This window comes from Pararhizobium polonicum (assembly GCF_001687365.1).
Taxonomy (GTDB): domain Bacteria; phylum Pseudomonadota; class Alphaproteobacteria; order Rhizobiales; family Rhizobiaceae; genus Pararhizobium; species Pararhizobium polonicum.
This window is the reverse complement of sequence record NZ_LGLV01000017.1, coordinates 1-55,441: the sequence shown is the minus strand read 5'-3', so window position 1 is coordinate 55,441 and position 55,441 is coordinate 1. Positions and strand designations below refer to the sequence as shown.

55 protein-coding genes (1 of these 55 cut by a window edge) are annotated in these 55,441 nt (G+C 61.1%); 20 read left to right on the top strand and 35 right to left on the bottom strand.

What is annotated here, in order from left to right:
- From ADU59_RS24250 to ADU59_RS24220, 7 genes are all read right to left on the bottom strand, one after another.
- Positions 1–5: the start of a type II toxin-antitoxin system RelE/ParE family toxin gene (locus tag ADU59_RS24250; protein WP_244506498.1), read on the bottom strand. The gene continues 229 nt to the left of window position 1, outside the view; 5 of the gene's 234 nt are visible here — the first part of the coding sequence; its start codon is at positions 3–5; the stop codon falls past the left edge of the window.
- A 129-nt stretch (positions 6–134) separates the two neighbouring features.
- Positions 135–2,378, bottom strand: coding sequence for a glycine--tRNA ligase subunit beta (glyS, locus tag ADU59_RS24245; protein ID WP_068957428.1), 2,244 nt, complete (start codon positions 2,376–2,378; stop codon positions 135–137).
- Positions 2,378–2,836 carry an endonuclease domain-containing protein gene (locus ADU59_RS29780; RefSeq protein ID WP_083198408.1) on the bottom strand — a complete coding sequence of 153 codons (459 nt, stop codon included), beginning with the start codon at positions 2,834–2,836 and terminating at the stop codon, positions 2,378–2,380. Before ADU59_RS29780 ends, glyS begins: the two co-directional genes overlap by 1 nt.
- A gap of 172 nt (positions 2,837–3,008) precedes the next feature.
- Positions 3,009–4,940 carry a DUF2207 domain-containing protein gene (locus tag ADU59_RS24235; protein ID WP_068957424.1) on the bottom strand — a complete coding sequence of 644 codons (1,932 nt, stop codon included), beginning with the start codon at positions 4,938–4,940 and terminating at the stop codon, positions 3,009–3,011.
- A 42-nt stretch (positions 4,941–4,982) separates the two neighbouring features.
- Positions 4,983–6,257: a 3-phosphoshikimate 1-carboxyvinyltransferase gene (locus ADU59_RS24230; protein ID WP_083198407.1), complete on the bottom strand. Its 1,275-nt coding sequence runs from the start codon at positions 6,255–6,257 to the stop codon at positions 4,983–4,985.
- Positions 6,258–6,372: 115 nt separating this feature from the next.
- Positions 6,373–7,110 (bottom strand): hypothetical protein, encoded by a 738-nt coding sequence (locus ADU59_RS24225; RefSeq protein WP_139093215.1) that lies wholly within the window; start codon positions 7,108–7,110, stop codon positions 6,373–6,375.
- A 94-nt stretch (positions 7,111–7,204) separates the two neighbouring features.
- The gene (locus ADU59_RS24220; RefSeq protein ID WP_068957420.1) at positions 7,205–7,753 is read right to left on the bottom strand and encodes a LemA family protein; all 549 of its coding nucleotides are present in this window, start codon (positions 7,751–7,753) and stop codon (positions 7,205–7,207) included.
- A gap of 310 nt (positions 7,754–8,063) precedes the next feature.
- Here ADU59_RS24220 and ADU59_RS24215 point away from each other — a divergent pair, with 310 nt between their 5' ends.
- Positions 8,064–8,261: a hypothetical protein gene (locus tag ADU59_RS24215; RefSeq protein WP_068957419.1), complete on the top strand. Its 198-nt coding sequence runs from the start codon at positions 8,064–8,066 to the stop codon at positions 8,259–8,261.
- Between the two features lie 59 nt (positions 8,262–8,320).
- Here ADU59_RS24215 and ADU59_RS24210 read toward each other — a convergent pair whose 3' ends face one another.
- The 6 genes from ADU59_RS24210 to ADU59_RS24185 form a co-directional block, all read right to left on the bottom strand.
- Positions 8,321–9,319, bottom strand: a complete 999-nt coding sequence (locus ADU59_RS24210) for a GGDEF domain-containing protein (RefSeq protein WP_244506497.1) — start codon at positions 9,317–9,319, stop codon at positions 8,321–8,323.
- Positions 9,320–9,523: 204 nt separating this feature from the next.
- The gene (locus ADU59_RS24205) at positions 9,524–10,486 is read right to left on the bottom strand and encodes a glycine--tRNA ligase subunit alpha (protein WP_068957417.1); all 963 of its coding nucleotides are present in this window, start codon (positions 10,484–10,486) and stop codon (positions 9,524–9,526) included.
- A gap of 101 nt (positions 10,487–10,587) precedes the next feature.
- Positions 10,588–10,998: a PIN domain-containing protein gene (locus tag ADU59_RS24200; RefSeq protein WP_068957415.1), complete on the bottom strand. Its 411-nt coding sequence runs from the start codon at positions 10,996–10,998 to the stop codon at positions 10,588–10,590.
- Positions 10,995–11,225 carry an AbrB/MazE/SpoVT family DNA-binding domain-containing protein gene (locus ADU59_RS24195; protein WP_068957413.1) on the bottom strand — a complete coding sequence of 77 codons (231 nt, stop codon included), beginning with the start codon at positions 11,223–11,225 and terminating at the stop codon, positions 10,995–10,997. The genes ADU59_RS24200 and ADU59_RS24195 overlap by 4 nt, the downstream gene beginning before the upstream one ends.
- A 77-nt stretch (positions 11,226–11,302) precedes the next feature.
- Entirely contained in the window at positions 11,303–11,491 is a 189-nt protein-coding gene (locus ADU59_RS24190) for a hypothetical protein (protein ID WP_068957411.1), read from the bottom strand.
- Between the two features lie 25 nt (positions 11,492–11,516).
- Complete coding sequence (locus tag ADU59_RS24185) at positions 11,517–12,383, bottom strand: S49 family peptidase (protein WP_068957409.1); 867 nt, start codon at positions 12,381–12,383, stop codon at positions 11,517–11,519.
- 242 nt (positions 12,384–12,625) lie between these two features.
- On the opposite strand from ADU59_RS24185, the gene ADU59_RS30940 reads away from it, so the two are divergent.
- Complete coding sequence (locus ADU59_RS30940; protein ID WP_162843359.1) at positions 12,626–12,802, top strand: hypothetical protein; 177 nt, start codon at positions 12,626–12,628, stop codon at positions 12,800–12,802.
- Entirely contained in the window at positions 12,792–13,415 is a 624-nt protein-coding gene (locus tag ADU59_RS24175) for a helix-turn-helix domain-containing protein (protein ID WP_068957405.1), read from the top strand. Before ADU59_RS30940 ends, ADU59_RS24175 begins: the two co-directional genes overlap by 11 nt.
- A 99-nt stretch (positions 13,416–13,514) precedes the next feature.
- On the opposite strand, the gene ADU59_RS30740 is transcribed toward ADU59_RS24175, so the two are convergent.
- From ADU59_RS30740 to ADU59_RS24160, 3 genes are all read right to left on the bottom strand, one after another.
- Entirely contained in the window at positions 13,515–13,898 is a 384-nt protein-coding gene (locus ADU59_RS30740; protein WP_158515761.1) for a hypothetical protein, read from the bottom strand.
- Positions 13,899–14,071: 173 nt separating this feature from the next.
- Positions 14,072–14,878, bottom strand: a complete 807-nt coding sequence (locus ADU59_RS24165; RefSeq protein WP_068957403.1) for a tRNA1(Val) (adenine(37)-N6)-methyltransferase — start codon at positions 14,876–14,878, stop codon at positions 14,072–14,074.
- Positions 14,875–15,099, bottom strand: a complete 225-nt coding sequence (locus ADU59_RS24160; protein ID WP_068957401.1) for a putative signal transducing protein — start codon at positions 15,097–15,099, stop codon at positions 14,875–14,877. Before ADU59_RS24160 ends, ADU59_RS24165 begins: the two co-directional genes overlap by 4 nt.
- Before the next feature lie 109 nt (positions 15,100–15,208).
- Here ADU59_RS24160 and ADU59_RS24155 point away from each other — a divergent pair, with 109 nt between their 5' ends.
- The 4 genes from ADU59_RS24155 (at position 15,209) to moaB (ending at position 19,786) form a co-directional block, all read left to right on the top strand.
- Positions 15,209–16,225, top strand: coding sequence for a polyprenyl synthetase family protein (locus tag ADU59_RS24155; protein WP_068957655.1), 1,017 nt, complete (start codon positions 15,209–15,211; stop codon positions 16,223–16,225).
- Positions 16,226–16,491: 266 nt separating this feature from the next.
- Positions 16,492–18,327 (top strand): tetratricopeptide repeat protein, encoded by a 1,836-nt coding sequence (locus ADU59_RS24150; protein WP_068957399.1) that lies wholly within the window; start codon positions 16,492–16,494, stop codon positions 18,325–18,327.
- A 12-nt stretch (positions 18,328–18,339) separates the two neighbouring features.
- Positions 18,340–19,257 (top strand): 4-(cytidine 5'-diphospho)-2-C-methyl-D-erythritol kinase, encoded by a 918-nt coding sequence (locus ADU59_RS24145; protein WP_068957397.1) that lies wholly within the window; start codon positions 18,340–18,342, stop codon positions 19,255–19,257.
- Entirely contained in the window at positions 19,244–19,786 is a 543-nt protein-coding gene (gene moaB, locus ADU59_RS24140) for a molybdenum cofactor biosynthesis protein B (RefSeq protein WP_068957395.1), read from the top strand. The genes ADU59_RS24145 and moaB overlap by 14 nt, the downstream gene beginning before the upstream one ends.
- A gap of 297 nt (positions 19,787–20,083) precedes the next feature.
- Here moaB and ADU59_RS24135 read toward each other — a convergent pair whose 3' ends face one another.
- Complete coding sequence (locus tag ADU59_RS24135) at positions 20,084–20,623, bottom strand: glycosyltransferase family protein (protein ID WP_068957653.1); 540 nt, start codon at positions 20,621–20,623, stop codon at positions 20,084–20,086.
- Positions 20,624–20,864: 241 nt separating this feature from the next.
- Between ADU59_RS24135 and ADU59_RS24130 the strand changes: the two genes are divergently transcribed.
- The 3 genes from ADU59_RS24130 (at position 20,865) to ADU59_RS24120 (ending at position 23,337) form a co-directional block, all read left to right on the top strand.
- Complete coding sequence (locus ADU59_RS24130) at positions 20,865–22,022, top strand: PA0069 family radical SAM protein (protein ID WP_068957393.1); 1,158 nt, start codon at positions 20,865–20,867, stop codon at positions 22,020–22,022.
- Between the two features lie 153 nt (positions 22,023–22,175).
- Entirely contained in the window at positions 22,176–22,838 is a 663-nt protein-coding gene (locus ADU59_RS24125) for a ribonuclease HII (RefSeq protein ID WP_068957391.1), read from the top strand.
- Between the two features lie 202 nt (positions 22,839–23,040).
- On the top strand, positions 23,041–23,337 hold the full coding sequence (locus ADU59_RS24120) for a hypothetical protein (protein WP_099050929.1): 297 nt from the start codon (positions 23,041–23,043) through the stop codon (positions 23,335–23,337).
- Positions 23,338–23,435: 98 nt separating this feature from the next.
- On the opposite strand, the gene ADU59_RS24115 is transcribed toward ADU59_RS24120, so the two are convergent.
- The 14 genes from ADU59_RS24115 to ADU59_RS24050 form a co-directional block, all read right to left on the bottom strand.
- Positions 23,436–23,927, bottom strand: a complete 492-nt coding sequence (locus ADU59_RS24115) for a F0F1 ATP synthase subunit B (RefSeq protein WP_068957389.1) — start codon at positions 23,925–23,927, stop codon at positions 23,436–23,438.
- A 10-nt stretch (positions 23,928–23,937) separates the two neighbouring features.
- The gene (locus ADU59_RS24110; protein ID WP_068957387.1) at positions 23,938–24,546 is read right to left on the bottom strand and encodes a F0F1 ATP synthase subunit B; all 609 of its coding nucleotides are present in this window, start codon (positions 24,544–24,546) and stop codon (positions 23,938–23,940) included.
- Between the two features lie 86 nt (positions 24,547–24,632).
- Entirely contained in the window at positions 24,633–24,860 is a 228-nt protein-coding gene (locus tag ADU59_RS24105; RefSeq protein ID WP_037106138.1) for a F0F1 ATP synthase subunit C, read from the bottom strand.
- Between the two features lie 99 nt (positions 24,861–24,959).
- Positions 24,960–25,721: a F0F1 ATP synthase subunit A gene (locus tag ADU59_RS24100; protein WP_068957385.1), complete on the bottom strand. Its 762-nt coding sequence runs from the start codon at positions 25,719–25,721 to the stop codon at positions 24,960–24,962.
- 64 nt (positions 25,722–25,785) lie between these two features.
- Positions 25,786–26,151, bottom strand: a complete 366-nt coding sequence (locus ADU59_RS24095; protein ID WP_068957383.1) for an AtpZ/AtpI family protein — start codon at positions 26,149–26,151, stop codon at positions 25,786–25,788.
- A 293-nt stretch (positions 26,152–26,444) separates the two neighbouring features.
- Positions 26,445–27,623, bottom strand: coding sequence for a cell wall hydrolase (locus tag ADU59_RS24090; RefSeq protein WP_425332051.1), 1,179 nt, complete (start codon positions 27,621–27,623; stop codon positions 26,445–26,447).
- Between the two features lie 343 nt (positions 27,624–27,966).
- Positions 27,967–28,614 (bottom strand): hypothetical protein, encoded by a 648-nt coding sequence (locus tag ADU59_RS24085; protein WP_068957381.1) that lies wholly within the window; start codon positions 28,612–28,614, stop codon positions 27,967–27,969.
- Positions 28,615–28,922: 308 nt separating this feature from the next.
- Positions 28,923–30,824: a potassium transporter Kup gene (locus tag ADU59_RS24080; RefSeq protein ID WP_068957647.1), complete on the bottom strand. Its 1,902-nt coding sequence runs from the start codon at positions 30,822–30,824 to the stop codon at positions 28,923–28,925.
- 17 nt (positions 30,825–30,841) lie between these two features.
- On the bottom strand, positions 30,842–31,819 hold the full coding sequence (locus ADU59_RS24075; protein WP_068957379.1) for a magnesium transporter CorA family protein: 978 nt from the start codon (positions 31,817–31,819) through the stop codon (positions 30,842–30,844).
- A 418-nt stretch (positions 31,820–32,237) separates the two neighbouring features.
- Positions 32,238–33,440 carry an iron-sulfur cluster carrier protein ApbC gene (apbC, locus tag ADU59_RS24070; RefSeq protein ID WP_068957377.1) on the bottom strand — a complete coding sequence of 401 codons (1,203 nt, stop codon included), beginning with the start codon at positions 33,438–33,440 and terminating at the stop codon, positions 32,238–32,240.
- A 466-nt stretch (positions 33,441–33,906) separates the two neighbouring features.
- A complete protein-coding gene (locus ADU59_RS24065; RefSeq protein WP_068957375.1) occupies positions 33,907–36,303 on the bottom strand; it encodes a methyl-accepting chemotaxis protein in 2,397 nt (798 codons plus the stop codon).
- 326 nt (positions 36,304–36,629) lie between these two features.
- Complete coding sequence (locus tag ADU59_RS24060; RefSeq protein ID WP_068957373.1) at positions 36,630–37,385, bottom strand: LuxR family transcriptional regulator; 756 nt, start codon at positions 37,383–37,385, stop codon at positions 36,630–36,632.
- A 112-nt stretch (positions 37,386–37,497) separates the two neighbouring features.
- Positions 37,498–38,256, bottom strand: a complete 759-nt coding sequence (locus tag ADU59_RS24055) for a helix-turn-helix transcriptional regulator (protein WP_068957371.1) — start codon at positions 38,254–38,256, stop codon at positions 37,498–37,500.
- A 224-nt stretch (positions 38,257–38,480) separates the two neighbouring features.
- Positions 38,481–39,317 carry an IclR family transcriptional regulator gene (locus ADU59_RS24050; protein WP_068957645.1) on the bottom strand — a complete coding sequence of 279 codons (837 nt, stop codon included), beginning with the start codon at positions 39,315–39,317 and terminating at the stop codon, positions 38,481–38,483.
- Positions 39,318–39,457: 140 nt separating this feature from the next.
- On the opposite strand from ADU59_RS24050, the gene ADU59_RS24045 reads away from it, so the two are divergent.
- The 7 genes from ADU59_RS24045 (at position 39,458) to ADU59_RS24015 (ending at position 45,509) form a co-directional block, all read left to right on the top strand.
- Positions 39,458–40,228, top strand: coding sequence for an SDR family NAD(P)-dependent oxidoreductase (locus tag ADU59_RS24045; protein ID WP_068957369.1), 771 nt, complete (start codon positions 39,458–39,460; stop codon positions 40,226–40,228).
- Positions 40,228–41,145 carry a 2-dehydro-3-deoxygalactonokinase gene (locus tag ADU59_RS24040; protein WP_068957367.1) on the top strand — a complete coding sequence of 306 codons (918 nt, stop codon included), beginning with the start codon at positions 40,228–40,230 and terminating at the stop codon, positions 41,143–41,145. The genes ADU59_RS24045 and ADU59_RS24040 overlap by 1 nt, the downstream gene beginning before the upstream one ends.
- A gap of 13 nt (positions 41,146–41,158) precedes the next feature.
- Positions 41,159–41,794, top strand: coding sequence for a 2-dehydro-3-deoxy-6-phosphogalactonate aldolase (locus ADU59_RS24035; protein WP_068957365.1), 636 nt, complete (start codon positions 41,159–41,161; stop codon positions 41,792–41,794).
- Positions 41,795–41,796: 2 nt separating this feature from the next.
- Positions 41,797–42,678: an SMP-30/gluconolactonase/LRE family protein gene (locus ADU59_RS24030; protein WP_425332053.1), complete on the top strand. Its 882-nt coding sequence runs from the start codon at positions 41,797–41,799 to the stop codon at positions 42,676–42,678.
- A gap of 236 nt (positions 42,679–42,914) precedes the next feature.
- Complete coding sequence (locus tag ADU59_RS24025) at positions 42,915–43,727, top strand: helix-turn-helix transcriptional regulator (RefSeq protein WP_068957361.1); 813 nt, start codon at positions 42,915–42,917, stop codon at positions 43,725–43,727.
- 100 nt (positions 43,728–43,827) lie between these two features.
- Entirely contained in the window at positions 43,828–44,376 is a 549-nt protein-coding gene (locus ADU59_RS24020) for a YbhB/YbcL family Raf kinase inhibitor-like protein (RefSeq protein WP_068957357.1), read from the top strand.
- Between the two features lie 518 nt (positions 44,377–44,894).
- A complete protein-coding gene (locus ADU59_RS24015) occupies positions 44,895–45,509 on the top strand; it encodes a PRC-barrel domain-containing protein (RefSeq protein ID WP_068957355.1) in 615 nt (204 codons plus the stop codon).
- Positions 45,510–45,654: 145 nt separating this feature from the next.
- On the opposite strand, the gene ADU59_RS24010 is transcribed toward ADU59_RS24015, so the two are convergent.
- Positions 45,655–46,233 (bottom strand): TetR/AcrR family transcriptional regulator, encoded by a 579-nt coding sequence (locus ADU59_RS24010; RefSeq protein WP_068957353.1) that lies wholly within the window; start codon positions 46,231–46,233, stop codon positions 45,655–45,657.
- A gap of 52 nt (positions 46,234–46,285) precedes the next feature.
- Between ADU59_RS24010 and ADU59_RS24005 the strand changes: the two genes are divergently transcribed.
- Positions 46,286–46,822 carry a dihydrofolate reductase family protein gene (locus ADU59_RS24005; RefSeq protein WP_068957351.1) on the top strand — a complete coding sequence of 179 codons (537 nt, stop codon included), beginning with the start codon at positions 46,286–46,288 and terminating at the stop codon, positions 46,820–46,822.
- A 148-nt stretch (positions 46,823–46,970) separates the two neighbouring features.
- Here the strand turns inward: ADU59_RS24005 and ADU59_RS24000 are convergent, their stop codons facing one another.
- The gene (locus ADU59_RS24000; protein ID WP_068957349.1) at positions 46,971–48,524 is read right to left on the bottom strand and encodes a trimethylamine methyltransferase family protein; all 1,554 of its coding nucleotides are present in this window, start codon (positions 48,522–48,524) and stop codon (positions 46,971–46,973) included.
- A 90-nt stretch (positions 48,525–48,614) separates the two neighbouring features.
- Here ADU59_RS24000 and ADU59_RS23995 point away from each other — a divergent pair, with 90 nt between their 5' ends.
- Entirely contained in the window at positions 48,615–49,538 is a 924-nt protein-coding gene (locus ADU59_RS23995) for a LysR substrate-binding domain-containing protein (RefSeq protein WP_068957347.1), read from the top strand.
- Between the two features lie 7 nt (positions 49,539–49,545).
- Here ADU59_RS23995 and ADU59_RS23990 read toward each other — a convergent pair whose 3' ends face one another.
- Positions 49,546–50,907 (bottom strand): putative bifunctional diguanylate cyclase/phosphodiesterase, encoded by a 1,362-nt coding sequence (locus ADU59_RS23990; RefSeq protein ID WP_068957346.1) that lies wholly within the window; start codon positions 50,905–50,907, stop codon positions 49,546–49,548.
- 198 nt (positions 50,908–51,105) lie between these two features.
- On the bottom strand, positions 51,106–52,842 hold the full coding sequence (locus ADU59_RS23985; protein ID WP_068957344.1) for a response regulator: 1,737 nt from the start codon (positions 52,840–52,842) through the stop codon (positions 51,106–51,108).
- A 281-nt stretch (positions 52,843–53,123) separates the two neighbouring features.
- Between ADU59_RS23985 and mutL the strand changes: the two genes are divergently transcribed.
- Positions 53,124–54,923, top strand: coding sequence for a DNA mismatch repair endonuclease MutL (gene mutL / locus ADU59_RS23980; protein ID WP_068957342.1), 1,800 nt, complete (start codon positions 53,124–53,126; stop codon positions 54,921–54,923).
- Positions 54,924–55,441 lie beyond the last annotated feature (518 nt).

Genomic DNA, 55,441 nt, shown 5'->3' with positions numbered 1-55,441 from the left:
GTCACTTTCGACGCGGCTCTCGCTTCGATCGATGTGAACCAATCCGCAAAAGGACTTTTGCCCGCCGGATCCAGATACCCAAGGATCTTCATCCGCCAATGGTAACATATGCGTCACCATTGGCAAGCGTCACGTTATCCCGAAATCTTCGAGAAATCCGCGACCGTACCCGTAGCCGACCGGATCAGGCCGAGCAAAGCGAGGCGATTGGCGCGGATGGCGGGGTCTTCGTCGTTGACCAGCACATCGGCGAAGAACTGGTCGACCGGACCGCGCAGATTCGACAGCGCTTCCATGGCGGAGCGGAAATCTTCGCCGGCGATGGCGGCGCGCGCCTCGGTGGAGGCTTGCGTGACGGCGGCATAGAGCGCCTTTTCGGCGTCGAGCTTCAGCAGTGCCGGATCGACGCTGGCTGCGACCGCGGTGCCCTTCTTTTCTTCAGCCGCCAAGAGCTGCGTGGCGCGCTTGGTGCCGGCGAGCAGGTTGAGGCCCTCTTCCGAGGTGATGAACGCGGTCAGCGCCTCGACGCGGCGGGCGACCATCAGCAGGTCGTCATTGGCTATACCCTCCCCTTGAGGGGGAGGGTCGGCGCGCAGCGACGGGGTGGGGTGATCCTTTGTGCGCCCCTGACCGTCACCCCCACCCGCAGCTTCGCTGCGACCTCCCCCCTCAAGGGGGAGGTGGGAGCCAGAAGCCAGAACAGCATCGATCAGGTCATGACGGGCGCCGAGATCGCGGAGGTAGACTTTGAGGCGGTCGTGGAAGAAGGAGAGGAGGTCGTTATCCTTCACAACCGTGGACAACCGGAGCCTTACCTTCCGCTCCAGCAACACCCGCACAACACCCAGTGCCGCACGCCGCAGCGCATACGGATCCTTCGAACCGGTCGGCTTCTCGTCGATCGCCCAGAAGCCCACCAGCGTATCCAGCTTGTCGGCCAGCGCGACCGTCAGGCCAACGGCGTCGGCAGGCAGGCGATCGGATGGGCCCTGCGGCTTCCAGTGATCCTCGATCGCGGCGGCGACGGAGGCATCTTCCCCCTGCAGCAGCGCGTATTTGCGGCCCATGAGGCCCTGCAGCTCGGGGAACTCGCCGACGGCTTCGGTGCGCAGGTCGGCCTTGGCCAGCACGACGGCACGGTCGACCAGGACCGGGTCCGCACCGGTTGCCTTGGCGAGTTCTGCCGCCAAGGCGCGGATGCGCTGGACGCGCTCGCCCTGGGTGCCGAGCTTGGCATGGAACGTCACGTTCAGCGCGTCGAGCTTGGCCATGCGCTGGTCGAGCGGCTTCTTCAGGTCGAGGTCGAACTTTTTCGCCGAGGCCTCGAGCGTTTCGAGGTCCGGCAGGTTGCCCTGGTCACGGGTCCAGAAATGCTTGGCGTCGGAGAGACGCGCGCGAACGACCTTGCCGTTGCCATGGACGATTTCCTTGCCGCCGTCCTTGGCCTCGATATTGGCGACGAGGATGAACTTGTTCGACAGGGTTTCCTCGCCCGGCCGGCGGGTGACGAAACACTTCTGGTTGGTCTTGATGGTCAGCCGGATGATTTCCGACGGGATCGCCAGATAATCCTCCTCGAAGGAGCCCATCAGCACCTGCGGCCATTCGACGAGCCCGGAGACCTCCTCCAGCAGCGCTTCGTCCTCGACCAGCTCAAGGCCATTGGCAAAGGCGATATTGGCGGCGTCGGCGGCGATGATCTCCTTGCGGCGCTCGGCATCGAGCACGACCTTGGCCTTTTCCAGCTTCTCGATGTAATCGGCAAAGCGGCGCACGGTGATGGCTTGCGGCGCATGGAAACGGTGGCCGTAGGTCATGTTCGACGCCACGATGCCATCGACCGCGAACGGGATGACCTGCGTTTCCTCATGCTCCGGGCCGAACAGGCAGACGATCGACTGCAGCGGCCGCACCCAGCGCAGCGAACCCGGCTTGGCCGAGGCAGCACCCCAGCGCATCGGATTGCCCCAGGGGAAATTGCGGATGATGCCGGGCATTACCTCGGCGATGATCTCTTCGGCCGGGCGGCCGGGCTTGACGATATGGGCGACGTAGAAATCGCCCTTCTTCGGATCGCTGTGGACATGCGCCTGATCGATCGAGGTCAGACCGGCACCGCGCAAAAAGCCTTCGATCGCCTTTTCGTTGGCGTCGGTGCGCGGGCCCTTGCGGTCTTCGCGCACATCGGCAGAGCGGGTGTTGAGGCCGCGGATATCGAGCGTCAGCCGGCGCGGCGTCCAGTATTCCCGTGCGCCCTCATAGGTCAGCCCCGCTTCGACCAGCGCATCGGTCAGAAGCTTCTTCAGGTCACCGGCAGCCTTGCGCTGCATACGGGCCGGGATTTCCTCGGAGCGGAGTTCAAGCAGAAGATCGGGCATCAGATTTCTTCCTCACCCTCCCCGCGATGGAGAGGGGCGGCACGCGGTGCCGGAGTGGGGTGAAAATGGCTGGCTTCTGCTAGCAAAATTTGACGTTGCTGCACAATGGCAAAAATCGTGTCGAGGACGGCATCGAGCTCTTCGAAGACATCAGAATTCCAGAAACGGAGGACATGATAGCCTTGGCTTTGCAAGAAGGCTGTTCTTTTCTCGTCATGCTGGAGCCCCATGGGAGATGCGTGCTGGCTGCCGTCGAGTTCGATGACCAAGCCGATCTGATGGCAGACAAAATCAGCAAAGTATGGGCCGATGGGAACCTGGCGGCGGAAATGGGTGCCGTCAATCGGAATACGCTCCAAATGCCGCCAGAGTTTGGATTCAGCATCCGTGGTACCCTTGCGCAGGCGACGGCTATTGGCGATTTTGAAGCGGTCGAGTTTTGACGGTTGCTTTGCCATATCCTTCTCCTCACGCTTAAATTGGAGAGAAGCATGCCGGATGGCAACACCCTCCCCTTGAGGGGGAGGGTCGGAGCGTAGCGACGGGGTGGGGTGATCTTCCGCGTCACCCAATGGATCACCCCCACCCGCGCATTCGCGCGACCTCCCCCCTCAAGGGGGAGGTAAAATACTACCACCCGCCTCCACCGCCGCCACCTCCCCCACCACCGGAGAAGCCGCCGCCGGACGAGAAGCCGGAGGATGAACTGCTGGGCGGCGGCGGGAGCGACGAGGACATGGTGCTGGCCATCGAACCGGCAAAGCCGCCCATGCGGTCACCGAAGGAGCCGGCGGCGAAGGAATTGCCGTGGTACCAGGCGGGCTGATAGGCGGCGGCACCGGCAGCGGCCAGAAGCAGCCAGCGATCGAAGGTCTGCGACCAGGGCTTTTCGACACCGAGCGCAACCGCGTAGGGCAGCAGCTTTTCGAAATGCTGCGGCGACATTTCCGGGGCGCCGGCCATGTTCATCCGCTCTTTTTCGGCCAGCGTCAGATATTGGCGCAGGCCGTCGATGCCATCCATCATCTTCGAACCCAGCGGGGTCGGCGCCCCCATCAGATGGAAGAACAGCATGTTGACGAGCACGATGCCGCCGACGCCGATCAGAAGCGGCACCTGATGCGTCGACAGGGCGGTCGTGACGACAAGCGTCAGGATGCTGAACGCCGCCGCGGCAATGAAGAAACCGAAGAAGGCGACGACGATGATGGCGCCGATCCGGGCGAACAGGCTGCCCTTGCGCATGAACAGCCGGCCAAGGACGACGGCGAAAATCGTGATGATGACCGAGGCGAACACCGGCAGGAGCACGATCAGGACCGTCGTTTCGTTGAGAAGACCGAAAACGAAAATCGCCAACAGGAAAACGAGCGAAAGCGCGATGCCGCCGACCACGTAGGCGGTGTTGGCGTGGTAATATTTGTTGCGGTGTTCCCGCTCCATGGCGCTGCGGAAATCGGCTCCGGCCTTCTGCACCGCCGGGCCGTTGTCCTTGTCGATCGCCAGCTTGCCGCCGTTGCGCTGGACGGCGGCCAGAAGCGAGGCTTCGCCTGTCGGCAGCGACGCCGGCTTTGTCTTCGGCGTGCGGGTGATGATCAGCGAATGCTTCAGGTCTGCCAGCACCACATAACCGTCGACGGCGAGATTGAGGGCAGCGGCCGACAGCGCCGTCCAGCCCTGTCCGGAAAAGCCCTTGTTGTCGATGTAATTGACCAGCGCCGGCGAGATGCCGTCGGGCGCGTCCCAGCGCGGCACGATGACGCCACGGGCCGGATCGCGGCCGACCTTCAGCCACATGCGGGAATAATAGAGCGCTGCGATCACGAAGCCCGCGATGGCCAGGATCGGCGGCAAATGGTCGTAAAACCACCAGAGCCGCTCCTGCGACGCGGAGGGCGGATCGATGCTGCCCTTCGGCATACTGACGGCGATGGTCAGCCCCTCGTTCGGCTGGAGGCGGCGCGTCGTGGTGAAGACCAGACTGTCGCCATCCTCGACGGCGCGGGCGTTCTTGTCGGTGGCGCCCTGGCCGCCGGTGAAGACATCCAGCGCCTGTGCCTTCACGCCTTCCGGCAGGGTGACCGTCGCCGACGCTTCCTCGATCGGGAAGGCCCATTGCGTGCCGGTAACGTTCCAATAGAGTTCATCGTGATCGGGAAAGAAGCGGATCTGGCGGGCTGTCTCGTAGGTGAACTGGAAGACGTGCTCGCCGCGGGACAGAAACACGTCCTGGTCGCCGGTATAGATACGGATACCACCGGCAATGCCTTCGGTGCGGTACGGCTCGTCATTGCCGTCCCGCTCGACCGAAATGAGCTTGAAATCGACCTTGGCAGCACGGCCGAGACTATCGGTGAAGGTCAGCGGAAAGTCGCGGTAGATCCCGCGCCTGATCTGGTTGCCCTCGACATTGGCCGTGATCGTTTCGGTCACCGTCAGCACGCCGCTTTTGGCGACCTCGATGGCGGAATGGTAGGAAGTGAAGACTTCGTCCGCCCGCGCACCGCCGGCCATTGTCAGGAACAGGCAGATCAAGCCCAGGGCCGCGAAGAAACGTTTCATGCGATGATACCTTCCCGGTTCCCTGTGCCTTATGCCGTTCCGTTACGGCCGGTCACCCTCAAGCCCGACGCCCAGCGAGGCAAGCTCGTCCCAGTAGCGCGGATAGGTTTTTGCCACGCAGCCGGGATCGAGAATGGTGATGCCGTTGATCTTCAGTCCCGCCAGCGCAAAGCTCATGGCGATGCGGTGATCGGCAAACGTATCGATATCGGCAGGCAGCGTCTGGCCGGCCAGCTTCGGATCGGACGCAACGAGCAGATCGTCGCCCTCCTCGATGGCAAGACCCGGGCGGATGTTCGACAGGCCGGTGGAGAGGGCGCGAATGCGATCGCATTCCTTGACGCGCAGGTTCTCGATCCCGACGAAGCGCACCGGCGTTTCGTTGAAGGCGGCCAGCACGGCAAGCGTCGGCACGGCATCCTGCATCTGCGAACCGTCGATGACGGCGGGCATGTGCGGGAAGCTGGCGATGACCTCATAGGATTTTGCATCCGGCTGCGAAAACGCCTCGGCAGCGACGCCGAGGTCGATCCGGCCAGCGGTCAGCACTTCCGCCGCCCAGAGATAGGTCGCCGCCGAAGCGTCCGGCTCGATCACGTAGTCGGTGGCATGGTAACCGGTGGGCGCCACCTGCCAGACCGACGGGCTTGCCTGCGTGACTTTCGCACCGAAGGCACGCATGGCGGCAACGGTGAGGTCGATATAACCGCGGGCGCCGATCTCTTCGCCGGCCAGCTCGATATTGACCGGACGCGAACCGCCGGCCGCTGCCATCAGCAGGGCGGAGACATACTGGCTGGAGAGACCGGCATCGATGGTGACGTGGTCCCCGGTAAAGTCACCCGTGCCGTTCACCGTCACCGGCGGGCATCCGGTTTTGGCTTCGATCGTGACGCCGAGCGCGCGCAGGGCGGTGACCAGCGGCGCGATCGGCCGCTTGCGCATATGCTGGTCGCCATCGACAACCACAGTGCCATCGACGAGGGCGGCGGCGGCCGTGAGGAAGCGTGTCGCCGTGCCGGCATTGCCGAGGAAGAGCGGCTTTTCAGGGGCTGAAAGCTTGCCCGTGCCGGTGACGATGAAGGTCGTCTCGTCCGGTTCGGAAATCGTCACGCCCATGGCACGCAGCGCATCTGCCATGTAGCGCGTGTCGTCGCTCTTCAGCGCGCCCGTCAGGCGGCTCGTGCCCTTGGCAAGGCCGGCAAGCAGCAGCGCCCGGTTGGTGATCGACTTCGAACCGGGCGGACTGACGCGGCCTTCCAGCGGATGGCCCGGCGGCAGGATGGTCAGCTTCTGGTCTGCGTTGCTCATGCTCATGTCTCTTGATGCCTTCAGCGCGGCCTGTTCACGGCTGCGCGCACTCTATCGATGATGGATAGCCGTCTACGACGAATAACTGCTTTGCGCAATTCTCCAGGAGCCGGACGCCATGTCAGCTCGTTGTTTGTATCGCTGAAATTTCGTCAAATGCCGCTTCGACAATCCATTGATCCGTTGTCGCGACGGAATCAAGAATGGACACCAGCCGTTCTGAAACCCGAGGGCTCAACATCCATGTCCTGACAACCTGAACTGTCCCTTCATCGACGTCTTTCCAGACAGATTGTCGCTCTCTGGAAGAGTGAAGGGCTTTGATCGAGCCGTTTATAAATTCTGCAATTCGTAGCCCGGAGTTTTCGTGGCGATCCGCGAGCCAATTTTCAAGAATATCTGACAGTGGAATACCAAGTTGAGCCATGGCGAAAAGCCACGGTTCGGCTTCTGCCTCTCCGATATGCTGTTGTCTCGTCAGCGAAAACGCTTCGCGATAAACCGCTTCAACCGCCCGCTGCTCGATCTCGGGCCATTCTCGCCATTTGCCGTAGTTCAGCCGAAATGCGATTGCGTCCGCGTCCAGCCCTGGCTGTCCTGTCAGTTGGGGTGCCAATTCAAGAATGCGGGGCAGGAAATGCTTGTAATCCGCGACACCGCCGACCGTTGTCATGGCGTAGCTGGAATAAGGCCCAAGCTTCTCACTCGATAGTTCACGGAGCGGTGCCGACGTCACCGCGGTCAGGATTTCTGCGGGATTGCGAAGCGGCGAGGCGTGAAATACCAAAGGGCGTGGATACACGGAAAACGCCCTGTAGCAGGCATCGAACGCGCGTTGCAAACTGTCGTGGGGATGCATCAATAGAATCCCGGCCTGTTTAACAACACGAAAGCGTCCGTCTCGCATCTCACCGGAAGTGCCGCTCGAATACCTAAAGGCGCGGCCGATCTCATCAAAACTTCACCACCGGCACCGCGCGGTCGGCTTCGTTGGTGATCTCGAAGAAGGCGGCCTTGGTAAAGCCGAAGGGGCCGGCGATGAAATTGGATGGAAAGCTCTCGACCTTGACGTTGAGGTCGCGGGCAGCGCCATTGTAGTAGCGGCGGGCCATCTGCACTTCGCTTTCGATGCCCTCCAGAGACTGCTGCAACTCGGAGAAATTCTGGTTGGCCTTGAGGTCCGGATAGGCCTCCGCCAATGCGAACAGCTTGCCAAGCGCCTGGCTCAGCATGCCCTCGGTTGCGGCCCGTCCCGCGACATCGCCGGCCGGCAGGGCCTGCGCCTTGTTTCGAAGGGCGACGACCTCTTCCAGCGTGCCCTTTTCATGAGCGGCATAGCCCTTGACGGTCTCGATCAGGTTGGGGATCAGGTCGGCGCGGCGCTTCAGCTGCACATCGATGCCGGACCATGCTTCCTCCTTCACCTGCCGCGCCTTGACCAGGCCGTTATAGATGAAAATCAGGTACAGGATCACGGCTGCGGCAATGGCAAAACCAATCATCAGGGTTTCCTTCCCGGAACATATGTTTTTTACAGATTACTGCATAATTCCTTAAACCGGAATCGGTTTCAGGATAAAATTATACAGCAAATATAAAGCGTTACAGCGAACCTTGGCGCGTCCTGCATGACGCGCGGCGCTGTAAGGTGCACCAGTCGCGGTTGAAAGACAAATTTCGGCCGCGCGCGCCGTCTTGCGGCTTTTCCCGTTTCAACCCCACCGGCCTGTTCCACCGGGAACCGCGCGGCGGCGGCGTTTGATCGATAGTCGGTCCATCAGATCAACGCCGAACCCGCAAAGCACCGGACCCATGAAAACGCTCGCCCCTCTCATCAACGTCATCGCCTTTACGGCCTTGTTCTTTGCCTATGCGAGTGTCGGCAACGTTGAAAAGCCGGCCGGCGTGCGCCGCGCCCTCCAGACCTATGCCGGCCAGCTGCCGACCGGCGCCTATCCGACCCTGAAGCCGGTCTGGCAGATTGGGATCGACGCCAGCGATCTGGTCTGAATCCATGAGGGAGAAAGATCACGGCGGAAGCAAACGGAGAGGCGCCGGGTTCGGATCGTCTACGCCGTTTCGTTCCGCCGCGTCCGGCGCGACGGCAACGCGCCTGTTTCCATGATCTGGCCGAAGCAGACGACCGCGACGCGCTGCTCGGTGGTTTTTGCGATGTACATATATTCGTCGGCTCTGCGCACGAAAGTGGCCGGGGTATCGTCCGGGCGCAGAAAGGTGACGCCGACAGCCGCACCGGTATAGGTGAGCCTTCCGTCGAGGGCGATGGGCTTGAAAACCCGCTCCATGGCATCCTGAAGGTTCTGCTGCAGATCGCCGGCAAGCTTCAGATCGATATCGAGCAGGACGACGAATTCGTCACCGCCGATCCGTGCGATGAAATCCGTGGCGCGAAAACTCTCGCGCAGGCGGCTGGCGATGGTTCTGAGAACCTCGTCGCCGGCGGCATGTCCCAGCGTGTCGTTCACCGCCTTGAAACCGTTGAGATCGATGAAGGCCAGCGCCAGCTTGCGGTCGTTCAGCATGCTGCGCGCGACGGAATCGGCAACCACCTCATCGAAGCAGGCCCGGTTTGGAAGGCCCGACAGGGCGTCGGTCCGTGCCGAGGTCTTCAGGGCATTTTCGATCTCGCGCTGCTGCCTGACGCGTGCCGAGACGTCGACGATCACTTCGACATCGAAAGACACGCCATCGACGACGGTTCTCTGCGCCGAGATCAACGTCGGGATGATCGTGCCGTCGGCATAGGCGATATCGACTTCCTCCAGCTCATAGGCCCCCTCTTCCGCCAGCAGGCGATGACGGCGGTCGCGGGCGGGATTGTCGATGGCGGCCCCCTCGGAGGTCAGCTTCTTGCCGCGGATGTTTTCCCATTTCAGGCCGGTCAGCTTCAGGTAGGCGTCGTTGACCTTGGCGTAGCTCGACGTTTTCGTGTCGCTCGTGGTGATCGCCATGGCGATCGGCGCAAACTCGAACATCCGCATCAGCATCGAGGCTAAAACCGCCGGGGGGAGAATGTCCTCGTCTTCCATGGTGCGTCCTGAGTTCATCACGTGAACACACCTTAGACACATTCTCTAAACGGTTGCTGAACGGCACCGGGAAGTTCAACAAATTGAATAGGTTCTCAAATCGAAAGAATTGGAGCGCGTTCCCACTCCCCGCCCGTGGATTGCATCCCGTGACAACCGGACTCTTTACTCCCGGTTGCGGCTGCGATGCGGCGCGGATAGGCCCGGCGGGGAAGACTACAGTCAGGCAGCGTCCCTGGCGAGATTGACGCCGCCCGCATCCGTCAGCAGAAACGCTTCGCCGCAGGCCATTGCCAGCGTGCGCACGCGCAGAATGTAGCTCTGGCGCTCCGTCACCGAGATCACGCCGCGGGCATCGAGCAGATTGAAGACGTGGCTCGCCTTGATGCACTGGTCGTAGGCCGGGAAGACGCATTTGTGGAGCGCCGCATTGGCGCTGGTATCCGGAGCTCCGGCCGCCAGCAGCGCCAGGCATTCCTTCTCCGCATCGATGAAATGCTGATGCAGCATCGCCGTGTTGGCATATTCGAAATTGTGGCGCGAATATTCCTGTTCGGCCTGCAGGAAGACATCGCCATAGCTGATCTTCTCGTCGCCTTCGCGGCCGTTGAAGTTCAGGTCGTAGACATTGTCGACGCCCTGCACATACATGGCGAGACGCTCGAGGCCGTAGGTCAATTCGCCGGAAACCGGCGAACATTCGATGCCGCAGACCTGCTGGAAATAGGTGAACTGCGACACTTCCATGCCGTCGCACCAGCATTCCCAGCCCAGTCCCCAGGCGCCGAGCGTCGGGCTTGCCCAGTCATCCTCGACAAAACGGATATCGTGCAGTAGCGGATCGAGGCCGATGGCCACGAGCGAGCCGAGATAGAGTTCCTGCAAATTCGACGGATTGGGCTTCAGGATGACCTGATACTGATAATAATGCTGCAACCGGTTGGGGTTTTCGCCGTAACGCCCGTCGGTCGGACGGCGCGACGGCTGGACATAGGCTGCCCGCCACGGCTTGGGCCCGAGCGCACGCAGCGTCGTTGCCGGATGGAAGGTACCGGCACCGACCTCCATATCGTAGGGCTGCAGAACCGCACAGCCCTTGTCGGCCCAATAGGCATGCAGCGTCAGGATCAGCGCCTGAAAGGAGCGCTTCGGGTTCATATGGTCCGGGAGAGCGGCGGTGGTCATGGCGTCAGTCCAGATTGAATTTGGCTGGCTGTCTGGTGCCATGATGGGCGGAAGGGGTCAAGGGGCGTAGCAAGCCGACTAAACAGAGGGATGGTGATGGCTCACCTCTCCAAATCCAGGAACGGATTGAGAATAACGAGGCGATCATCAACCATAAGCCCGTTTTGCATATCTTCTGAAAAACACTGCGCGGAACCCGCTTGCAGGGCTGAAGCAATCATCAACGCGTCAAAAACCGAGAAATTGTAGCGTGCCGCAAGATCGAGCGCGAGCGAATTGCATTCCTTATCGATCGGCACGATTGCCGCTGCAAGTGCGCTTAAATCACTGACCGCAAGCTGGATTTCCATCCAGCTCATGCCAAGTTTGCGTCGAGCAACGTTGGAAAACTCGTTCAATGCCTGAACACTCAAAATGAAGGGCTCCGACAGGAGCGCTTGCGCCACAGCTGAGCGCGGGTCATCGGTGAAGGCATAGACCAGAATATTTGTGTCAAGCAGCGGCGCAGTCACCGTGCATTCGCCTCGTCACGATCGAATTGCCAATCGGGAGGCAAGCGCTTGGCAAAAGCCTTTATACGCGCAAGCGCCTTTTCTCGAGTCCGGTCATGTTCGATTTCGAAGTCGCGCTCGCCCACAATCCGGACGGCCACCTCATCGCCTTCTTTCAACTGCAAGGTCTCGACCACCGAAGAAGGAATGCGGATAGCGAGACTGTTTCCCCACTTAGAAACCTGCATCGAAGAACCCCATGATATACGATGGGAAAGTGTATATCATACTCGATGCGAAAACTCAAAGATCACCAAGAATAACATCACTCCGGCTTCTTCAGCCGGTACTCCCCCGTCACCGGGTCCTTGACCAGCGTTCCCTGCGTGCCGGTTTCCTGCTGGCGGCGTGCTTCCTTCTGGCGGCGGGCAAGCTTTTCGGCGTCGGCCACGAATTTGCGGTAGCCCATCCAGGCAACGGCTGCAAACAGCAGCAGAAGTATCAATTGCGGCATGCGTCCCCCGTTTTTCTTCTATCGCTCAAAGGCCGAAGCGGCCCCATAATGCTCTTTCTTCCGCCACCTCGGCAAGGCCGGAAACGGCGGAGACGGCAAAACGCTCGGCCATTCCGCCGGCAAGCGAAGCCCCCGGCTGGCGGCGGCCGAACAGGCCGCGCGAGGCGGAAACCAGCTGCAGCCGGGTTTTCTCGCCAAAACGCTTCTTCATCTCGCCGCGCATGTCGCCGAGACTGTCGACCAGCCCGAGCTCCTGGCCGCGCCGCCCGCTCCAGAACAGGCCGGAGAAGATATCCGGCGTATCGGCCAGCAGATGGCCGCGCCGCGCCTTGACCATGCCGATGAAGACATCGTGGATTTCAAGCTGCAGGCCTTTGAGGAACTCGATGTCCTTTTCCTTTTCCGGCTGGAAGGGATCGAGCATCACCTTGTTGGAGCCGGCCGTATAGACACGCCGTTCGACGCCGATCTTCTTCAATAGCTCGGGAAAGCCGAAGCCGCCGGACACGACGCCGATCGAACCGACGATCGAAGTCGGATCGGCAATGATCTCATCGCCGGCCAGCGCGATCATGTAACCGCCGGAGGCTGCGACATCCTCGACGAAGATGATGACGCGTTTCTTCTTTTCCTCTGCCAGATCCCGGATGCGCTGGTAGATCAGCCGCGACTGAACGGGCGAGCCGCCGGGGGAATTGACCGAGATGGCAACGGCCGGCGCATCCTTCATCGAGAAGGCTTTTTCAAGCACCGGCGCAATCGTCGCAAGGTTCAGCGCCGGGCGAAACTGGCTGCCGCCCGCCATGATCGCGCCGTGCAGCCTGACGACCGGGATCGTCACGCCTTCCTTGCGAAAACGCTTCGGCAACAGCTTTCTGAACAATCCGGCCATCTGAACTCCCTGCATTCATTCAATCATTGTGCGAGTTGGCATGTATGCATTGGCGCGGCAAACGCAATGGCCGGGGCGATCATTTCTGCTTCGCGCCCCAGTGTCGCCGGAAAGTGCTTTGCGGCAATCGATCCGGGATTGGCAAAAGATTTCGCTTCCAGCCGCAAGATTGAACGGCGTGGCCTGTGCCGAAATCGATAAAAATTATAGATTTCAGGCAGCAGTTCCAGCAGGAGACTTTCATGGCAGCCCATACGGCGACGGTCATCGACTTGCAAACCTATCGGCAATCGCGCGCCAAGGCGGATGCCGCCCCCGTTGCCACGCTCGCACGCCCTGCCGTTGCGATGCAGCCGATGTTCGTATGGGTGCCCTTCTGGGGTTTCATGCCGGTCATGATGATGGGTCATGGCGCCTAGCCCGCTGCTGCAGCTGGCGGATGAGCTCAAGATCGATCCCGCCGACGAAATAGCGGCGCTGACCGGGCGCAACCTGCGGCGGCTGCGCACCCGCCGCGGATATTCGCTCGATCGGCTCGCCAAGATTTCCGGTGTCAGCCGCGCCATGCTCGGCCAGATCGAAACCGGCAAGAGCAGCCCGACGATCAGCATTCTCTCAAAGATCGCTCTGGCGCTCGACGTTCCCTGCGGATCCCTGATCACCGAACGTGACGAAACAACCTTCTTCTCGCTGACCCGGGCAAAATCGAAGATCCTGTCCTCTTCGGAAGGCAAGTTCCAGACCCGCGCTCTCTTCCCCTTCGAGAGCGAGCGCAAGGTGGAATTCTACGAACTGAGGATCGCACCGCATCACGCGGAAATCGCCGAAGCGCACCAGCACGGCACGGTGGAAAACCTGATCGTTTCCCAGGGAACCGTGGAAATCATCGCAGGCAAGCACCCGCCGCAAATTCTCGGCGAAGGCGACGCCGTGCTGTTCGATGCCGACGTCGTTCACACCTACCGCAACATGACCGGCACCGAAGCCATCCTTTACCTCGTCACCAGCTATGCCGAGCACGTGGGGACGTAGCGCCTCACTCTTGCGATGACGACAGAGACGTAATCGGGCAGAAACGAAAAAGGGCCCCCGAAACCGGAGGCCCTGATAATGCTTGAGCTGACGGGCGCCTCAGGCGGCCATCGTGCAGCACATCATCATGCCACCGCACATCATCATCATCGGCATGCCGCCCGACATCATGGACATCATGCGCTTGCAGCATTCCATGAACATGTCCTTGTCCATGCCGTCCATCGGCTTCATTTCGCATGTCATGCCGTCTGCCGTCATCGTGCAGGTCATCATGCCCATCATCATCGGCATCATCATGCCGTTCATCATGGGCATGCCGCCCATCATTGGCATCATGCCGTTCATCATCGGCATGCCACCCATCATCGGCATCATCGGGTTCATCATTCCACCCATCATTGGGTTCATCATGCCGCCCATCATCGGGTTCATCGGCATCATGTTGTTCATCATCGGCATCATGTTCATGGCGGGGTTCATGGGGCTCTCTCCGGGGTGCGTTGGCGGCATTTCGTGCCTGAGTGATTTTTGAGATAGATCAACCAATTCAACGTCACAATATAAAAAATAGTTCTACTCTTTTTTCCTCCAATAGAATAGACGCCCCGTCTAACAGGATTTCAATATAGCTTAATATTACGGATTTTCATCTGTTATCGCGGAAGAACCCGCTGCCGGGTTGCCGTTTGCCGCCCATAGGAAACACGGCCGTTGTTCAGGTCGTCGACCAGAGCGGCGAATCTGTGCGTCTCTTCTTCATGCATGACCAGCGGCGCCCGCAGCGTCAGCCGTGCGCGGCTCTGCTTGATCGCCGTGACGAGGATGCGCACCGCGTTTTCGCCGGCGCGCGGATGCAGTGGCGTGATCTCGATACCGCCGAAACGACGGCCGCAGGCGGAAATGATCTCGGCGATCGATTCCGGCCGTGCGATCAGCGACAATTGCCCGCCCGGCTTGACGATGGCGCCCGCCGTGCGGATCCAGGTATCGAACAGGCCGTCCGTCATCGCATGCGCCTCGGCCTTCAGCGCATCCGGCGTCGTGCGGTCGGAGGCGTCGTTGAAGGGCGGGTTCATGATGACGTGATCGAAACTGTCGTCGGCGAGCCCGGCTGCAACCCGCGCCCGGCCGGTGAGCGAAACATCGGCCTCGAGCACCGAGACGCGGGCACTGAAACGGGCATTTTCCGCCAGCGCCAGGCCCCTGCGGGCGAACTGCGCCATCAGCGGCGAACGCTCGACCAGCAGGACCTCCGCATTTTCCAGCCGCGACGCGACGGCCATGCCGGCAGCACCGGCTCCGGCGCCGAGATCGGCGATACGGCAAGGCTTGGCCGAGGCAACCAGCGCGGCAAGCAGCATCGCGTCCATTCCGGAACGATGCCCCTGCCCCAGCGGCTGGATCACGTGGAATTGACCACGGTGAAAGCTGTCGATGGTTTCGGTGGCGGCTGTCGTCATGCGTCGCGCAATTCCGCCTCGAGCCCGGCGTCGATCAGGACCTGCCTTGCCTCGTCGGCATCGTCCTCGTCGACGAGAAACCGGCGGGGCAGCAGGCCAAGCGACCCTTCGAGAATGCTCATGCCCTGATCGGCGATAAAGCAGCCGATACCTGCATCCTTCATCAGACTTTCGGCAAAAGAGAGCACGACGGCGTCATTGGTACGGATCAATTCCTTCATTTCGGGTCGTTTTCCTGCCTTATTTGAACAAGCGGGACAATTCGCCTCTTGCCGCCACAAGCCCCCCTTTCTATTGTCCGAACTGGAATTTGAACAGGAGTCCCTTGTGTTGGGCGTAGTGATACCGCTGGAAGACAGCAAAAACAAACAGGCATCGGTGAAGCCGCTCGTCGACCTGACCAAGGCAGACATGGAGCGCGTCAACCAGCTGATCCTGTCCAAAGCCGGTTCCGACGTCCAGATGATTCCGGAAGTGGCCAACCATCTGATTTCATCCGGCGGCAAGCGCCTGCGCCCGATGCTGACGCTCGCTTCGGCGGCGATGTTCGGCTTTACCGGCGATGCCCATATCAAGCTCGCGACCTCGGTCGAGTTCATGCACACCGCCACGCTGCTGCACGACGATGTCGTCGATGAAAGCGACCTGCGCCGCGGCAAATCGACGGCACGGATGATCTGGGGCAACCAGGCAAGCGTTCTCGTCGGCGACTTCCTGCTCGGCCAGGCCTTCCGCATGATGGTCGATGTCGGCTCGCTGGAGGCGCTCGACGTGCTGTCGACGGCCGCGTCCGTCATCGCCGAAGGCGAGGTTCTGCAACTGTCCGTCGCCAAGAACATGGAGACGACCGAGGACGACTATCTCTCCGTCATCCGCGCCAAGACGGCTGCGCTGTTTGCCGCCGCCGCCGAAGTCGGCCCGATCGTCGCCAAGACCGACAAGGCCAGCCGCAATGCGCTGAAATCCTACGGCATGAATCTCGGCCTCGCCTTCCAGCTGGTCGACGACGTGCTGGATTACGGCGGCAAGGCCGCCGATCTCGGCAAGAACACCGGCGACGATTTTCGCGAAGGCAAGATCACCCTGCCGGTCATTCTCTCCTATCGCCGCGGTACGGCGGACGAGCGCAGCTTCTGGCGCGAGGCGATCGAAGGCGGCGAGAGCAACGACCAGAACCTCGAAAAGGCACTGGGCCTGATCACCCGCTACGGCGGCCTGAGCGACACCATCGCCCGCGCACAGCATTACGGCACCATTGCCCGCGATGCACTGGCGCCACTGCCGGAATCTCCGTGGAAGGCCGCCTTGCTTGAGGTGATCGATTTCTGCATCGAGCGGGTGAGCTAACGGCGAAGTTGCCGCGCTGGAACCCCAAGAGGAATTTCTTGCCGCACTGCGCCAAAAAAGCCATTCTATCCATCCATGCTACCGGTGTTGCCGTACCACCTGCCCGCCCCCATATGACGGAAGTCATCGGCAACATGTCGAATTGCGTTTTGCCTTGCGCTCAAACCGATTCCGGTTTGCCGGGTTATGCGTTAATGATTTGGGACTGATTCCGCGCGAATCCGGCGCCGGCGCCAAGGGGCGCCGCCCGTAACGAAAGGCTTGTCATGCGGCAAAAACACCTTCTTCGCCTGCTCAGCGGCGCAGCGTTCCTGGCCTTGGCGTCTTTCTCTGGCGCAGCCCCGAGCTTTGCCGACGAAGCCAAGCCCGCGGTGGAAGAAAGCAAGCCATTCGATCTGAATTCGGTCAACAGTTTCTCCGGCGCGTTTCTCGCCGCGCGGACCGCCGATGTCGATCATGATCTCGACACGGCCACCAGGCTCTACCGGACGGCGCTGGATTTCGAACCGGACAATGTCGACGTCAAGCAGCGCCTGATGATCACCTCCCTGATGAATGGCGATTTCAATAGCGGCGCGAAGATCGCCGAAGAATTGAAGTCGGACAGCTCCGTCGAGCGCATCACCACGATTACCCGCGCCGTCGAGGCCATCCGCAAGCGGGAATACCGCCATGCGCAGAAAATCCTGAACTATGAAGGCCCCAACGATCTCGACCGGCTGATGAACGGCCTGCTGCTCGGCTGGGCGAAAGCCGGCGAAGGCAAGCCGAAGGACGCGATCGCCGCAATCGACGCGATGCAAGGGCCGGAATGGTTCAAGATCTTCAAGTCCTATCATGAGGGCGCCATTGCGCTTGCCGCCGGCGACAAGGCCACGGCCCGCTCGAAGCTGAACGATGCCGTTCTCGACCGCGAAGGCGGCAGCGCCGCGCCCGATACGTTCATGCGTGCGGTCGTCGCACTGGCCAAGCTCGAAGCGCGCGACGGCAACAAGCAGAAGGCGCTGGACGCAGTTTCCGTCGGCGAAGGCTTCATCACCAACTATGCCCCGCTGAAGGCGCTGCGCACCAGCATCGAAGAGGGCAAGCCGCAGGATCAGCAGGTCCGCAGCGCCACGCAGGGCGCCGCCGCCGTGCTCTTCTCGATCGGCGCCGCGCTGAACCGGGACGGCGCGGAAGACATCGTGTCGCTCTACCTGCAGACGGCCCGGGCACTCGATCCGGAAAGCGCCGATATCCTGGTCATGCTGGGCGGCATTGCCGAAAACCTGAAGAAGCCGGAGCGGGCGATCGCGCTCTATCAGAGCGTGCCGGAAAATTCGCCGATGCGGCGGCTGTCGGAAATGCAGCTGGGCCTGAGCCTCGCCTCGGTCGGCAAGGTGGACGAAGCCAAGCAGCACCTGAAGGCGCTGATCGATCTCGATCCCAAGGATGTGCGCAGCTATATCGCCTATGGCAGCGTGCTTTCGGATGCCAAGGACTACAAGGAAATGGGACTGGTCTACGACCGCGCGGTCGAGGCCATCGGTCCCGTGCCGCAGCGCAGCGACTGGACGATCTTCTTCCAGCGCGGCATCGCCTACGAGCGCCAGAAGATCTGGGACAAGGCCGAGCCGAACTTCAAGAAGGCGCTGGACCTCAACCCCGACCAGCCGCAGGTGCTGAACTATCTCGGCTATTCCTGGGTCGACATGAACATCAATCTCGAGGAAGGCCTTGGGATGATCCGCAAGGCGGTCGATCTGAAGCCGGATGACGGCTACATCGTCGATTCGCTTGGCTGGGCCTACTTCCGGATGAACCGGTTCGACGATGCCGTCGTCGAACTGGAGCGCGCCGCCGAGCTGATGGCCGGCGATGCGACCATCAACGATCATCTGGGCGATGCCTACTGGCGCGTCGGGCGCAAGCTCGAAGCGGTGTTCCAGTGGAACCAGACGCTGGCGCTGAAGCCCGAGGAAGCGGAAATCCCGAAGATCAAGGCAAAGATCGAGAGCGGCCTGCCGCCGCTCGAAGCCAAGGTTCCGGCTGCCGCGGAAGCGGGCGATGCCCTGCCGAAGAAGGTGACGCCGGACGCGACAGTGCCGGAAAAGAAATCCTGATCCCGGCATAAGATGACAATAGATGCAGGGATTGCGGGCTTCGCGCTCACCCGCGTGGCCCCCGCGAAGATCAATCTGGCCCTGCATGTCGTCGGGCAACGGGCGGATGGCTACCATCTGCTCGAAAGTCTCGTAACCTTCGCCGATGCGGGAGACCGCATCGGCTTTTCCGTTTCTGCGGAAGACTGTTTTACCCTTTCCGGCCGCTTTTCCACCGATCTGCAGGAGGCGGACGCCGCCGGCAATCTGGTTCTCAAGGCGCGCGACCTGTTACGGGCCTATCTCGCCGAGCGTGGCATTCAGGCCGGGCCGGTTCATCTCCATCTGGAAAAGAACCTGCCGGTCGCTTCCGGCATTGGTGGCGGCTCCGCGGATGCGGCAGCGACGCTTCTGGGGTTGCTGGAGCTGTGGGGCGTGCCGGTCGATCATAGTGGCCTGGAAGAGATTGCGTTGAAACTGGGCGCGGATGTGCCGATGTGCCTTGAAGGCCGGCCGCTGATCGCGCGCGGTATCGGCGAGGATATCGAACCGCTGAGCGAATTTCCCTCCTTTCCGATGCTGATCGTCAACCCGCGCAAGGCGGTTTCGACACCGGTGATTTTCCGGATGCTGACCAGCAAGACGAACCCGCCGCTGGTAATGCCGCCGGGCCGGCGTGACTGGATCGAAACCCTGAAAGGCCTGCGCAACGATCTGGAACCGCCTGCCCTAGGACTGGAGCCCGAAATCGCAGCCGTGTCGCGCGCGCTGGCGGAAACCGGTGCTTCCTTCGTGCGGATGTCGGGCTCCGGCGCCTCCTGCTTTGCGCTGTTTGCCAATACCGATGCAAGAGACGCTGCGGCAGACATTCTTTCAACGCGGAACCCGAGCTGGTACGTTCTGTCCTGCAGCAGCATCGGTGGAAAGGCAGACGATCATGACCGAAACTAAGGCAGCACGCCCCTTCGTTCCCGTCGGCATTGCCGTCCTCACCGTTTCCGACACGCGCACGCTGGCCGACGACCGCTCCGGCGATACGCTGGCCGCCCGGATCACCGACGCCGGACACCGGCTGGAAGCCCGTGCCATTGTTCCCGACGACAAGGCTGAAATTGCCGCGCAGGTGAAGGCCTGGACGCTGGACAGCGCGATCGACGTGGTGATCACCACCGGCGGCACGGGCTTTACCGGCCGCGACGTGACGCCCGAGGCGCTGGAGCCGCTGTTCGAGAAGCGTATGGACGGCTTCTCCGAGGTCTTCCACCGGATCTCCTATGATAAGATCGGCACCTCGACGATCCAGTCGCGCGCAACCGGCGGTGTTGCCAATGCCACCTTCATCTTCGTGCTGCCGGGCTCGCCCGGCGCCTGCCGCGATGCCTGGGACGGCATCCTGAAACAGCAGCTCGACTACCGGCACATGCCCTGCAACTTCGTCGAGATCATGCCCCGGCTCGATGAGCACCTGAAGCGCGGCTAATCGCTTCTTTCAGGCGACCGCTTGCCTTCCACCACTCGTCTTGCCTGTTCCATCCGGAACAGCGCGCCACGCCGCTCCAGTGTAGAACTGTCCTCATCGGCAACGCGGGATGAGGAAACGGCACGTCCGATTTCCACATCCAGATCAACGTAACCAGCATGAATGCAGCGGATTTCATTCTCTAGGAATCCGCCCGCCAAGCGATACGACGACGCAGCCGCGGCTGCGCGGAAAGCCCTTTTTGACCATCGATTTTTCAATGAAGTGCAGGCAGGTCCGAAAGGGCCTGCCTTTTTGCTAGCGGATATCGTCCGCACCGGGACGGTTGCCGATCGCGACCCAGGCCGGCACCAGTTCGCTGCCGAGCCGGCGCACTGCCCTGCCCGTTGCGAAATCGTTGAGCTGCATGCCCGATTTCGCAATCGCCGTCGCCTGCTGCCGCGACACAAGGAAGCCGAGCTCCAGCGGCGCGGCGCGTGTCACGACACGTTTAAAGAACGGCCGGCGATGCAGCCGCGAGGGGGAAAAGCGCGCCGGCACCTTGCTGAGCGACATGTATTCGGCGATGTCATCGATCCAGCGGCCAGCCGGCCTTGCGCCCGGCTCGAGCAGCAGCAGCCAGTCTCCACGCGCCGAGCGGACGATGTCTTTCATGTCCCAGCTCGTGCAGAAGCGGGCGCCGGCGGCATCGGCAACACGGCTGGAGCCATCGCGCGACGCGTGATCCAGAATGATCACATCGCTCACCAGACCTTCCACAGCACCGGCCACCAGCGCGGAAAGCGTCTGCGCCAGTTCAGCCTCGTTGTTGCGGGTTTCCATGATGATCGTCAGCATCGCCGTCCATACCGCATCGCACACAGAATTGCCACAATGCCTTCGTTTCCGGACCATTAACTTTTCATTCATGATGAATGCGCGCACGAGCGAACCCGAAATCTGCCGGCTGCCAGCCCCGGAAACATCGCAGACGGGTTCGTACCTTCATTTTGTTCTTGCATTGTTCTCTTTTTCACGATAGGAAAATAATCAGAGGATATCGGAGCATCTGTGCCGACAATCCCCCCCGGAGAACCCCATGAACGAGCTGTCCCAGATCAGGCAGGGTGCCTTTGCGCCTGCCAATACGGCAGATATGGCCGAAGCGATGATCGCCGGTACCGGGCTGCGGATCGAGATCGACCGGAGGCGCGGACGCGGCGCGGCCATCAATACGTCGGGCCGTTTCGAGCCCATATCGCGCGAACTGGAAGATGACGGCTGGAACTCGCTGGAGGAACTGCCGGTTTTCAAGACCGAGGTGCAGGTCGAAAAGCCCCGCTCGATCATCAGCCGCAACGATTCACCAGACATTCCTTTCGATCGTTCCGTCAATCCCTACCGGGGATGCGATCATGGCTGCATCTACTGCTTTGCCCGGCCGACCCATGCCTATATGGGCCTGTCGCCGGGGCTGGATTTCGAAGCCAAGCTGTTTGCCAAGCCGGACGCTGCCAAGCTGCTGGAGCGCGAACTGGCAAAGCCCGGCTACAAGGTGCGTCCGATCGCGATCGGCACCAACACGGACCCCTACCAGCCGATCGAGAAGGAATGGCGGATCATGCGCCAGATCCTCGAGGTGCTGAAGGCCGCCGATCATCCGGTGATGATCGTCACCAAATCGGCGATGGTCATGCGCGACATCGATATTCTGGCGCCGATGGCCGAAAAGGGGCTGGCGAAAGTCGGCCTGTCGGTGACGACGCTCGATCGCAAGCTCGCCCGGCTGATGGAGCCGCGCGCCTCGACGCCCTCCAAGCGGCTTGAGGCCATCAAGGCGCTGTCTGAGGCCGGCATTCCGGCAACGGTGATGATGTCGCCGGTCATTCCGGCTCTCAACGATCACGAGATCGAGCGGGTGCTGGATTCCGGCAGGACGGCCGGCGCCACGCAGGCCAGCTATGTGCTTTTGCGCCTGCCGCTGGAGGTGAGCCCGCTGTTTCGCGACTGGCTGCTCAGGAACTATCCGGACCGCTATCGCCACGTCATGTCGCTGGTGCGCTCGATGCGCGGCGGCAAGGATTACGATGCCGAGTTCGGCAAGCGCATGAAGGGCGCTGGCCCCTATGCCTGGCAGATCGGCCGGCGTTTCGAGCTGGCAGCCAAGCGGCTCGGGCTGAATGTGGGAAAACGCCCGCTGAACTGCGACCTGTTCGTTCCGCCGCTTGGCACCGGCGTCCAGCTGTCACTGCTGTAACCGCAGCTGGCACTCTCTTTTTGTCCGGGTTCGCCCGGAATATGGGAATACCGATGCTGTTTCTTGCCCCGAGGCAGAATCGGTCATCCTCCGGCAGCCGCCTCACTGCCGGAGGGCTTGCAGGGAATCGGGCTTGTGTGCGAGTTTCGCCGCATGTCACGACGCACACCGCCCGATTCCCCCTTTCTTTTCGACGCCATCGAAGGCCCCGATTTCAGCTTCGAGCTGGCGGGAAAACGTGACGGGCTCTGGCCGGTCGCCGGAACCGATGAAGCCGGCCGCGGGCCGCTGGCCGGACCGGTGGTCGCCGCCGCCGTCATCCTCGATCCCGACAATATTCCGGAAGGGCTGAACGACAGCAAACAGCTGTCGATCACCCGGCGCGAGGCCTTGTTCGACATCATCCTCTCGTCATCCATCGTCTCCATCGCTTCGTCTTCCGCAGCAACGATCGATAAGACGGATATCCGCAAGGCGAGCCTTGACGCCATGCGCCGCGCGGTTTTCGGGCTGTCGTCACCGCCGGCCCTGGTGCTCGCCGACGGCCGCGACATACCACCCGGACTTGCCTGCCAGGGCAAGGCGGTCGTCAAGGGCGATGCGCGCTCGCTGTCGATCGCGGCGGCCTCGATCATCGCCAAGGTGACGCGCGACCGGATGATGGCCCGCGCCGGTCTGGTTTTTCCCGCCTATGGCTTTGCCGTGCATGCCGGCTACGCCACCAAGCGCCATCGCGATGCCATCGGCAGCCACGGTCCCTGCCCGCTGCACCGCATGAGCTTTCGCCCGCTGCGGCAGGACAAAACGGAAACGTAAGGCCTTGCGCGGGAACAAGAGCACGTCCCATGCATTAGAGATTTCAGATAAGGGCGTTCGGCCCGGGAAATCCGATGGATTTTTCTTTGGGCAAACGTATCCCCGGTAACAAACCGCAGAGTTGACGGGCTATATGATCAGACACGATCTGTGCCCGCGATTCTCTTGAAAGGATCAAAACGTGATCTTTGGTCTGATTCTGATGGCTGCCACGGCGACGGCCGATCCGTCTGCCGCTTCGGCGAGTGCTCCGACAGTGGACGCGCTGCAATCCGATCTGCAATCGGCCTATGCCTGCAAGGACATCGACGGCCGCAAGGTCTGGAAGGGCGGGCTCGCCTATTACATCCAGTCCTATGTCTATGACAACCAGGCCACCGATGACGCAACGGATGTGGCCACGGACGCAGTGCTACCTTCCGACAACACGCCGGAAACGATGCAGGAATTCGAGGAAGCCTGCCACACATTCGCACCGACAGCGAGCAAAAGCGACTAAGGCCGCTCTCGCATTTTGCGCACTTCGACGCCAGTTACTCCGGACACAAAAAAGGCCGGCGCGAGCCAGCCTTTTTTAAATCGTCATGCGATCGGCAATCAGTTGAGACGGGTCTTCACGTCGCTGATGGCCTTGGCAAACAGGGTTGCCTGCGTGGCAGCATCCGACTTCGCCGTGATGACGCTTTCGGCGGCGGCAATGGCGATATCGACGGCAATGGCACGAACCGAATTGATCGCGTCGGCTTCAGCCTGCTTGATCTTCTGTTCCGACAGGGCCGTGCGGCGGGCGACGAATTCGTCGGTCTTCTGCTTGGCTTCCACAGTCAGCATTTCGGCTTCGCGCTCGGCAGCGGCAACAATGTTGGCAGCCTCGGCTTCAGCTTCCTTGCGCTTCTTCTGGTATTCGGCGAGCAGGCTCTGCGCTTCGGCGCGCAGGCGCTTGGCTTCGGCCAGTTCGTTGGTGATGCGGTCGGCGCGCTCGTCGAGCGACTTCGCCAGCATGCCCGGAACCTTGAGATAAACGGTAAGCGCGAGGAAAAGCACCAAGCCGACTGTGGCCCAGAATGTGGCCAGTGAGGTCATGTCCATGATGCTCTCCTTACTTCGCCGATGCCTTGACCGCGGATGCGATCTCGGCCTTCGATACCTTGCCGCCGATCAACTGCTCGACGACGACGGTTGCCGTTTCCTCGGCGATCGCGCCAACGTCGGCCAAAGCCTTCGTCTTGATATCGGCGATCCGGGCCTCGGCAGCGGAAATCTTGTTGTTCAGGCTGACTTCGACCGCGGTGCGATCGGCAGTTGCCTTTGCCTTTGCGGCTTCGCGTGCGGTGGATGCAATCGCGTTGCCCTTGGCCTTGGCGGCGGCCAGTTCCTGTTCATAGGCAGCAATCGCTGCATCCGCCTCTGCCTTCGAACGGGCGGCATCGTCGAGATCGCGTGCGATGGTGTCGCCGCGTGTTTCGAGAATACCGGCGATGCGGGGCATGACGACCTTCGACATCAGAAGGTAGAAAAGACCAAAAGTAATCGCCAGCCAGAGAAGCTGCGATGCGAATGTCGATGTGTCGAAGGGCGGGAACACTCCCGAGCCATGTCCGCCTTCATGGGCTACACCGGTTTCGGTGTGGACCTCGCCGGCAGCGGCGTCGTGGGTCTCTGCGCCTTCGGTGGTGGTTGACTGGGCATAGGCCGAAGTCACGAACATGCTCACCTCCAGGTGCATTCAAAGGTATTCTGGCAGAAAAGATGCGGGCCGCGGCTTGAAACCGCGACCCTGCCTTCAAGCCGGTATTAGACGGCGAAAAGGAGCAGCAGCGCTACGAGCAGCGAGAAGATGCCCAGAGCTTCTGTAACGGCGAAGCCGAATACGAGACGGCCGAACTGGCTGTCAGCTGCCGACGGGTTGCGCAGGGCGCCCGACAGGTAGCTACCGAAAATGTTGCCGAGGCCAAGAGCCGTGCCGGCCATACCGAGGCAAGCGAGACCTGCGCCGATGTACTTTGCTGCTTCCGCGTCCATGATTTTCTCCTTCGAAATGGTTGTTGCGGCTAACTTTGGCACTTTCCGCGATCAAGACCGTTGCCGATCACGCCCGGGAAAGCCCCACGACTTTATTCCTTAGTGGCCACCCGGATGGACTGCGTCGTTGAGGTACATGCAAGTCAGCACCGCAAAGACATAGGCCTGGAGGAAGGATACGAGGAATTCGAGACCCGTGAGGGCCACGGTCATGATGAGCGGAAGGATCGCACCACCGATACCCAGCGCGCCGAGGGTTCCGAGCGAGGCGACGAAGCCTGCGAACACTTTCAGCGTGATGTGACCGGCCAGCATGTTCGCGAAGAGACGAACGGAAAGGCTGATCGGACGGGACAGGAAGGAGATCACTTCGATTGCAATAACCAAAGGCAGAAGGATACCGGGTACGCCAGAGGGCACGAACACATTGAGGAAGCCAAGGCCGTGCTTGTAGAAACCGTAAACCAGAACCGTGGCGATCACGAACAGCGCAAGCGCGAACGTGACGACAATCTGGCTGGTTACGGTGAAAAAGTAAGGAACCATGCCGAGCATGTTTGCTGTCAGGATGAACATGAACAGCGAGAACACCATCGGGAAGAATTTCATGCCGTGGGAGCCGGCGCCTTCGCGCAGCATCGAGGCGATGAATTCATAGGAAATCTCGGAGACGGACTGCATGCGGCCTGGAACCAGGCTGCGCGTCGACGTCGTGAAGTAGAGGAACGCGGTGGCCACGGCGAGCGTCGCGACCATGAACAGCGATGCATTGGTGAAAGAGAAATCAATACCGCCAATTTCGATCGGAACGATCTTGTTGACCACAAACTGGTGTACCGGATCTACCTTATCGCCTGCCACAGCCGCTCTCTCTCGTTACTGAACCGCCAGTGGCGGATATTTCAACCTGCGACAATCGCTCTTCTCAAGCGCCGTCACTCTTGTTCCTGCTGCCCTTGCCCGGCCGATCCGCGGGATGAGGCGCTGCCACCATGCCCGCCGAACGCAGAACGTTCAGCACACCGGCACAGAAACCAAGAAGGAGAAGGACGATCATCCCCCACGGCCCTGTACCCGCAAAATGGTCCAAAAGATAGCCCAGAAGCGCCCCGACAATGATGGCCGCCACAAATTCGCTCGAAAGCTTGACGGCGACCTGATAGCCCTTGCGATTTTCAGCTGCCCGCGCTTCGTCCGCAGCATACTTCGGATCTTCCTTGCGCCTTTCGGACAGCTCGGAACCGAGGCGTTTCAGCCGATCTTCCAGACCCTCTTTCCGGTTATCCGTCATGTGGCGCCGCCCCTTTTGCTGCCTGTCACGGTCATAAACCACGAGCTTGGTCACACAAAGGCCGGATTTGAAGCCACCGTTCGGCCCGTTCTGAAGTCGGCCGCAACATAGTTTTAGGGGCCTGCATAGTCAAGGCACCAAAGGACCTTGTTAGGTCACAATAATATTCAATAAAAACATTGCGTTATGGGATTTTACCGCAGGCTGCGCCGGAATCACCGGGAATCACCGCGGGCTTTGCCGGAATGGCGGATGACCGGAGCAGAACCGGTCATCACCAATCCCGGACAATCTCAGCTCCATCCGCCGCCATAGGTGCGGTAGAAGATGTGCTTGCCGATCTGCGATACCCGCTTCATCGTCGGACCCCAGTCGGGCTTCACATAGGTGGCGTGATAATGCGTCGCGGAACCGACTTCCGGAAACCAGATCTTGCCGGCGGTGACCGCGAGCGCGATTTCCTTGGCATCCAGCCAGGCGGACCGCGACCAGACGATATCGGGAATGCCGTCGCAGGCAAACGAGAACTGGCAGCGATTGAACCAGCCCTTGTTCTGGTAGACCACGCCGCAGATCGTATTCGGATAGGCGGGATTGCGGACGCGGTTGAGGATAACCTGGGCCACCGCCGCCTGGCCTTTGAGGGATTCGCCGCGCGATTCGAAATAGATGCCGGAGGTCAGGCATTTCTGTTCGGCCTCGGAAAACACGCCCGGAGGCAGCGGGTTTGCTGCCCAGGCGTGGTCTTCGGGCGAAATGTCGGGAATGAAGCGTCCGCCGGTCTTGTTCTCGCGCAGGATCGAATCGAACGGCGACTGGCGGGCATAATCGGGCTCGGCCGGCGCGTAGGCCGTCGCCAGCACATCGGCCGATTGATTGGTCACCAGGCTTGCCAGCATCGGCGACATGCCCGGATCGACCTTCGGAGCCTTCTTCTTGTAGAAGGCCGTGGCGATCTGGATTTCCTTGCCGATGATTTTCGGTCTGGCGAAAACCATCCGCTCTTGCGTATCGAACAGCGGTTCGGTGAGCGAACTGGTGCGCTGCAGGATCGAACCCGCGGTAAAATCCTTGGGCGGCGTCATCGGCACGACGGCGATGATGCGGCCTTTCTTGTCCCGGCGGTTCACCCGCTCTTCGTCGGTGCGCGGATCGGGCTGTTTCCGTTCGGCCGTGAGCGACACCTTGCCGCCGCCGGGCATATCGACCCCTGCCCCGTCACCGATCGCACCTGTGAGAACCGGATCGCTGAAAACCATCTCGACTTCGTGCAGCGAGCCGGCCGGCGAGCGGGTCATGTGCATCCGCCAGCGCTCGCCGCCACGATTGATGCCGGACAGAAAGGTTGCAAGGTCGGAATGAGCGGAAACCGAGGGAAACCCGACAAAGATGCCGATACCGAGCATTAGCGGGACAGTCCAGCGCGCGGACAACAAACCGGACTTGAGACACGACAGTCTACTCTTACGCACCAACCGTACTCCACGCACTGGCAGACGCGGGTATCCATCCGGCAAAAACACCCGGACCGCCTTTCCCCGCGAAAGTGAATCGGACAAGCGACCGTGGCGCGTAATCGCGCGTCAACCGCTCCAACATGTTCCGGCAATGCAGCCTCAGCCCTGCCGCCGACGCTTTCCGGCATCAGCGTGGAGTTGAGACCTTACCGCCTCGTATCATTGCATTAACCATAAGTGCGCATGGTTAATGGGCGTTTAATGGGGAACGCGAAATGACGCTGCGGGCAGGAATGGCACGGTCTTTTGCCGAACTCCATCGGGATGGCATGCGCCAATGACAGCACAACGTCCTCCGTCAGGCGTCGGTTTTCGCTTGAGGCCATGAGAGATACACATATCCGGAGCCGATCGTTCCGAAATAAGCGCTGTCCCCTGTCGATGCGTCGATGTAGCTGCCGTCGGCCGTCTTCGCATAGGCGCCGCTGTCGCCGCGCGTCAGATGCGATTTCAGGAACTGGCTCCACCCCGTCGTCTCGCCGGTGTCACCGGTCTTGCTGGTGGTTTCCTTTTCCGCGGCGCTATCGACATCCCATGCCTTGATCGTGATGCCCTTGGCGGGATCGGTGACCGTGAGCGTTCCGGCTTCAAGTGCCGCCAGCATGGATGTTGCCTGCTTGCTGGTCGCGGCGAGGCCTGCCATGTCTTCGAGCTTCTGCTTGAGGCCCGTCATGAATGAGGCCGTCTGTATATCCGTGGAGACCGCCGTTTCTGCGGCTTCGTCGGTCGTCGTCAAAGTCTTTGTCTGAGCAGACAGGGTATTGAGGAGTGCCGTGAGCGTGCTTTGGGCGTTGGATGTCGAGGACGACGTGTCGATCCCGTACCGCTGCAGCAACGCGTTGCGGGTACCGCCGCCCTGGGACTGCGATTGCTGGTCCGTTTCCTTCAGCGCCTTCAAAATATATTCGGACGAGAGCGTTCGGACGGCTTGAAGCGAAGTTACCATGGAGAGGTCCTGTCGGTTGCGATCAGCGTCTCCGGTTCATCCGTTGGCTATTCGGGGGAAAACATCCTGTCCGCAATGACGGGCGCGGACAGTCGAAAGCGCCAGGCCCTCATGACCATGACAATTGCGGTAAAACTACCGGTTGAAACCTGCGCGTGCCTTGCCTGACGGGAGCGCTCCGGCGTTGATCGCGCAGCCACGATCCCACGGATCAGACGGGAGCTTTGTTCAACAGACAATCCGGCGCAAAAGCAAAAACGCCTCCCCGCCGGGGTGGCGCAGGAGGCGTTGTTTGCCATTTCGGCCGATCAGATGATGACGTGCGAGCCCAGTTCCACGACGCGGTTGGTCGGCAGGCGGAAATAATCGGAAGGGTCGATCGCGGCGTTGGCAAGGCCGATGAACAGCCTGTCCTGCCAGTGCGGCATGCCCGACTGCGCATCGGGAACCAGCTTGCGCCGGCCGAGATAGAACGAGGTCGACATGATGTCGAACTTCAGGCCGGTCTTGCGGAACAGGCCGAGCGCCTGCGAGACATTCTGGGTCTCCATGTAGCCGAAGCGCATTTCCAGCAGGCTGAAGCGTTCCGACAGGCTGCTGGCGCTGACACGCTGGTCCTTGGGCACCACCGGCGTGTTGAGGGTGCGGATGGTCAGGATGAAGTTCTGCGCGTGCAGCACATGATTGTGCTTGATGTTGTGCAGCAGCGCCGCCGGCGTCGATTCCGGATCGCTGGTCAGGAAGATGGCGGTCCCTGGCACCGAGACCGGTGCATGTTCGCTCTTGCGCTCGATCGATTTGACGAAGGAGGCGAGCGGAATATCCGTATGCCGCGTCTTGTCGTGCAGGATCTTGGTGCCGCGCTTCCACGTCCACATGACGACGATGATGGCAGCCGCAATCAGGACCGGCACGTAACCGCCATCGTGGATCTTCAGCATATTGGCGCCGAAGAAGATCATTTCGAGCACCAGCAAGGGCAAGAGCGTCGCGATTGCCAGATAAAGGGGCCACCGCCAGCGTACCCGCACGAACTCGTAGGCGAGGAACGTATCGACCACCATCGCGCCGGTGACGGAGATGCCATAGGCGGTGGCGAGCGATTCGGACGAGCCGAAGACGAAGACCAGCAGCATGACGCCGAACATCAGGAGCATGTTGACGTTGGGCAGGTAGATCTGGCCGGTCTGGGTCTCCGACGTATGGAAGATCGCCATGCGCGGCAGGAAGCCGAGATGGATCGCCTGGCGTGTCAGTGAGAAGGCACCGGTGATGACCGCCTGGGCGGCGATGATCGTCGCGCATGTCGCCAGAATGACGATGGGCAACAACGCCCATTCCGGGAACATCAGGTAGAATGGATCGGACATTGCCTCCGGATGCTTCAGCACCAGCGCGCCCTGCCCCAGATAGTTCAAGGCCAGCGCCGGAAACACGAGACCGATCCAAGCCCATTGAATGGGTTTACGGCCGAAATGGCCAAGGTCGGCGTAAAGCGCCTCGGCACCGGTGACCGTCAGGAAGACCGCGCCAAGCACGACAATACCGACATAGCCGGCATGAAGCAGGAAATGGACGGCATAATAGGGATTGAACGCGGCCAGAATGCCGTAGTCATCGGTAATGTGGCTGACGCCGGCAACGGCAAGGACGATGAACCACAAGGCCATGATCGGTCCGAAGAACTTCGACACCGCTGCCGTGCCGCGCGATTGCACGGCAAAAAGCAATAGCAGAATGACCACCGAGATCGGCACCACATAGGGGGACAGCGTCGGGGTGACGAGCTTCAGGCCTTCGACGGCAGAAAGCACCGACAGCGCAGGCGCAATGATCGCGTCGCCGATGAAGAGCGCAGCACCTGCAATACCAAGAAAGAACAGCCGGTTGGCGCGCTTGCCGGAATATTTCATCAAAAGCGCCAATAGGGAAAGCGTGCCGCCCTCCCCGTTGTTGTCGGCACGCAGAAGGAACAGCACATATTTCAGGGTGACGATGATCGTCAGCGTCCAGATCATCAGCGAAATCAGGCCGATGACTTCGGCGCGCGTGACGCCGTCGACGGCGACCGGGCGCAGCGCCTCACGGAACGCATAAAGCGGGCTCGTTCCGATATCGCCATAGACGACCCCGACCGAGCCGAGCGCAAGAAGCAGAAACTTGCGCAATTCCTTGTCGCGTGTTCCGGGGGTAGCTACCGAATGGGACATCTGAACATTTCCGGCTTTCAAAGCCAGCCTTTCCAGCGAAAGAAATAGTAAGGGACGATCGCGGAAATCACCATGCCGACGACGGCCATGGGATAACCGAAGGTCCATTTCAGTTCGGGCATCACATCGAAATTCATGCCGTAGAGCGAGGCGACCAGGGTCGGCGGCAGAAAGACCACCGCGGCGATCGAGAAAATCTTGATAATGGCGTTCTGTTCGACATTGATCAGACCGAGAGAGGCATCCAGGAGGAAGGTGATGTTTCCCGAGATGAACGAGGCATGTTCCGACAGCGACTGGATATCCCGCGAAATCGTCCGGCAGAGTTCCTTGGCATCCTTGTCTTCCTGCACGGTCGGGACCGTGTAGAGAAAGGTCAGAACGCGGGAGAGCGAGGCGAGGCTGTCGCGGGTCTTTGCCACCAGCCGGTGATGCGAGGCCACATCCATCAGCTTGGCTTCGAGATAGTGCGGCGGCCGGCGCTTGCCGACGGGGCGTTCGCCGAAAACCTGCAGCGACAGGCCGTCGATCCTGGCAACGGCAATCTCGAGGATCTCCGCGGTGCGGTCGACGATGGTTTCGAACAGCCGCGTCACCAGCACCGTTCCCGTGGTGCAGCCACCGGGAATGCGGTGCATCGCGGCCGTGAACAGGGCGAAGGCCTTCGGCTCCTCGTAGCGGATGGTGATCAGCAGGCCCTTGGTCAGCACGAAGGCGACGTCCGTCAGTTCCGGCTGTCCGCTTTCGGCCTTGCAGACGAGCGACGCGGTCATGAACACCGCATCCTTGGCGGTATAGAGACGGCTGGAAGGCTCGATATCCTTCAGGTCGTCGCGTGTCGGCACGTCGATGCCGAGGAACCCTTCGACCAGAAGGTCCTCCGCCTTGTCCGGACGCAGCATGTCGATCCAGACGACATCGGACGGCAGGGATGCAGGCGGCGTCGCCGCGCTGATCACGACGGCTTCGCCATTGTCACGATAAGCAGTGATCATCCGGCAGCCCTTGCATGGGCACCAACGGTGCAGGTGCCGGCAATCCCCGCATCGCTGCGGCGACAGGCGGAGGTGAGAGCCAGGTTATGGCGAACCGGACAGAACCGGCCGTATGACATCAAAGCTGCGCGCGGCAGATCCATATGGAAACTCTCGTCGTTTACGACAAACCCTCAAACGGTCATCACAGTCATGCGGAGCCCGACGGAGGGCAGCACCGCTGTGCACCCTTACGGATGCGGGGAGGCATATGGAGCAAGGCACACCCAAAATCAATGCAGAAAGTGGCAGAGTGCCACAATGTCGCCCAGAGACTTAACGACGCGACGCAACAGAATGTCAACAGCCTGCATGTGCAACGCGCTCTTTCCGCAGACCGGACCGCGCGCACCACATGCCGTTTCACATCTCCGCAGCGTTACTCGAACACGATGTTCGGCATGGTCCGGGCCTTGTCACCCTGATGGGCGGCGACCTGTTCCCAGACCCGCGCGGCGATCTCGCGGTAGACCCGGGTCATCTCGCTGTCGGGCTCGGAGACGACGACCGGTGTTCCGGCATCGGAGGTCTCGCGGATGCCGATGGTCAGCGGCACTTCGCCGAGGAACGGGACGCCGATGCGCTCGGCCTCCTTGCGGGCGCCGCCATGGCCGAAGATATCGTAGCGGGCGCCGGTATCGGGGGCGATGAAATAGCTCATGTTTTCGATGATGCCGAGAACCGGCACCTCGACCTTGCGGAACATCGCCAGCCCCTTGCGCGCGTCGATCAGCGCCAGATCCTGCGGCGTCGAAACGATGACGGCGCCGGCCAGCGGCACCTGCTGGGCCATGGTCAGCTGTGCATCGCCAGTCCCCGGCGGCATATCGACGACAAGCACGTCAAGATCGCCCCAGGCAACCTCGCGCAGCATCTGCAGGAGCGCCGACTGGATCATCGGGCCGCGCCAGATCATCGCCACTTCCTCATCGACGAGGAAGCCCATCGACATGACCTTGATGCCGTAGTTTTCCATCGGCCGGATCATCCGGCCCTCGATCTGCTGCGGGCGTCCGGAAATCTTCAGGAGGCGCGGCATCGACGGGCCGTAGATATCGGCATCGAGGATGCCGACGCGCAGGCCGTTGGCCTTCAGCGCCAGGGCAAGATTGACCGAGGTCGTCGACTTGCCGACGCCACCCTTGCCGGACGCAACCGCGATGATCGCGCCGACGCCGGGGATGCCGGCTTTGGCCGAAGCCGTTGGGGTGCGCGGTGCAGCGGCTGCCGGCGCATGGCTGTGGCCCGCATGCGAAGAATGATCATGCGAATGACCGGCGCGAGACGGCGCAGCGGCCGGACGCTGGACCGGTGCCGAAGACGACGTTCCCTTTTTGTCGGCCGTCAGTGCCACCATGGCGCCCTTGACGCCGGGGATGTCCTTGACCACCCGCTCGGCAGCAGCACGCAAGGGATCGAGTTCGCGCGCCCGCTCGGCCGGAACGGTGATCGAGAAATAGACCTTGGAATCGGAGATGAAGACATCCGAGACCAGTCCCATATCGACGATATTGCCGTCCATATCCGGTCCGCGAACGCCGCGCAGCTTGTCGAGAACCTGATCCTTGGTCACGTCGGTCATGCCATTCACTCCTGCCGCCAGCGCGGCTGGTTTGCCCTGCTGTCTGTTTTGATGCGTTCATCATATCCAGTCTCGATGATAGGCGCCTATCATCGAGACTGGATAGTAGATAATCGAGCCGGACTGTTTCGCCAATGAGGCCGCGCAGAAAAACCGCCCAGAAAAAGCAAAGGCCGCCTCCAGCCTGGGGTGTCCGTACATCCGGGATCACCTGTGGCTGAAAGCGGCCTTGTTTGTCGCGACCTTCATGGGCGCAGTTTTTCTTATTGCAGTCCCCTCTGGACCTGCCTTTTATAAAGCAGGAACCATGCCAGTTCGGGAAAACACCCTGGAACCGACGATTCGCGCCCGGTTGCATTGCGATGCAGCAACCAACCCGCTTACTTATTGTGCAGATGCGTTGCACGGCTCACAGCGTTGCCGGATTTTGAAACAGGGTGCCGGACAAACGGCGTCCCGTTTTTACTCAAAATTCATCCCAACCGTCATTGGCCGGTGCAGCGGCACCAGCATGTCCCTGGAACGCGCCGGCCAGTTTTTGACCCAGAGCCCGGGCCGGCGATTGAACCGCCGGTGTGGTGAGCGACGCCTGCCGGACGATACCCGGCTTCGAGACCGGGGCACTGCGCACCGGAGCGGCAGGCGGACGCTGGATACCGGCATCGGGCAAGACCCGGCGCGATGCCGCTTGCGCAGTCTCTCCGAGCTTGAAATTCGACAGCAGCGCCGTCAGCGCCGAAGCCTCGGCGGCCAGCGTGTGACTGGCGGCGGTCGATTCCTCCACCATGGCGGCATTCTGCTGCGTGCCCTGGTCCATCACGTTGACGGCGCGGTTGATGTCGTTGAGCCCGATCGACTGTTCACGGGCGGCCTCGACGATCGAGGAGACCCGCAGGTTGATCTCATCGACCTCGTGAACGATCGCTTCCAGCGCCTTGCCGGCCTGGCCGACCAGCTCGACGCCGGTCTTGACCTGATTGCCGGATTTCGAAATCAGCGCCTTGATCTCCTTTGCCGCGTTTGCCGAGCGCTGGGCGAGTTCGCGAACCTCCTGGGCAACGACGGCGAAACCCTTGCCGGCATCGCCGGCACGCGCGGCTTCGACGCCGGCATTCAGCGCCAGGAGATTGGTCTGGAAGGCAATTTCATCGATCACGCCGATGATGCTGCTGATCTCCTGCGACGAGCTTTCGATCTGGCCGACGGCATCGATGGCGTTGCGGACAACCGCGCTCGACATCTGCGCACCGGATTTCGCCCTGGCGACGAGCTGACCGGCCTCTTCGGCCCGCACCGTCGAATCCTTGACCGAGGCAGTGATCTCATCGAGTGCCGCCGCAGTCTGCTCGACCGAGGCCGCCTGCTGTTCGGTGCGCTTGGCAAGATCGTCGGCCGAGGCGCGGATTTCGGCGGAACCGACCTGGATACCGAGCGCATTGTTGCCCACCGATTGCAGCGTCTGCTGCAGGGTGGTCATGGAACTGTTGAAATCCTCGCGCAGCGCATCGAGCGAGCCGATGAACGGCGTTGCCAGGCGGAAGGTCACATCGCCATCGGCAAGCCGCTGCAGGCCGGTGCCGAGTTCAGTAACGGCAAAGCGCATCTGGCGTTCGTTTTCCTGCGTTTCGGCGGCGTGGCGCTGGCGCTCCTCTTCCGAAAGGGTGCGGCTCTGGGCTGCCTCGGTCTCCAGACGCTGCTTGGCAATCGAAGCATCGCGCAGGACGGCGAGCGAACGGGCCATGCCGCCGAGCTCGTCGTTGCGGTCCGCATCGGCGATGGCGATACCGGTATTGCCCCGGGCGATTTCACCGGTGGCATTGACGATGGCTTCGATGCGGCGGCGGAAACGGCTGGATATCAGCACGCCGAGCAGAACGAGAAGCACGGATGCGGCGGCGATGATGATGATGGAAATCCACGCCATGTGCGTCAGATAGGCAAAGACGGTCGCCTTCGGAACGGAAACGATCGCGTACCAGGCCGTATCGGACAGAAGCTGCACGGGAACGGCGACGGAGAGGAAATCGGTGCCGTCCTCGCCGACCGTGTCGACGGGCTTGCCCGGATTGTCGATCATCTGCTGCCAGGCGGCGGCATCGACGCTGCTGTCCTTGAACGCCTTGCCGAGATTGGCAGGATTGACATGGGCGAGGAGATTTCCGCCCTGGGACACCAGCGCAACGTTGCCGTCGCCGAGTGGCTTCATTCCGGCGAGTTTCGATGTCAGGCTGTCCAGCGCAATGTCGATACCGATGACGCCGAGCGGCTTGCCGTCGACGGTGACAGGGCCGACCAGCGTGGTCATCATCACGTCCTTGCCGTCGATGGTATATTTGTAGGGCTCGATCACCACCATCTTCTGCGCCTTGAAGGGCAGCTGGTAATAGTCGCCCGGTCCCGGCTTGTCGTAGTCCATGAGCGGCGTCACGATGATGTTGCCATCGGAGCGCACCCAATAGGGCACATAGCGGCCGGTCGCGTCATGCCCGGGCTTGTTGGCGTATTCCGCATCCTTGCCGTCGAAGGCGTTCGGCTCCCAGCCGGTCCAGACGCCAAGTGCGAAGGGATTGTCTTCAAGCAGCCGCTTCATCACGGCATCGCCGGATGTGCGGTTGGCGGCACCGGATGTTTCAAGCGCGTGGAATGTGCTCTGCAGGGCCTCGACCAGTTGCAGCCCCTGCGACATCTGCGCCTTGAGGTCGGCGGCGGTCAGCGCGGCCGCGGCATTCATTTCGTCGACACTGCGGCGCTTCACTTCCGAGTAGGATATCCAGAACAGCGTACCGGCGGTCACCACCGTGGCGAAGAGCCCGGTCGCAACGACGGAGAAGATATTTCGGGAAGTCGCAGTCTTGAACAGCATCTCGGATCCTCGAAAGCGCGGCGGCAACAGGCGAAAGCGTCCCGGTTGCAACGTCGCGGATATCATCTTTGGGAAAAGGTGCGGAGGATAGGATCCCGGCAGCAACGCGCCGCCTGTTTAAACAAGGCGGCATGGTCCGGGCTTCAAAATACACCATAAAACCGGACCGGGCGCTGCCGATCACGGAATTATACGGGGTAGCCTCCCAGTGAAATCATTCCACCGGCGGCAAAGGTGCACCGCAAAACTTAAAGATCATCTAAAATACTGAAAATATTCGCAGCTTTCGCCTGTCCCGCCTGCCGGAGCAGACCGGCTGCAAGCGCTTAGCTGATATAGCCCTTCTTCATCGCCTTGACGACCGCCTGGGTGCGATTGACCGCGTCGAGCTTCTTGCTGACATGGTTGAGGTAATGATTGACCGTATGCTCGGACAGACCGAGAATTCCGGCGATCTCCGAACTCGTCTTGCCCGCCGCCGTCCAGTTGAGGCATTGGATTTCGCGTTCCGACAGGGTGACGCTGGTGTCCTTCCAGAACGAGCCGATTTCAGTGAGCCGATTGTAGACATGGATGGCGATCATCTGCAGTTCCATCATCGCCGTCATCGGCAGATCGAACCGTTTTCCCATCCAGATGACCGTGGCGCGGCTGCCGTCGGCGTCATGAACCGGGAAGTAATTGGCCTGGTAGATGCCGTGGTCGCGCAACATGGCGATGTAGTCGTTTGCCTGGGGCGGGCGCCCCGTTTCCTTTTCCCATTCTTCGAGCGTCAGCTGGAAGGGTGTCGTGGTTTCCCTCAAGCGGCGAATGCCGGTCGAATGCTTGAGGAGGGAGATGCTGTCATATTTGTTGACGAGATCCACCGGCATATTGGACAGGATCGAGGCGCTTGCCAGTTTGTCCGCATCAAAGGACGGGACCATGCAGATGAGGAACGTCTTGAAGCCGAATGCCAGCGTCGTTCTCTTCATATAGCGGATTGCGTCGAACTGCGTTTCCAGCGCGGCGATTTCCGAAGCGAAATCTCCGCCGCGCGGTGACTCTTTTTCCATCGATTCTGCCATTAAACTATCGCGCATTCACAAACTCCACCGCATAGCCGCATGGGTTTCCGGGCGAGCGCTCTCGAGCTTCGCCCGTCGTGTCGTCTATCCATCATGCCGGTGTCCTGCTTGTCTTCATGAGTGTTTCTCAATTGATCAGTCCGGCACGTATTGCCTTCGCCACGGTCTGCACGCGATTGACGGAATCGAGCTTGCGGGTCGCGCGGCTGAGATAGTGATTGACGGTATATTCGGAAAGCGCCAGGATTTTCGCCATTTCCGTGGTGGTTTTCCCCGCCGCCGCCCAGTGCAGGCACTCTATCTCGCGGCGCGACAGTCCGCCCGGTACGCGGCTGCGCATTTCCTTCAGTTCGCTCAGACGGCTGAACAGATATCCAGCCATAAAGGTCAGTTCCTTCAGCTCGCCCGGATTGACCGCTTCGCGATTGCCCGCGAAAGCCACCGCGCCGCACGTTCCGTGCACGTCGTGAGTTGGAATGTAGACACCGCGCCGCAGGTTGCCCCGCTCGAACAGCCGGAGCACGGCATTGCCCTTGCCGTCCGCACGCATGTGGGAATCGAGCGTCGTATCATAGGTAAATGGAATTGTGCTGCGTCGCAGCCGTTCGATCACCGGGCTGCCGGCCATCAGGCTGGCGGCATCGTAGCTGGCCAGGAAATCCTTCGGCCAGTTGGTCATGACAACCGCTTCCGAAAGGCTGCGGCAGGCCTTGCCCGGCACGACCATGACCATGAAGCCCTGAAAACCATAGGCGCGCATCACTTGTTCCAGCGCCTGCCGGACATCCGCTTCCCGCGTCATCGTTTCGGCAATCCGCCGTGTCTCGGCAATCCGCTGGGCGGCGGGAAGCGCGATGGATGACAGATATCCGCTGAAATCGACCATTTTATACTTCTTCCAGACTCGCGGCCGATTGATTCGACATTCGCGAGAATCCCGTTCCGCTACCGCCCGAAGGCCTTGCCGTTACCGGTGGAGCCCGGCAAAGCCCATCTCGGAGGCAGAAAATCGGACATCGGCAGGCACAGAATCTGATATATTAAAGCTACAGCCCCGATTTCGCCGCGTCCAGTCGATTTGACTAATTAACCGTAAAGGCATTTCAAAGTCTAACGCCCCGGCCCCAGACGGATTTCCACGTCTTCGCTGATGGCCATGGCTGCCTGACGAACCGGGTTAGCCCAGATCTCCAGTTGTTCCATCGTCACCCGGTAGGCCGGCCCTGTGACCGAGATACCGGCGACAAGATCGAAACCGGCGTCATGGATCGGAGCGGCTACACAGCGGATTTCCGTTTCATGTTCTTCACGATCAAAGGCATAGCCCCGCAATCGCGCCTCGTCCAGATCACGTTTCAAAGAGGCCGCGGAAAGATGTGTATTGGCGGTAAAACGGTGGAATGTCAGCTTGCCGAGGGTTTCGGCGAGCCTGCCGGGCGGCAATACGGACAGCGCTGCTTTGCCAAGGCCGGTGCAGTAGACCGGCGAGGCATTGCCGATCTGCGATTCCATCCGCACCGTCTGGCGGCTTTCCACCTTGTCGACATAGATGATCTCGGTGCCGCGCAGGACACCCAGATGAACCGTCTCGCCGGTTTCTTCGTGCAGCTTGCGCAAATGCGGCGCAGCGACCGCGCGGAACTGGTTCTTCGACCACGACCGGTAGGCGAATTTCAACAGGCGCAGGCCGGGCTCGTAGCAGAGATCGCGTCCCTGAACCAACAGCCCCTCCTCCACCAGATGAGACAGCTGGCGATGCAGCGTGCCGCGCGGCTGGCCGGACAGGACAAGGATATCGCTGAACCTGAGCGGCGTGTCGGAGGTCACGACGGTTTCCAGCACGGAAAGGGCCTTGCCGAGCGTGCCAGTGCCGCTATTCTGCGCTGTGGCGGGAGAGGCCGTCCTTGCGTCGTCCCGGTCCGTGGTTTGCCCATCCGTCTCATTCATCGCTGTTGCTTCGATCTTGACAAGCCGCTGCCTGCGGCGCGATAATTCCAAATAATAAGAGCGAGTTCCACATAATGGAACGACATTGATGCGAATGCAAGCCCGTTCTCGGGACTGCGCATCCGGGAGAGCGACACATCATGGCCTTGCCAGCTGCGCAATTTCACGACCTCGAGGGACGTGGCGTCCTGATCACCGGCGGTGGTTCGGGCATCGGTGCCGCGCTCGTCGAGGGCTTTGCACGACAGGGCGCCCGCGTCGCCTTCATCGATATCGCCGAAACGGACAGCCGGGCTCTGGTGGAGCAGCTTGCACCATCGGTCGAACATGCGCCGGTCTTCATTCAGGCCGATCTGCGCGACGTGCAGACGATAAGGTCTGTTGTCGATCGGGCGGCCAGCGCGATCGGTTCACTGAGCGTCCTCATCAACAACGCTGCGCGCGATGACCGGCAGCCGCTGGAGGACGTGACCGAGGCAAGCTGGGACGAAAGCCAGTCCGTCAATCTCAGGCACGTCTTCTTCACGAGCCAGGCTGCGGTGGCGCACATGCGGCAGGCCGGCGGCGGCTCGATCATCAACTTCTCGTCGATCGCCTTCATGCTCAACATGGGCGAAATCCCGGCCTATGCCACGGCCAAGGCCGGCATTATCGGCCTCACCAAGTCGCTCGCCGGCAAGCTTGGCCCGGACGATATCCGCGTCAACGCCGTGCTGCCGGGCATGGTGGTGACCGAGCGGCAGAAGAAGCTGTGGATCGACGATACCGCGATTGCCGGCATGCAGGAAAAACAGTGCCTGAAGCACATGCTCGTCGCGGAGGACATGGTGGGCCCATGCCTCTATCTCGCCTCCGATTGTTCGGCGCGGATGACGGCACAGGCCATGATCATCGATGGAGGCGTATTTTAATGACGGCAGCATCCTATGCGGCGGTAGATTGGGGAACCTCGAGTTTCCGCCTGTGGATCGTCAGCGAAAGCGGCGAAGTGCTTGCCGAGCGCCGCAGTGGCGAGGGCATGACGACGGCCGCGAAAACCGGCTTCTCGGGTATTCTTGAATCGCATCTCCAGGCCGTTTCCGCACCGCCGCATCTGCCGGTAATTATCTGCGGCATGGCCGGTGCCCGCCAGGGCTGGGTCGAGGCCGGTTATCTCGATACGCCCGCCCCTTTGAGCGGCATCGTCAAGGCGGCCGTCACCGTACCCGACGCCAACCGCGATATCCGCATCCTGCCCGGCCTTGCCCAGCGCAGTGAAGAGATGCCGGATGTCATGCGTGGCGAGGAAACCCAGCTGCTCGGCGCAATATCCCGGCTCGGCAGCGGCAGCCATCTGGTCTGCATGCCGGGCACGCACAGCAAATGGGTGCGCGTCACCGGCGGTATCGTCGATGGTTTCTCGACCTTCATGACCGGCGAACTGTTCGACGTGATCTCAAAGCATTCGATCCTCAGCCATGCCGTCGCCGACGGGGGTGCGTTCGATGGCAACGATCCCGTCTTTCTGGGCGCTGTCGCAAAAGCCGCGAAAAATCCCGCGCTTGCGACCAATCTGGTGTTTACGGTGCGCAGCGGCCAGCTGCTGCATGGCCTGACCGCTCCCGCCGCCAAAGCCCGGCTGTCGGGCACGCTCATCGGTCTTGAAATCGCCGGAGCGCTCAGCACCGCAAAGGCCGGAAGCAGCGTCTGCCTTGTCGCCTCCGGCTCTCTTGCCGCGCTGTACCAATCCGCCCTGTCGGCTCTCGACCTCAATCCCGTGACCATCGATGCCGATGAGGCCGTTCGCCATGGCCTTGCCGCCGCTGCCAACGCCATCTGGCCCGCCTGAAGAAAGAGTTAGTATGACCCGCATCCCCTTCCCGCCGATGAAATATCCGCTGATCGCCATCCTGCGCGGGTTGAAGCCCGAGGAAACCCAAGGGATCGTCGGCACGCTGATCGAGGCCGGTTTTACGGCCATCGAAATTCCGCTGAACTCGCCGGATCCGTTCCGCTCGATCGAGATTGCCGTGAAGATGGCGCCGGCCGGCTGCCTGATCGGTGCCGGTACCGTCTTGACGACGCAGCAGGTCGAGCAGCTTGACGGCGTCGGCGGCAGGCTGATGGTCAGCCCGAATGTCGAACCGGACGTGATCTCGCTGGCGGCGGCCAAAGGCATGGTCACCATGCCCGGCGTCTTCACGCCGACGGAAGCGCTGGCGGCTGCCAAGGCCGGCGCGACGGGACTGAAATTCTTCCCCGCCAGCGCGCTCGGGCCTTCCGGCATTTCGGCGATCCGCGCCATCCTGCCGCCGGAACTGGAAATCGCCGCGGTCGGTGGCGTCTCGGAAGCCAATTTCGCCGATTATGCCAAGATCGGCATCAAGAGCTTCGGGCTGGGCTCCAGCCTCTACAAGGTCGGCATGGATGCCGCCGAAGTCGGCAAGCGGGCTGAGGTGACGATCAAGGCCTATGACGCGGTTTACGGGGCAGCATGACCATGGATATCATTCCCTTTTCCGGCAAGATCCTGTGCGACGAACCGTTGATGCTCGGCGAAGGCGCCACCTACGATCCGGCGACCGACATCGCATGGTGGTTCAACATCAAGGGCGAGGCGCTGCACGAGCTGCATCTGGCATCAGGCCGCAAGACGGTTCACCCGCTGCCGTTCCTCGGCAGCGTGCTCGCCGTGATCGATCCGGACCGGCAGCTGATCGCCTCCGACAAGGGCCTGTTCATCCGGGAAACGGCGTCGGGAAAGCTGAGCCTTCTGACAACGCTCGAAGACATTCCGGCCAACCGCTCCAATGATGGCCGCGTGCATCCGTCCGGCAGCCTCTGGGTCAGCACCATGGCCCGCGACGAGGCCAAGGGCGCCGGCGCGATCTATCATGTGGCGCGCGGCACCGTCACACGGCTTTATGCCGAAGTGTCGATCCCCAACAGCATCTGCTTTTCACCGGATGGTTCCACCGGCTATTTCACCGATACGGCCATCAATCACCTGATGCGGGTCGCTCTCGATCCGGCCACCGGCCTGCCGGCCGGCGAACCCACGGCCATCAGCGACGAGACGACGACATCAGGCGGCATCGACGGATCGGTCTGCGATGCGGACGGGCTGATCTGGAATGCGCGCTACGGCTCCGGTGCCGTCGATGTCTACCGGCCCGATGGCACGAAGATCGCGCGTTATACGGTTCCGGCGACGCAGACCACCTGCCCGGCCTTCATCGGCGCCAAGGCCGACCGGCTGCTGGTCACCTCGTCTTTCCAGGGCATGAGCGATCCGCAGCGCGCCGCCGATCCGCATGCGGGCAAAACCTTCGAACTGGGTGTCACCGTCAAGGGCCGTTTCGAACCGGCCTATTTGCTCTGACTGCCGGACAAGGCCCGAACAAGGCGATGTGCCGTAGCCCCGGCAAGCAGGCATTGCGCAGCCGGCACCGATATGACGGCACCTGCAGGTTCATCCCCATGCGTGCGGAGCCGCAAAATTCGGTCACAAGGCTCCCGCTTTCATCAGGAGTTTTGCCGCAACCGCTTTGTATCCTTCAAAACTCTCATCCCCCGGATTATACGATTAGAATCGTATAATCCGGGGGATGACATCAAATGCAAAATGGCGCAGCGCCGATACCTGACCCAATTTCCAAGGTTTCTATCTTTTCCATCACCCAAGCGACGACAGCGACATTCACGGATCTCTATTTCAGACTGACATTTCTGTGCTTCATTCAAACCGGCTCGAAAAGAGTTCTTTGCCCGACCAATGGCGAACTGATCGGAGAACCGGGGGACTTGATAATTTTTCCTCCCGGTTCGCTGGTGACGATGGAAAACCGCCCGATCTTGAATGACCGTTACCGTGCAGATGGTGTGTGCTTCACACATGACCTGGTGGATGCGGTTTTCATTGACCAACGGCCCCGCAGCGACCCTCCGGGTATTCAAATCTTGCGAACCGATTCCCAGCGGCCGTCAGAAATACTCGGCCTCATCAAAGACACAGTCAACAACGAGGGCCTGCCGCTGCCGATCAAGCAGCATCGGCTTCTTGAGCCATTAATTTGGTTGCGGCACAATGGAGTACGTCTTCCAACGCGGGATGAAGAACAGCCTCTCAGCAAATTGCGACGCTTGATTGAAACCGATTTGAGTCATCCGTGGCGTATCCCGGAGGTGGCGGAATACTTTGCCATGAGCGAAGCAACCTTGCGCCGGTGGCTTATGAAATCGGGGCAAGGTTTTTCCAAAATCCTGCTCAACACTCGTCTTGAGAACGGTCTCACGCTGCTGCAGACAACCGGTACTCCCATTTCACAAATCGCCTTGGAAAGCGGATTCAAAACGCCGTCTCATTTTTCAGATTCCTTTCGGAAAAGATTCGGAATAGCACCAAAACTGATCCGCTCAGCGAACGATTGATCGTTCTTCGATAGTTTTTGATCGTTTGCCGGAAGCGTGACTTACGAACACCCATTATCTTTGGAGCATGATCAACACTCCCGATAAAGGACGCTCAATCATGCTTTATAAAACTCGACTCGCCAGCCTGGTGCTGGCCTGTGCCATGACCACAGCTGCGAGTGCTCAGGACTTCCAGTTGTCCAGCACATCGATTTCCGAAGGCGCACAACTTGCATCTTCTTATGTCTTTGCGGGGTTTGGATGCGAAGGCGGCAACCAGTCGCCGCAGCTGTCCTGGTCGGGTGCGCCCGAAGGAACAAAAAGCTTCGCAATCACCGCCTATGATCCGGACGCACCGACCGGTTCGGGCTGGTGGCACTGGAATACGGTCAACATCCCGGCTTCCGTGAACTCCGTTGAACTGGGTGCAAGCGGCACTGGCGCGATGCCGACCGGGGCCGTCGAAATCACCAATGACTACGGATCAGCCGGTTTCGGCGGTGCTTGCCCCCCTCCGGGCGAGGTGCATCGCTATATTTTCACGGTGCATGCCTTGGCGGTAGAGCGCCTGGAATTGCCGGCAACCCCAAGCAACGCACTGGTTGGTTTTATGATCCACGCGAATACGATCCAAAAAGCCCAGATTACCGCAGTCTATAATCGCTAGGCCGAAACCAGAACGGCAGTCGGCTTTACCGCCGACTGCCTGTTCCAATCCATTTTGCCGCCCAAAAAGTAGCGAATCGCAGAATGTCCGGCTCATAAACGACGAGAAGGGCGAAAATATTTCGGCTTATTTTCTCGATGTGATGCCGTGTCTCAAGTCTGCACGGACATGCACGGCACCTCCAGCCTCCACCATGTCTGCCCACGTAAAATACCAATCCGGTGTCGATGAAGAGAGTTGCTGTGTCACGATGACAGAGATCGCCCTCCCGCAAAGGAAGCAGCACTCCCCGACCCCAGACGCGCCGCGTTTATTGGAAAATTTCTCCATATTTTCTTTTCTTTTTCTGTCGAACGGGACAGCATTGAGGGCCTGTGAAAATAACATTCCATCCCCCGTTGCATATTTTTTACGGAACCACTCGGCACCTTCGACGTTGTGTCTGCATCACCGGTGCGGCGGAAAGACTTTCAGCCCCGTGCCCTGATCGAAGAAGAAAACGAAAAGGTAGGTTTAAAATGGCCAAGAAACTCGTAGCTTCCGTCGCCGCCGGCGCCCTGTTTGCAGGTGTAACCGTTTTTGCGCCGCTCGGTTTCGCACAGGACACAACCCAGCCTTCGGCTCAACCACAGACCATGGAAACGCCGATGACCGGCGAACAGCCGGCCGGCGAGATGAAAAAGCCGCTCGATGAAGCGGCTCAGGCCACCCCGGCGGCCGGCTCCGGCTATCTGACCGAGCAGGCCGACGACCAGATCGCGGCCAGCAGCTATATCGGCCAGTCCGTCTACAACGCTGCCGATGAAAGCATCGGCAAGATCAATGACGTGATCTTCACCAAGGATGGCTCTGTCGAAGCAGCTGTCATCGGCGTTGGCGGCTTCCTGGGTATCGGCGAAAAGAACGTCGCCGTTCCGCTGGAGACGATCTCGGTCTCCAACGTCCCGGATTCGAACGATCTGAAGCTGACCACGCAGGAAACGGCCGACACGCTGAAAACAGCCCCCGAATTCAAGACGAGGGCGCAGCAGGTTGCCGAGCAGAATGCCAATGCCCCGGTCGATAACTCGACCACGTCTTCCACGGCGCCGGCAACGGACATAAAGCCGGCTGAACCGGCCACCAACAACTAACCGGGTACTCCGGTTTGATCACACGCAACGGCGGCACCTCCTGTGCCGCCGTTCTGCTGTCGGAAATGCTGACGAAGCAAAAAGAGGCTGGACGCATACTCGGTATGTTGCAGCAGCATTTCTATGCAAGTGCGCCAATGTAAATCTAGGCGTTGGCCGATTTGATGGAGGTTGCAACGCTGCACCACTCCTCCAGCGAACGGCGTATTGCGATGTCAAATGGTTCCTGACGTGTAAATGCCCACCAGATGCGCGCGCCAAGCCAGACACCCGCCATCTGCCATCCGAGCAATGTCGCCCTGGATGTATCGGCCGTTAATCGACGCCCCAGGGCAATGGCAAGGGCGGCCCCCCAGGCTGCCCCGCGTGCCCGCAAGACCGGATTGCGAATATCCTCATGCAGGATGAGCAGCCCGTCCGTCTCATCGCTTTCGGCGGTTTTGCCGGGGGCTAGCCGCAAAAGCAGACGGATCGCTCCGTCCGGTGACAGGGGTTCCTCCGCATCGGCCTTCGCTGTCTCCTGATCCAAACGGCTCCACGCGTGGAGGAGGGCCGCCTCGAGGAGGCTGTCCTTGTCGCCATAGCGCTGCACCAGCGTCGCTGGCGAGAGCCCGGCCGCTTTGCCTGCCTGCGCGAAGGTCAGGTTGGATGGGCCGATGGACAGTATCCTGCCCAGAACCGCGTCAAGGAGAGCTTCGTCGGATATGCTTTTGTGTCTTGCCATGGGTAATTTATAAACTTATGTTCATTTATAAATCAATGGGAGATTGACGGAAATGGCGAGAATTCTTGGCTATATCGCTTCAAGCCTCGATGGCTTCGTTGCGACTGACGATGACAGCCTGGAATGGCTCTTCCGCTACAACGACATGGATCTGGGCGAGCATGACTACACGTTGTTTATCAAGCGTATCCGCACGGTCGTCATGGGCCGTCGCACCTACGATTTTATCGCCAACGATCCGGCCCCCTGGAGTTATGGAGACCAAAGGGTTCTGGTTGTTACGTCACGCCCCATCGATCGCCCGAAAGGGCAGCTTGAGGTGCGCAGCGATGTCGATGCCCTCATCGCCGAGCTGCGGGCGCTGAAGGATGGTGATATCTGGATGCTCGGAGGCGGGCAGCTGCAAATGACCTTTTTGGAAAAAGGCGCTCTGGATGAAATCGAAATCTATGTCATTCCGGAATTGCTGGGCGGTGGCCGTCCCCTGTTTCCCGCAACAGGCCACCGCGGCAGCCCAACGCTGATCAGCGCGCAACCGCTAGACAGAGGATGCGTCCGTCTTCACTACCGCTTCGACCGTCCTGAGTAAGCTGGCGACGATTGACGCAGTTCTGTTTGCCGGCTGATGGTACATTGCCTTGCCCGGCAGTCAGAGCCTGTCGACCGGTTCGAAACGGCCCTTGACGGCAATGCCCAGTTCGACGGTTTTTCCCGCGGTCGGATCGGCGGCGCGTGGCTTAATACCAGGCGTCGGCCATGCTGTTCTTGCGTCTTGTCATATAGTCCGTCAACGCCTCGTCGATGGCCACGTCCAGGGGCGGCGCCTCGTATTCGGCCAGCGTCTTTTTCCAGCGTTTGTTGGCACGCGCCGCCATGTCGGTCGATCCGCCCTCCTCGCTCCACTTTTCGAAGGGCTCATTGTCCGACAACGTCGAGTCCCAGAATGCCGTCTGGTAGTTGCGCATCGTATGGTCGCAGCCAAGGAAATGGCTGCCCGGACCGACCTGCAGGAAGGCGTCCATGGCCAGCGTATTATCGTCAACCACGACACCGGCGAGATAGGAATGCAGCGCGCCGCAGAAATCGGTGTCCATGACGAACTTCTCGTAGGACATGGCGAGCAGCCCATCGAGGAAACCCGCCGAATGCAGGATGAAATTGGCGCCGCAATGCACTGCCGAGAGCATCGACATGACGCCCTCCTGCATCGCCTGCGCATCCGGCAGCTTCGAATTGGAGAAATTGCCGGCGCAGCGCAGCGGCAGCTTGCGCCGTCTTGCCAGCTGGCCGATCACCATCGAGCCGATGGCGGGTTCCGGCGTGCCGAAGGTGGGCGAGCCTGAGCGCAGCGACATGGAGGAGAGAAAATTGCCGAAGATCACCGGCGCGCCCTTGCGCTCCAGCTGCGTCAGCGCGCAGCCGGCCAGCGTTTCGGCATAGGACTGGGCGATGGCGCCGGCATTGGTGACCGGGCCCATGGCACCGCCGAGGATGAAGGGCACGATGACCGCGGCCTGGTTGGCGCGGGCATAGGCGCGCAGCGATTTCGTCATCGTGCCATCCCAGACGAGCGGCGAGTTGACGTTGACATTACCAAGGATGACGCAGTTGCGATCGACAAAATCGCGGCCGAAGACGAGGCGGGCCATGTCGATCGAATCTTCCACCCGGTCTTCCGCCGTGATCGAGCCCATGAAGGCGCGGTCGGAATATTTGACATGGCTATAGACCATGTCGAGATGGCGCTTGTTGACCGGCACATCGACCGGCTCGCAGATCGTGCCGCCGGAATGGTGCAGCCAGGGGCTCGACTGGGCGAGCTTGATGAAATTGCGAAAGTCTTCCAGCGTGCCGTAACGCCGCCCTTTGTCGAGATCCATGACGAAGGGGGAACCATAGGCCGGCGAGAAGACGACGTTGCTGCCGCCGATCTCGATATTGCGGGCGGGATTGCGCGCATGCTGGGTGAACTGCGCCGGCGCACTCGCAACGATCTCCTCCAGCATGCCCGGCTCGAACCGGACCAGCACGCCGTCGACCTTGGCGCCGGCCCGTTTCCAGTGATCGATCGCGGCCGGATCGTCGCGGAACTCGATGCCGACCTCGCAGAGGATCCGGTCGGCGACGCGCTCGATCTTCTGAAGGTTTTCCTCGCCCAGGATATCGTAGGTCGGGATATTGCGGACAATATAGGGAACGCCCGGGATTTTCGCCGCATTGTCGCGCCGCGCAGAGCGGGCCGGACGCGCGCGTCTTGCGGGTTCTGCCTCAGCGGCCACGAGCGTTTCCATGCCATCTCTCCCCTTTTCCCAGTCGAGGCTACCGGTGAAAAAGGGGCCTGTAACGCTGGAAAAATTCGACACATGATATAAGCTGAATTTATGGAAACACTGCGCCGCCTGCTGCCCTCGGCCTCCAGCCTGATCGTCTTCGAGGCGGCCGGACGCCATCAGAATTTTACCCGCGCCGCCCATGAACTGGCGATGACGCAGGCCGCCGTCTCCTATGCCATCCGCGGGCTCGAAGACCAGCTCGGCGTGCCGCTGTTCCACCGGGTCCACCGGGCCGTGCAGCTGACGGAAGCCGGCGAGAAATTCCATGCCGACGTGTCGCTCGGGCTGTCGCGCATCCAGAAATCGGCCGAAGACATCCGCGCCAAGCGGCGCGAGAGCAATGTGACGCTGGCCGCGTCCACCGCCTTCGCCTCGATGTGGATGCTGCCGCGGCTGACAAAACTGCGCGAGGACCTGCCCGAGATCGACCTGCGCATCCAGACCAGCGTGCGCGATCTGGATCTGGAAGAGGAGCCGATCCCGCTTGCCGTTCGCGGCGGCGGCGATCCGGCCAACTGGCCGCGCTATCATACGGCGCTTCTGGCGCCGGAGGTGATCAGCGCCGTCGCCTCCCCCGCCTTCGTCGAGGCCAACGGCATGCCGCAGCGCCCGGCCGATCTGCTCCGGCATCCGCTGATCCATCTGGAAGAGCCGGTCAGGCGGGCCTATAGCTGGCAGGAATGGTTTGCCAGCGCCGGCGTTTCCTATCCGTCACAGGCGCGGCGGCTGACGCTGAATGATTATGTTCTGGTCATCCAGGCCGTGCTTGCCGGCGAAGGCATCGCTCTCGGGTGGAACCACCTGATCGAGCGGCAGGTCCGCTCCGGCGCGCTCGTTCCGGTCGGCAATCATGTGCTGAAAACGGATCTGGCATTCTACGTCGTCTGGCCGCGTTCGCGCGAGCTGAACCATCAGGCCCGCCGGGTGCGCGACTGGCTGCTCGAGGAAGGACGCCGGGAGCGGGAGGAGTGAGAGAGCCTCAGCCCGCAGCCGATGCTGCTGCCCCCGTATCGTGATATTTTTCGGCGAGATAGCGCAGCGTCGTGACGGAATCGGCGGGCTTTCCGTAGAAATAGCCCTGCCCCATGCCGCAGCCGAGACTTTTCAGCTTCATCGCCTCCGAGAAATCCTCGATCCCTTCGGCAACAACTTCAAGGTTCAGTCCTTCGCACATGGAGATGATGGCCTTGACGATGTGCTCGGACGCGCGGTCGGCGGAGATGCGCGAGACGAAAGCACGGTCGACCTTGACCTTGTCGAAGGAGAAATCCCGCAAACGGCCGAGGCTCGACTGGCCGGTGCCGAAATCGTCGAGAGAAATGCGCACGCCGGCCGCCCGAAGCTCGGTGACGATCTTCTGCGCCACATCCGCGTCGGTCATCACGGCGGTCTCGGTAATCTCGAGCTCCAGCCGGCGCGGATCGAGGCCGGCGCGCTGGATGATCGACAGGACATTGGTTGACGTCATCGGGTCCATCAGCTGCGCCGATGACAGGTTGAAGGATAAAAACAGTTCCTTCGGCCAGAGCAGCGCCGTCTCGGCGGCCTTGCGCAGCAGCGTCTCCGAGAGGGAATCGATGAAGCCGCGCTCTTCGGCCAGCGGCACGAAAACGGCCGGAGAGACATAGCCGAGATCCGGATCGCACCAGCGTGCCAAGGCCTCGAAACCGACCACCATATCGTTCTTCAAGCTGACGATCGGCTGGAAATGCACATCGACCTCGTCGGCTATGATGGCATTGCGCAACGCTTGCTCCAGCTGCGTCGCGCGTTTCATCTCCTGGGCGATTTCCTGGGAATAGACGGTGATCTGGCCGCGGCCGCGGCGCTTGGAGCGGTAAAGCGCGGTATCGGCGCTTTTCAGCAGATCCTCGAATTCCTCGCCCGCAAAGGGATGGACGGCGAAACCGAAGGATGCCGACAGGCGAACGTTGCGATCGCCCAGATCGAAGGGGGCGGACAGCACCTCCTTCAGCATATTGCCGACCTTTTCGGCGGCCTTGCGCTCGAACACCAGCGGCAGCACGAAGGCGAACTCGTCGCCACCGGCGCGGATCACGGTTGCGCCATCCGGGACGCAGGCCAGCAGCCGGCTGGCGACCTGACACAGGATTTCATCGCCGGCATGCGGCCCGAAGAGATCGTTGATCGGCTTGAATCCGTCGAGATTGGCAAGGCCGATGGTGAAGGGGGCGGGATCGCTGGCGCGATCGGCAGCAATTTCGCGCACCTTGTCGCGCAGCCTGTATGAATTGCCAAGACCGGTCAGAGGATCGGTATAGGCCATAGCATGCAGATCATTCCGGTTGATGTGCTGAGACGGTGTTTCAGCAGAATTCATAAACGCATTCCCGGGATTGGCTTCAAGGCAGTGTCAGGTTGAGACGATGGGCAACGAGGGTTAAGATTTCGAAAGCATCCCACCCCCACTTCCCGCATACTGTCGACAATTCTGGGCGTTGACACGAATATCGGCCGAGGCTGGCCCTTCCCATCCCTTTCCCCGGATATCGATGCCAGTCGGGATGGACTGAGAATGTCAGCCTGCCAGGCGTTCGGCCTTGGTGATCACGAACTTGCGATAAACGGCTTCGATCATGTCCGGGCTGATCGGCTTGGTGATATAGTCGTCCATGCCCGCCAATTTGCTTTGCTCGATATCGATATCGAGCGCCTGGGCCGTAACGGCGATGATCGGGGTCTGGAAGCTGGCCGATTTTTCAAGGGCGCGGATGGCCCGTGTCGCGTCGAAACCGTTCATCACCGGCATCGAGACATCCATCAGCACGAGATTTGGCCGATACCGCTGCCAGAGCTTGACCGCTTCCTCGCCATCGGCGGCGATGCGATAGGATATGCCAAGGCCTTCGAGGATCTGGGCGAAAACGAACTGGTTGATTTCGTTGTCTTCGGCAACCACCACCTCGACTTCCGGCATGGGCCTGCCGGTCAGGCTGACGTCCGGCACGATGATATCCCAATCCGCCGGGCCGTCGGCCTCGACCGATGGCAGCGTGCCGATACCGTTCTCGCACAGGGCAAGGACGCTGGCGCGCAATTCGACGGGTTTCCAGTCCTTGGCAAGGACCAGAGACGGAGAGCTCGTCCAGCTGGAAACAAGCGTCAGCGCATCGGCCATCGTGCCATCGATCAAAAGCGTATCGATCCTGACGGCACGGACTGCACAGGCATCCTTGAAGGCCGAAAGTTCCTCGGCGTTTCTGACCGCGCAGGCATCGAAACCCCACCGGCGCAGCTGCGGCACCAGGTTCACCTCGAGCGCCGGTGCATCGGTGATCAGCAGGATGCGCTGCCTGCCCCGCGTATCCGGATCGATGATCGCCCCGGCCTCGATCAGATGCTGCATATCGATCGAGCGGAACGGGTCGTAGCAATTCTGCGCCGGAGCAAACAGGCCGTAGTCTTTGATCTCCAGAGGAGACCGGGAGGAGCTGGCATCGTCCAGTCCGCTATAGCCGACGACGAGATCGGTCACATCGTTCATGCAGGTGACGAGCAGATACTTGCCGGGATCGCCGACACGAAACTTGCGGGTGACGACCCAGAGGTCCTCGCCGTCGGCCTGAACGATCTGTTCCGGCTGGTAGTGGATCTCTCCTGTTTCCAGCGTCGCACGATCGGAGCGTTCGAATTTTTCAGCAAGCTCCGGTTCCAGCAGGTCCCACACGGAGCGCCCGAGAATGGTGTCCGCCGTCATGCCGTGGAGGGCGCAGAAAGCCTTGTTGACGGCGATATAATTGAGGCTTCGATCCTTGACACAGATCGGATTGGGCAGGCTGTCGAGAATGCCTTCGGTGAGCTCCACCCGCTCCATGTCGAGCTGCATCTGCTCTTCGCGCTTTTTCTGCTCCGAGACGTCGCTGATCGCGACGATGCCGAGACCGCTCGACAGCCGCCGTTTGCGCACATTGATCCAGCGGTGGCGGCCGATGCGCTCGACGACGTCGAAGCGCTCGCGCCAGTGATGGGAAAGACGTTCGGAAATCCATTCGTCGCGATTGACGTTCCGGCGGCTCGTTTCCGGCGCCGTGCCGCTGCGGACCCCGGAATCGAAGATCGCGCCGAGGAAATCCTTCAGCCGCGTTCCGGCTTCCAGGAATTGCGCAGGGATAGGGTAGAACTGGAGAATGGGGCGGCTTGCGAAAACGATCTCGTCATTCTTGTCGCAGACAAGAATGGCCAAGCCGAGCGCGTCAGACGTCGCTTCGAGTACGGTTTTCTGGATGTTCGCGCCGAAAGACGCTACATCATTCATCGCATAGCCCTCATATAACCTTGCGGCTCGTTTTTTCCGGGACATGCTGACGGACGCGCCAATGGGGCCGTATTTGGGGTTCAACGCCCGGGCGGACAGCTGCGCCTCGGGCTCCAAATGACAAAACCCGTGTTCATTCAGGTTCTTGGCGAACGTCGCAGCTTTGTATTAAGGCCTGATTAAGCTCCAGCCAGTTTGTCGGGCACGCCGACTTGCGACGCGGCGGGGGATAGATCGCCCGAGACACTTTTCATGCGACTGCGAATCCCGGACAATAGGCCATGCCCATCAAACAGCTCTCCGAGACCCTCATCAACCAGATCGCCGCCGGCGAAGTCATCGAGCGGCCGGCAAGCGCCGCCAAGGAACTGATCGAGAATGCGCTGGACGCCGGCGCGACCCGCATCGAGATCGCCACCGCGGGCGGCGGCAAGACGCTGCTGAGGGTCGTCGACAACGGCTCCGGCATGGGTCCGGACGATCTCGAACTGGCGGTGCGCCGCCACTGCACCTCCAAGCTCGACGACAATCTGCTCGACATCCGCACGCTCGGGTTTCGCGGCGAAGCCCTGCCCTCGATCGGCTCGGTCGCGCGGCTGACGATCACCAGCCGCCCGGCCGGCGCAAGCCATGGTGCCGAGATCGGCGTTTTCGGCGGCAAGCTGCAACCGGTCAAGCCGGCGGCCGTCAACCAGGGCACCGTGGTCGAAGTGCGCGACCTCTTCTTCGCCACACCGGCACGGCTCAACTTCATGAAGACGGAGCGGGCCGAAGCCTCGGCGATCTCCGATGTCGTCCGGCGCATGGCGATCGCCTTTCCGGGCGTGCGCTTCGTGCTGTCCGGCTCCGACCGCACGACGCTGGAATTCCCCTCCACCGGCGACGACCGGCTGGCCCGCATCGCCCAGGTGCTCGGCCGCGATTTCCGCGACAATGCGATCGAGATCGATGCCGAGCGCGAAGGGGCGCGGCTGACCGGCTTTGCCGGCGTGCCGACCTTCAACCGCGGCAACTCGCTGCAGCAATATGCCTTTGTCAACGGCCGGCCGGTGCAGGACAAGCTGATCTGGTCCGCGCTGCGCGCCGCCTATGCCGAAACCATCCCGCAGGGGCGCTATCCGGTTGCCGTGCTGTCGCTGACGGTCGATCCGGATGTGGTTGACGTCAACGTGCATCCGGCGAAGTCGGATGTCCGCTTCCGCGATCCGGGCATGGTGCGCGGGCTGATCATCGGCGCCATCCGCCAGGCGCTGTCACAGGATGGCGACCGGGCCTCGACGACCGGCGCCAGCGGGCTGATGCGGGCCTTCCGGCCGGAACCGCAGCGGCCGGCCGGAACCTGGAGTGCGGCCGCCTCTCCCTACCGCCCAATGGATTTCGCATCGGCACCAGGCGGTTTTGGCGAGCGGCCACAGGCTGCCTTTGCCGAGATGGCCACACCATCGGCCCGTGCCCCGATGGCCGAACCGGAAGCGGCCTTCACTCCGCAACCGGACAAGCCGCATCCGCTCGGCGCTGCCCGGGCCCAGCTGCACGAGAACTATATCGTCGCCCAGACGGAGGATGGCCTGGTCATCGTCGACCAGCACGCTGCCCATGAGCGGCTGGTGTTCGAGGAACTGCGCAAGGGCCTGAATTCGCGGCCGATCCCGGCGCAGGCGCTGCTCATTCCCGAAATCGTCGACCTGCCGGAAGACGATTGCGACCGGCTGATCAGCCATTCGGCCGAATTCTCAAGGCTGGGGCTCGGCATCGAGCGCTTCGGCCCCGGCGCCATCGCCATCCGCGAAACACCGTCCATGCTCGGCGAGATGGATGCCGTCGGACTGGTGCGGCAGCTGGCCGACGAGTTGGCCGAATGGGACACGGCCAACGGGCTTGCCAGCCGTCTCGACTATCTGGCCGCGACCATGGCCTGCCACGGATCGGTGCGTTCGGGCCGCCGGCTGCGGCCGGAAGAGATGAACGCGCTGCTGCGCCAGATGGAGGCAACGCCCGGCTCCGGCCAGTGCAACCATGGACGGCCGACCTATATCGAGCTGAAGCTGTCCGATATCGAGCGGCTGTTCGGCCGCAGCTAGAGCCTCGTCCGCTTTCCGGACCGACCCCCTCACCTGAAAAATCTAGCACTTAGCTGAAGCTAAGATGCTGATTTTTCTTCCTCTCCCACAAGGGGAGAGGTAACCGGCGGCATATCCTCCCCATACGAGGATAATTTCTTGCCGCGAAGGCGCGGCATCTTTACCTCTCCCTTTGTGGGAGAGGACACAAAATCAACATCTTAGCTTCAGCTAAGTGTTAGATTTTGTTGGTGAGGGGATCTCCACCGCATCCCCCAAAATCCCCGCCCTTTTGTTCCATGCCATCATGACTTCGTTCCGCCGAGGATACACCGGTTTGCGTTGCCGGCGAGGCGGAGCCGGTGCCCGGACGGTTTGGCGAAACGCGCGTCAGATCCCCGGGGCTGCGTGAAAGGCGGTTCTCCTCCGGTTCGTGAAAGCGGGCCGGGCGTGCCGGGTAGCCACACCACGGGCGGTTCACCCCGCCGGACGGCTTTGCCGTCCATGGGTCCAGGGCTAAACCCCGCCGCATTGAAAGG

Excerpts from the sequence above, each read along its gene's own strand:
- glyS (WP_068957428.1), bottom strand. The coding sequence starts at position 2,378 with ATGCCCGATCTTCTGCTTGAACTCCGCTCCGAGGAAATCCCGGCCCGT.
- ADU59_RS29780 (WP_083198408.1), bottom strand. The coding sequence starts at position 2,836 with ATGGCAAAGCAACCGTCAAAACTCGACCGCTTCAAAATCGCCAATAGC.
- ADU59_RS24235 (WP_068957424.1), bottom strand. The coding sequence starts at position 4,940 with ATGAAACGTTTCTTCGCGGCCCTGGGCTTGATCTGCCTGTTCCTGACA.
- ADU59_RS24230 (WP_083198407.1), bottom strand. The coding sequence starts at position 6,257 with ATGAGCATGAGCAACGCAGACCAGAAGCTGACCATCCTGCCGCCGGGC.
- ADU59_RS24225 (WP_139093215.1), bottom strand. The coding sequence starts at position 7,110 with ATGCATCCCCACGACAGTTTGCAACGCGCGTTCGATGCCTGCTACAGG.
- ADU59_RS24220 (WP_068957420.1), bottom strand. The coding sequence starts at position 7,753 with ATGATTGGTTTTGCCATTGCCGCAGCCGTGATCCTGTACCTGATTTTC.
- ADU59_RS24215 (WP_068957419.1), top strand. The coding sequence starts at position 8,064 with ATGAAAACGCTCGCCCCTCTCATCAACGTCATCGCCTTTACGGCCTTG.
- ADU59_RS24210 (WP_244506497.1), bottom strand. The coding sequence starts at position 9,319 with ATGAACTCAGGACGCACCATGGAAGACGAGGACATTCTCCCCCCGGCG.
- ADU59_RS24205 (WP_068957417.1), bottom strand. The coding sequence starts at position 10,486 with ATGACCACCGCCGCTCTCCCGGACCATATGAACCCGAAGCGCTCCTTT.
- ADU59_RS24195 (WP_068957413.1), bottom strand. The coding sequence starts at position 11,225 with ATGCAGGTTTCTAAGTGGGGAAACAGTCTCGCTATCCGCATTCCTTCT.
- ADU59_RS24190 (WP_068957411.1), bottom strand. The coding sequence starts at position 11,491 with ATGCCGCAATTGATACTTCTGCTGCTGTTTGCAGCCGTTGCCTGGATG.
- ADU59_RS24185 (WP_068957409.1), bottom strand. The coding sequence starts at position 12,383 with ATGGCCGGATTGTTCAGAAAGCTGTTGCCGAAGCGTTTTCGCAAGGAA.
- ADU59_RS30940 (WP_162843359.1), top strand. The coding sequence starts at position 12,626 with ATGGCAGCCCATACGGCGACGGTCATCGACTTGCAAACCTATCGGCAA.
- ADU59_RS24175 (WP_068957405.1), top strand. The coding sequence starts at position 12,792 with ATGGCGCCTAGCCCGCTGCTGCAGCTGGCGGATGAGCTCAAGATCGAT.
- ADU59_RS30740 (WP_158515761.1), bottom strand. The coding sequence starts at position 13,898 with ATGAACCCCGCCATGAACATGATGCCGATGATGAACAACATGATGCCG.
- ADU59_RS24165 (WP_068957403.1), bottom strand. The coding sequence starts at position 14,878 with ATGACGACAGCCGCCACCGAAACCATCGACAGCTTTCACCGTGGTCAA.
- ADU59_RS24160 (WP_068957401.1), bottom strand. The coding sequence starts at position 15,099 with ATGAAGGAATTGATCCGTACCAATGACGCCGTCGTGCTCTCTTTTGCC.
- ADU59_RS24150 (WP_068957399.1), top strand. The coding sequence starts at position 16,492 with ATGCGGCAAAAACACCTTCTTCGCCTGCTCAGCGGCGCAGCGTTCCTG.
- ADU59_RS24145 (WP_068957397.1), top strand. The coding sequence starts at position 18,340 with ATGACAATAGATGCAGGGATTGCGGGCTTCGCGCTCACCCGCGTGGCC.
- moaB (WP_068957395.1), top strand. The coding sequence starts at position 19,244 with ATGACCGAAACTAAGGCAGCACGCCCCTTCGTTCCCGTCGGCATTGCC.
- ADU59_RS24135 (WP_068957653.1), bottom strand. The coding sequence starts at position 20,623 with ATGCTGACGATCATCATGGAAACCCGCAACAACGAGGCTGAACTGGCG.
- ADU59_RS24130 (WP_068957393.1), top strand. The coding sequence starts at position 20,865 with ATGAACGAGCTGTCCCAGATCAGGCAGGGTGCCTTTGCGCCTGCCAAT.
- ADU59_RS24125 (WP_068957391.1), top strand. The coding sequence starts at position 22,176 with ATGTCACGACGCACACCGCCCGATTCCCCCTTTCTTTTCGACGCCATC.
- ADU59_RS24120 (WP_099050929.1), top strand. The coding sequence starts at position 23,041 with ATGGCTGCCACGGCGACGGCCGATCCGTCTGCCGCTTCGGCGAGTGCT.
- ADU59_RS24115 (WP_068957389.1), bottom strand. The coding sequence starts at position 23,927 with ATGGACATGACCTCACTGGCCACATTCTGGGCCACAGTCGGCTTGGTG.
- ADU59_RS24110 (WP_068957387.1), bottom strand. The coding sequence starts at position 24,546 with ATGTTCGTGACTTCGGCCTATGCCCAGTCAACCACCACCGAAGGCGCA.
- ADU59_RS24105 (WP_037106138.1), bottom strand. The coding sequence starts at position 24,860 with ATGGACGCGGAAGCAGCAAAGTACATCGGCGCAGGTCTCGCTTGCCTC.
- ADU59_RS24095 (WP_068957383.1), bottom strand. The coding sequence starts at position 26,151 with ATGACGGATAACCGGAAAGAGGGTCTGGAAGATCGGCTGAAACGCCTC.
- ADU59_RS24085 (WP_068957381.1), bottom strand. The coding sequence starts at position 28,614 with ATGGTAACTTCGCTTCAAGCCGTCCGAACGCTCTCGTCCGAATATATT.
- ADU59_RS24080 (WP_068957647.1), bottom strand. The coding sequence starts at position 30,824 with ATGTCCCATTCGGTAGCTACCCCCGGAACACGCGACAAGGAATTGCGC.
- ADU59_RS24075 (WP_068957379.1), bottom strand. The coding sequence starts at position 31,819 with ATGATCACTGCTTATCGTGACAATGGCGAAGCCGTCGTGATCAGCGCG.
- apbC (WP_068957377.1), bottom strand. The coding sequence starts at position 33,440 with ATGACCGACGTGACCAAGGATCAGGTTCTCGACAAGCTGCGCGGCGTT.
- ADU59_RS24065 (WP_068957375.1), bottom strand. The coding sequence starts at position 36,303 with ATGCTGTTCAAGACTGCGACTTCCCGAAATATCTTCTCCGTCGTTGCG.
- ADU59_RS24060 (WP_068957373.1), bottom strand. The coding sequence starts at position 37,385 with ATGCGCGATAGTTTAATGGCAGAATCGATGGAAAAAGAGTCACCGCGC.
- ADU59_RS24055 (WP_068957371.1), bottom strand. The coding sequence starts at position 38,256 with ATGGTCGATTTCAGCGGATATCTGTCATCCATCGCGCTTCCCGCCGCC.
- ADU59_RS24050 (WP_068957645.1), bottom strand. The coding sequence starts at position 39,317 with ATGAATGAGACGGATGGGCAAACCACGGACCGGGACGACGCAAGGACG.
- ADU59_RS24045 (WP_068957369.1), top strand. The coding sequence starts at position 39,458 with ATGGCCTTGCCAGCTGCGCAATTTCACGACCTCGAGGGACGTGGCGTC.
- ADU59_RS24040 (WP_068957367.1), top strand. The coding sequence starts at position 40,228 with ATGACGGCAGCATCCTATGCGGCGGTAGATTGGGGAACCTCGAGTTTC.
- ADU59_RS24035 (WP_068957365.1), top strand. The coding sequence starts at position 41,159 with ATGACCCGCATCCCCTTCCCGCCGATGAAATATCCGCTGATCGCCATC.
- ADU59_RS24030 (WP_425332053.1), top strand. The coding sequence starts at position 41,797 with ATGGATATCATTCCCTTTTCCGGCAAGATCCTGTGCGACGAACCGTTG.
- ADU59_RS24025 (WP_068957361.1), top strand. The coding sequence starts at position 42,915 with ATGCAAAATGGCGCAGCGCCGATACCTGACCCAATTTCCAAGGTTTCT.
- ADU59_RS24020 (WP_068957357.1), top strand. The coding sequence starts at position 43,828 with ATGCTTTATAAAACTCGACTCGCCAGCCTGGTGCTGGCCTGTGCCATG.
- ADU59_RS24015 (WP_068957355.1), top strand. The coding sequence starts at position 44,895 with ATGGCCAAGAAACTCGTAGCTTCCGTCGCCGCCGGCGCCCTGTTTGCA.
- ADU59_RS24010 (WP_068957353.1), bottom strand. The coding sequence starts at position 46,233 with ATGGCAAGACACAAAAGCATATCCGACGAAGCTCTCCTTGACGCGGTT.
- ADU59_RS24005 (WP_068957351.1), top strand. The coding sequence starts at position 46,286 with ATGGCGAGAATTCTTGGCTATATCGCTTCAAGCCTCGATGGCTTCGTT.
- ADU59_RS24000 (WP_068957349.1), bottom strand. The coding sequence starts at position 48,524 with ATGGAAACGCTCGTGGCCGCTGAGGCAGAACCCGCAAGACGCGCGCGT.
- ADU59_RS23995 (WP_068957347.1), top strand. The coding sequence starts at position 48,615 with ATGGAAACACTGCGCCGCCTGCTGCCCTCGGCCTCCAGCCTGATCGTC.
- ADU59_RS23990 (WP_068957346.1), bottom strand. The coding sequence starts at position 50,907 with ATGAATTCTGCTGAAACACCGTCTCAGCACATCAACCGGAATGATCTG.
- ADU59_RS23985 (WP_068957344.1), bottom strand. The coding sequence starts at position 52,842 with ATGAATGATGTAGCGTCTTTCGGCGCGAACATCCAGAAAACCGTACTC.
- mutL (WP_068957342.1), top strand. The coding sequence starts at position 53,124 with ATGCCCATCAAACAGCTCTCCGAGACCCTCATCAACCAGATCGCCGCC.